Genomic DNA, 57,164 nt, shown 5'->3' with positions numbered 1-57,164 from the left:
ATCGTCCCCGTCCAGCAGCAGCGGCGGCGCGGCGAGCAGGGCGGGGTCCCAGGCGGTCATGGAGCGAGTCTACTCCCGGCCTTCATTCTGGTTCGATACCGATGCCGTGGGTCGCGACCATGTGGGTCGCAGAGCAGGCTCCGGGGGAGCCTGCAGAGCGGGGCCCCACAGTGAGCGAATCATGCCGAACTCGCGCGCCGAGCTAATCGGGTTCCGAGCCGATGCCGTGGGTAATGCTCTGATGCCCGAACACCTCCCAAGCCACCTGCCGGAACCGCTCCGAATGGCCCCAGTCCTTTTCCCCATCCATCCATAGCTTGAAATGGATGAGCTCGTGCTCGAGGATGCGCTGCTGCACAGCCTCGGGATCGTGGCAGTGCATCCCGCACACCTGCTGAGGCCAGGGCCAGTCCCGCCGGCGCAGCAGGGGGATGCTGAGGCGGATCTCCGGGTGCCACTTGCCGCGGGAATCCTTCTCGATCACAAAGAGCCCCGCGCAGCGGGCCATGCGCGGCGACCAGACCACTGGTGGCGGCGCGAGGTCCCACTCAGCTTCGCGGAGAATGGCCTGGGCCCTGTGGCGGAGGGTGAGATTCATGCTTCTAGTTTGAGGTGAATTCGACTGATCCGGTTCACCTCGAAAGCGTCAGCCGAGTTGTGGCGCCCGCTCGGGATGCAGGACCTGGTCAGGCTTCCTGGGATTGCCCGGCCTGCTGGTTCGCCAACTGCTCCAATCTCGCCTTGGCTTCTCGCTTCCCGAGCTTCCTCAGTGCGGCAATCGCGACCAACTGAGCCTGCCTGGGGCGGTTCTTCTCAGCTTCCCAGTGGTAGACAGTCTGGCCGGAGACCCCCAGAAGCGCCCCCATGTCGGCGGCGGAAAGGCCGAGTTTCTGTCGCTGAGCGGCCAGGCGTTTCGCGCTGTACCGAATGCGGGTGGTGCTTTCATCGCCTTCCGGCATTTCCGGCTTTTTCAGAATCTTCTTCGAAACGCGCGTTTGCTGTTTCTCCAGCTGAACCACGCGGCGCTTCAACTGGGCGATCTCCGCACGGTACTGCGCAGAAGCCTTCTTGAGGCCCTCGAGCTCATTCCGAACTTCTTTTCGCGCGAGCCGAAGGATTTCGGATTTCAGCAATGAGGCGATGTTGGGCATCTTGGCTCCCTCCTGGGCTGAGTTTGTTCTGGAGAAGCACTATCAATCCAGAACTTTATATTTTTAATGTTGTGTTTGCCAGGGGTTTGATCGCGTCTTTTCGGCTGCTGTAACCTTCAATGTCAATGCCCGTCGATTGAGGCTGGGAGCGGTTCGTGTCCTCTGTTTGATCCTCCGGATTTGATAAACGTCGATCGAGCGGAAGCGCTCGCTAAATCATTGATAGAGCAAAAATGGCCGAGTAGCTCCTTTCCCGGGCCGAGAATGTTTGACCGTCCGAGGTGAGATACGGCCAATCACAGCCCCATTCGATGGCGCCCGAATGCCCCAGACAAACAGAACAGCTGCCCACTGTCGGCACGTAGGTCGCGCCAAGCTGGACGCCCTCGTTCTCCTCTCGGGTCCACGACGTGATCGCCATTCATGACAGCCTGGGTGCCCCCCTGCTGCATTGCAGGGATCTCCTGATGCGAGCCTCCTGTTCGATGCGGTATTCGACGATCCGGCTCCGGTCGGCTTCGGCGAGCGCATGCCGGAGCGACGCGGCGTCAAGATCGCGGCAGTAGGCGGGCGTTCCGGGCTGCTGCCGCCAGGATTCGTCCAGGGTCCCACCGTCGACGAGGTCGAAGCCAAGGTCGTCGACGAGACGAAGCACGGCTGCCTTGGCGTCCGAAGCATTGCCGCAGACCGAGAGCGCGTTCCGTCCCCTTGTTCCCCTCGGAACGCCCTTCTCGAGAAGGCTCTGGGCAAAGATGTTGTTGAAGGCCTTGATCACGGGATGGCCGATCTGCTGCGCGACCCACTGACTATCGAGCATGCCCCGCTCGATCGCCTCGATGCGGCCATCGCGGAGCTCGGGATGATAGTTGCCGATATCGATGACGACCACGCTGTCTGGCAGGCCTGAGAACAGGACCGGCGGAAGCTGGGGGACGGCCTTCGTCGGAATCGCCAGGATGACGACATATCCAGCCAGAGCGGCTTCGGCAACGGACACGGGTGTCGCGCCGACTTCGTCCGCCAGGGCCTTCAGACTTTCGGGACCCCGCCCGTTCGCCATCAGGACCCGATGGCCGAGCCTGGTGAGGTGGCGGGCGAGGACTGCTCCCATGCTGCCTGTGCCGATGATTCCAATCTTGAGATGGGTCATGCCCATACCTCCCTTGTCGTTCGAATGGGTTGCGAGGGCCCGCGCCGGCGCGGATATCCCAGAACCGGCACGGGCCGCCCGCCTAGACCTTCGCGCTTGCAGGTGGTTTGATCACGCCGGGCAAGCCCAGGAGCTTGCGGGCCGTGCCGAGCTGACCCAGATGGTAGGTCTCGTGCATGAAATACAGGCCTACGATCTGGGCCAGCGGCAGGGTGGCCTGGAACGCGGGATGGAATTGCGGCTCATCCCAATCGGCGGAGCCGAAGGCCGCGTTCAAGGCCGCCTGCGTGTCCGCCATGGCGGCTTTGAATTGCGCCAAGGTCCTGGGCACGGTCGCCGTCGGCCTGTAGGCGGACTTGAGAACGTCCCTGAGAAATTGGTGGCGGTATTCCAGGATGTGGTCGAGGTTCCACGTGATGCTGTTCACGTCTTGGGAAGGGGGCTGGTCCGCCTGGCGTTGGGTGACATCAGCCAGGTTCTTCTCCATCAGGACCTCACGATTGATGCTGAAGAGGGTGGTCCAGGGTTGGGACATGGAATCTCCTTGGGAAGGGCACGGTGGCCCGGGTGATGGCTGAATGGGAGATGGCTTCGCCCGCCTTAAGCTGGGGCTTAAGGCCATCGCAGACGAGCGAGCCCGTTTAGGTTTCGACGAAGGCTTTGAGGCGACCCAGGGCGACGTCCCATTCCCTGGACAGGCGCTCCAGGTAGTGGTGGGCATCCTCGAGGCGTTTGGGCTCGAAGGTCCAGATGCGTTCCCTTCCCTGGCGGCTGCTCGTGACGAGCCCCGCCTCGGCCAATACGTCGAGATGCTTGGTGATGGCCTGCCGGGACACCGCGAACTGGCCGCTCAGGCGCGTGACCGTGAGCGGCCCGCCGGCGCAGAGGCTCACGAGCAGGCCCAGGCGCGTCGCGTCCCCCAGGGCGGCGAAGAGCGGCGCCGCATCCTTCAGCCGCGCGGGGGAGAGGGCATCAGCTCGTGACATGGCGTTCAATCCGGGCCATCTGGCTCGTCCAGCCCGCGTCGTTCATGCGGAAGGCCTCGTCGCGCCGGTCCGGGGGCAACTGGTCGAAGCCGGACTCCATCACCTTGAGCAGGGTGCCACCTTCGACCACCTCAAGGCGGAACTCGACGAGGGTCATGGGCTCGACCGAGTAGTCCCGCTTCATATCCATGGGGTAGGGATGCCAACGGTAGGAGAAGAGGGACTCGGGCTCCATGCGTTCGACCCGCATCTCCAGGTGGATGTGCTCGTAGTTGGGATGGGTGATCCGCCCGAAGACCTGCTGGCCGGGCACGAAGCGCCCTTCCAGCTTCATCCCGAACCAGGTGCCGAATTCCTCGGCGTCCGCCAGCGCCTTCCAGACCCGGGTCCGGGGCGCGCGGAGATGGATCTCCTTACTGATGCAGTCGGTGCTCGATGCCGTCATGTGTAACCTCCTGGTTGCATGTTAGGCGAGTTGGGGATTGATGCAACCATTTTGTTGCATTTCTTGTCTATGGTGCATCGAGCCCTATCCATTGCCCCGGCCAAGCCATCTATCTGGCGGTCAGTCCCTCCCGGAGAACCCGCTCCAACTCGGAGCGATTCGCCCTCCAGGCTTGCACCCCCGCCTGGGCGGTCTTGAAATCGAAGGCGGCATCCTTCTCCTCGTAGGCCAGGGCGAGATGCAGTACCCGCCCTGAACTTGTCGCATTCCAGGAAGTCGAGGCCAGGGGATTGTCGTTCTGAAGGCCTCGTAGAAGGGGTGTGGCTGCCTGGGGCAGTGTCCAGGTGGACTTGTAGTGCCAATCCGCGCGATGTCGGACCTGGACCGGGTACACCCGGGCCTTGCCTGGCCTCTGGATGACCCCTGGAAGGGCGGGCAGACCCCAGGCTGGGAGGCTGACCTCGTTGCCCACGCGCCTGGCAGCATCTGGGCAGTGAATCCTGACCTCGATTCGGAAGGGGGTTTCCAGATCCAGGGGATCCCCTACCTTCAAACACTCCAGTCGGGCATTGACGGGGAGGCCGGACAACTCGACTTGAAGTCGCTGCAGCAGCATGTCCACACCGCCATTCAAGGTGGCGAATCGGAGGCCCAATCGGTTGCCTTCCTCAGTCACAGTGATGTCCGCCGCAACTGAACCATCCTCCAGGATGGTGCCCTCCAGATCGAAGGCCACCTTCGGACGTACCGTGGCGGCAGGGGGCACCCGCGCCCAGACGGCCCCATCCGGGGTGCAGATGAGCACGCGGCGATCGCGATGGTCCGCAGGCAGGACTCCCAACGGGCAGAACCGATCGGTCGTGTCCACCAGCAGGAAGCGACCCTGGGGGGTCGCCACCTCCGAGGCCAGTCCGAGACTCTGCCCGATCTGGATGGCGGCGATGACATGGTTGAAGCAATAGGGTGTCACCGCCTGGTCATCCGGGATCTCCGCGTCCTGGATCGCACAGAGTACCGGGAACCCCTTGAACCCGAGCCCTGCGGCTTCGGCCAGAAAACACTCTGCGTGGTCTTTGCAGTCCCCGTTCCGGCGACGCACCACTTCCGGCCCGGACAAGGGCAGCCAGCCCCGGCCAGCGCTTAGGTAGACCTGTTTATAGGTGAGCTCACGGGACATCCAATGGACCAAAGCCTTCAGGCCATCGGCCGAGTTGCCTCCCTTCCGCGGAACCAGGCCGGAAGGGACCATTCCCTCCTGGTAGGTTCTCCAGATCCAAGTGGCCAGGGAGTCCCAGGTATCCAGCAGGGGGGCGGTCCGCAGTTCAGGATCCACGAATGTCACATCGACCCCGGGCAGGAACCCTCGTCCGGCGGGAAAGGATTTCTCGTCTTTGGGAAGGGCCGGGAGGCGGTCAGCCCAGAGGTCCCCTCCGCTGGTCGTCCGTTCCAGCGGGATCCCCCAGGCACCGAACATTCTGGTCGCCACTCTGCATTGCCCTTTGGCCTTGTAGAAGAATTGGCCGGTGTTCAGGAATGCCGCCAGCTCCCAGCGGCGAATGGGCAGGTCCTCCAGAGGGGATACTGTGACGGCGGGACCCAGGATGACGCGGGTGGACGTCTCCCATTCAAAAGCCACCAGGCTCCCCTTGGCCACTCGCGGAATCCAGGCGAAGTTCACCATTGCCTGAGTCGTTTCCCCGTGCCGGTCCGGGTCCAGCTTGGCCATGTCTGATTTGGAAATTTTCACGACTTCTCCATCCGGGCGAAGGTTCCAGCCGCGCAGAGCCGTGATCCGCTCGGATTCCCCCCCCAGCGTCTGCAGAAGGAACAACCTCTCCTGGATGCCCCGTTCCCGCAAGACGCGCACCAGGCGCAATTCCCGGGTCTTGATCTCGCCTTCGCCGGTATAGGTGATTTCCATCCGTTTGAGCAGTACCCAGGCATCAGGGTCGCCGGGGGGCTGTTCGGCCAAGCCGGCCCGAGCCGGTGCCTGCGCCCAGAGGGGAAGGCCGGAGACATCCTGAGCTCCCAGGGACAGCCAGGTGAGGAGAACAAGCAATAGGGATCTCATCGCTGGGTGCTTCTTTCCAGCACGATCCGCCGGGACAGTGCTTCCCGGACCCATTCGATGAATTGCTTGAGTTCGGCGTAGGCTTCCGGCGGGGCGAACAGCTTGCTCACTTCCACTTTCAGCCGGATCTCCAATTGGGTGCTGCCTCCGCCTTTGGTCATGCCCCATTCCCAGGACACTTTGCCAAACCCGTTGGTCTTGTCCATGGCTGCTAGGGGAACCACGGTGTAGCCCTCGGGAATGGCGAACCGGCACCGGGCGGCACGGACGAGCAGGTGATCCAGGAGGATCGGTTCAATCCGGCGCTCAGGCCAGGCCGGAGGAAGAGGCAGGGGACTGGCCATCCCCGGGAACGGATCGAAGGTCAGCCGGTCCGCGAGGTCGAGTTCCCGTTCCCCGGAAGCCTCCCACTCTACGTTCTGGTCGGGGTCCTGGGCGTGACGGACTTTGGTCTGGTTGATCGTCGCCTGCCCGATGGCCTGTTCCAAGCGCTCCTTCAGGGCCCGCTCCTGCTCTGAGGGCTCCAGGGCGAGGAAGCGTTGGCGCTCCTGGTATTCCTCGTAGCCGGAGAAGCCGGTCTTCACCACGAAGCGAGACATCCCCTCAGCGCAGGTTTGCTGGTAGGAATAACTGGAGACATTCCATTGCCCGGGCTGGATCGGGACGATCTCTTTCCGCGCCCTCCAGGTGGGGACGCCAGGTTCCACCAGAATGGCATCAGTACCCTGGAAGCCTGGGAGGATGAGGCCCGGAGCGGCATAGCGGGTCGCAGGATCGAGCCAGAGGGTCTGGCGCGTCGGCGCCTGGATTCCCACCAGCACTTTCTCGAATTGATATACATCCGCTTGTTGATAGTGGAGCAGGACCCGACTTCTGTCTTTGACCAGGGCGAGGGTGGGCTCCAGTCCGGCCTTCCGAGCCAAGGCGAAATAGAGCTTGGCCATCCCCCACCCATCCGTGTAGCCGCGTGTGGCTGCCGCCGCCAGATCATCCGAATCGATGCGCGCCTTTTCCTCCTGGCGGGTCGACTTGGCGGTTTCTTCGAAGGTGGGCTGGCTGACGTTCCGGACTCTCCGTTCCAGCCTCATCAGCAAGGTCGTGGCCTTCTCGAATGGATCTGCGGGAAGGTCCCCCGTCAGTTCCTTGGCCATGGCCTCGAAGCCTCTTCCGGACACAAGATCGGTTTGAAACAGCTGCCTGATGAAGGAATTCGCCACGTCGTTCCAGTAGTCCGCCATACGGCTGTCGGAACCCTTCTTGAGGCCACCGATCTGGAGCCACACATGACAGGAAGGCAGGCCCGCCAGGGATTGCGCCGAGAAGGGAGGGTTCTCCCAAGCGGGGATGTCCTGGAAGGTGAAGCGTCGTAATCCATATTTCTCGGATACATCCAGCGATTTGCCCTTGATGGGAGTGACCGCCAGGCTCCACGAGAAATAGGAAGGCACCTCTACCGTCGCATGCAGCACCTTGAAGGGACCGCCGATGGTCCATTCCGCGGAGAGCCCGAGGCTTTCCGGGAGGACTCGGGTCCGCATCCCTAGGGCGTCTCCACTCGCGTGGTTTCGAAAGCCCACCTTGTCCACCCAACGCAATTCCACGACGCAATCAGAAGTGACGCCCGGAGGGAGGAGGACCTTTATCCTGCGGTCGTGGTAGCCAGGGACGGATTCTGTTTTTTCGTGGAAATCCATGCGCTTGTTGAACGTGATGATCGTCCCGTCGCGCTGGATGGTCCGACCTTCAAAGTCCGTGGACTCCGGAAGCAGTCCACGGATTTCCGCTGCGGCTCTTCCGGCCTCAGAAAGAACCCGGACACGGTAGGTATGTTCGATGCCCATCGGCTTGAAGGACAGGATCTGGTCCAGAACCACAGCACCTTTCACACCCCGGCCAGGATCTTCTTTCATGGCCCAAACTTCTGGTGGGATGGCTGGCCAGTCGGCCCCCCACAGCAGAGTCGCGAAGGTGAACATCAATAAGGTTCTGTTGGTCATCTATACGCCTTTCAAAATGATTTCAAAGGACTGTAACATCGCCACAGCCTGGGGGAGGAGGCTTGGGCCGGTGAGTCCGGATTCAATCCATCCTCAGGCCCGCGAGTTGACCTCCTGATGCCCACTGTTTCTGTGGCCAGCGGGGTCCACAATGTGGGAGAGCGGAATAGCTCAGATCTGGCCGAGGTATACCCGGTTGCCGTTTGGAGGAAAATCTCCGCATGGGAAAGAGGTGCGCCACGATGAAGACCTTTCCCCTGTCGGATGTGTACACCCTGCTGGAGCCTGGGCCGGTGGTGCTGCTGGCCACGGCGCAGCGGGGACGCGCCAACGTCATGGCCATGTCCTGGCACATGATGATGGAGTTCAACCCGCCCCTGGTGGGCTGCCTGGTGAGTGGCGCCAACCACAGCTTCGAGGCCCTGCGGAAGACGCGGGAATGCGTGATCGCGATCCCCGCGGCCGGGCTCGCGAAGCAGGTGGTGAAGGTGGGCAACGCCTCGGGCCGCGACCTGGACAAGTTCGCGGCCTTCGGCCTCACGCCCCTGCCGGCGAAGAAGGTGGCCGCGCCGCTGGTGGCCGAGTGCTTCGCGAACCTGGAGTGCCGGGTTGCGGACACGCGCTTCGTGAACCGCTACAACCTCTTCGTGCTGGAGGTCGTCCAGGCCTGGATCGATCCCGCGCAGAAGAAGCCGAAGACCCTCCACCACCAGGGGTACGGCGTCTTCGCGGTGGATGGCGAGACGATCCGCCTGAAGTCTGGCAAGCCCTGAGGCCCGACCTCTCAGCGTCCGTAGGTGCCCATCCAGGTGCTCTCGGCCAGAATCTTGCCCTTCATCGCCGCGTCCACCTGGGCCCGGCTGGCACCGGCGGGCAGGCCCAGCGGGGCCGAGAGGGCCATGAGGCGGAAGAAGTAGCGGTGGGGCTTCCCCGGCGGCGGCGAGGGCCCGTTCCAGCCCAGGCGGCCCCAGCTGTTCTTGCCCTGGTGGGCGCCCCCCGGAAGATCGGCTGTGCGAGGCTGGTCCTCCGCCAGGGAGCGGGCCGCGCCCGGCAGATCATAGAGGACCCAGTGGACCCAGGTGCCGACGGGGGCGTCGGGATCGTCCACGATCAGCGCGAAGGCGGCGGTGCCTGCGGGCGGCTCGCCCCAGTGGAGGGCCGGGGAGCGGTCGGCGCCGTCGGCGGTGTGGGCCCGGGGAACAGTGCCTCCGTCGGGAAAGGCCGGAATCCGGAGTTCCATGCGGGCCTCCTTCCCCGGTGCCGGCACCAGCAGGACAGGGAGCAGCAGCAGCGGGAGCATGTCCTCAAGGTACGCCGGCCGCCCCGCAGCGCATCAGAATCCATGGGGGATGGTGATCGGGATGCGCTGGTTGCCGAAGGGATGGGACGCAGGCTCGAAGTGCCCGGGAATCACGGTTCCGCAGTTGGGACAGCGCCCTTCTGAGGTGAGTCGGTTCGTTTCGATCCGGTACCAGTCGCGGACGATGAGCGGGGTTCGGCAGGCGGGGCAGCGGGTCGTTCCGCCCGGAATGTCATGCACGTTGCCGGTATAGACGTAGTGGAGCCCCGCGGCGAGGGCTATCTCCCGAGCGCGGGTGAGGGTGGCGGCGGGCGTCCGGGGGACGTCGGTCATCTTGTAGTCCGGGTGGAAGGCGCTGAAGTGCAGGGGGACCTCGGGGCCCAGTTCCCGGGCGATCCATTCCGACAGCGCCGCGACCTCCTCAGTCGAATCGTTCTGGCCGGGGATGAGGAGGGTCGTGATCTCGAGCCAAGTGTCCGTCTCGCGCCGGAGGTACTGGAGGGTGTCCAACACCGGTTGGAGGTGGGCCGCGGAGAGCCGCGCATAGAACCCCTCCGTGAAGGCCTTGAGGTCCACGTTGGCGGCGTCCATCTTCGCGTAGAAGGCCCGCCGGGGCTCGGCGTGCATGTAGCCGGCCGTCACCGCCACCGTGCGGAGGCCCCGCGCGTGGCAGGCATCGGCCACATCCATGGCGTATTCCGCGAAGATTACCGGATCGTTGTAGGTGAAGGCCACGCTGCGGCAGCCTGAGGCGGCGGCAGCCTGGGCGATGTCCTCCGGAGTGGCCCGTTCCATCAAGCGGTCCATGTCCCTCGATTTGCTGATGTCCCAGTTCTGGCAGAACTTGCACATGAGGTTGCAGCCCGCGGTGCCGAAGGACAGCACTTTCGAGCCCGGCAGGAAATGGTTCAGGGGCTTCTTCTCGATGGGATCGATGCAGAATCCGGACGAGCGGCCGTAGGTGGTCAGCACCATTCCGCCCGCCAGGTTCTGCCGGACGAAACAGGCGCCCCGCTGCCCCTCGCCCAGCTTGCAATCGCGAGGGCAGAGATCGCACTGGAGACGCCCATCGTCGAGGCGATGCCACCAGCGGGCGTGATGAGAGACGGAGTCCATCGTGCTACCCCGGGATGCCCACCTCGGCCTCCTCGTGGAAGCGCGTCACCGCGAACCGGGTGATCCGGATTCCGTCATCCCAGAAAGCCATGGGAAGGCCGGCCTTCCGCTTCAGATGGGCCAGGAAGTCCTCGGGTTTGGGCAGCTGATCCCAGACCTGGGGCAGGAAGGCACCCCGCAGCCCCTGCCATTCCAGCACCAGGCCGTCCTCCTCCGGCCGCAGCAGGGTCAGCAGCTGCGCCTGGCTGTTGAAGTGGAGCGGTTCGAGGGCGGAGAGCAGGGACACCTCCATCCTGAGGTCGGCGAATTCGCTGCGGGCCAGAGGCGGGAACCGGGGGTCGTGGAAGGCGGCCTGTCGGGCATTCTCGGCCACATCCTCGCCGAGGGGGCGTCGCGGCTCCAGGGTGCCCATGCAGCCCCGAAGCTGGCCCAGGCGGTGGAGGGTGACGAAGGTGGCGGCGGGTTCATCGAGCCAGCTGGCGGTCGGAACCGGCGACGCCGCCATGCCGAACCTTTCCGCGATGGCGCTGCGGGCGATCCACAGCAGGGTGGGACCCCAGTCAATGCTCGTGTGCGGATGCGTCATGGGGGCCCTCCTGGACGAACGCGAAGGCGGCATAACCCACCACCCGGTCGTGGTCCCCGGCCGTATCCCCGGAGTTGCGCAGGTCCATCAGGTGGGGCGTCAGCCGGTGGCGCCGGGCGGCCAACAGCAGCCCATTCACCGCGGTGGCCCCGCAGGCCTGCTCGTGGCTGGCCAGCAGCTCCAGGTCCGAAATGCTGGCGCAGGTGCGGCGGTCCAGCTGCTGCGCACGGTCATAGGGAAGGTAGTGGGACAGATCCGAGCTCACGACGATCAGCGTTTCCAGCCCGCCCCACAACGTTTCGATGGCTTCCGCCACAGCCTCTGCGGAAGCCCGGCCCACGGCCAGCGGCACCAGCTGGAAGGTCCCCAGGGTCTGCTGAAGGAAGGGCAGTTGCACCTCGAGCGAATGCTCCCGGGCGTGAGCCTCCGGGTTGGTGGTCACTGCAGCCAGGGGCCGGAGGCGCTCCGCGGCCTCACCATCCACGGGGACCCGGCCGAGCGGTGTGTCAAAGGCCGCCGCTCCAGGCAGGGCCAAGCCGGATACCGGCACGTAGTGGGCGGGGCCCAGCAGCACCACCCGCTGGATGATGCCCCGCAGACGGCTCAAGGGGGCGTAGGCGCTGGCGGCGATGGGCCCGGAATAGATGTAGCCCGCGTGGGGGACGATCAAGGCCTTGGGTGGGCCGAGCCAAGCGTTCGCCCCGGCCGCATCGGCGAACATCGCCTGGATGGTGCGGCCCAACTCGCCACTCTCCCGAGGGTAGAAAATCCCGGCCACCGCAGCCGCCCGGACATCCAGCGTCGTGTCCATGCCGCAAAAATAACCCCCTGGCCGGATGGGGCCAGGGGAAATCAGGGCTTTGGCAGCAGCAGGACCAGCACGCGAGGCGGACTCCCCGCCTTGGGCAGGGGCAGAGACCAGACTTTTCCCTGGAATTCCTGGGAGAGCAGCGTGACGTGGAGCTGCCCGGTGTGGCTGGCCACCTTCAGATCAAAGGGAACCGCCCTGGTCTGGAAGGCTGTGAAGTCGCCAGCCCGGTTGATCTCGAAAGGTTTCTGCTCCCCGGGGCCCGGATCCATGGGCCTGATGCTGATCTTGGACGGCAGTGCCTGGCCTGGGCGATCGTTCAGAACTCGAAGGTCGGGCCGCTCAGGGTCTGGGCATCGAGGATCTGACCCTGAGCGTCCAGGGTGACGAGGCCCTGGGCCTGGCGGGGCGTCATCTGGCCGATCTGCTGGAGGGCCTGGCCGCGGAGTTCGGGGCTGCCACCCTCAGCGCTCTCGAAGAACACGGCGCCCACGCGGTAGGTCTGCTTGGCGTCCTGCATGAGGTGCAGCTCGCGGAGCTGGCGCTCGTCCACGGGGCTGGGGGCGTCGGTCATGAGGCAGCGGGCCTGGGCCGTCTTGGGGAAGGCGATGACCTCGCGGATATTGTCCACGCCCGCCAGCAGCATCACCAGGCGGTCCAGTCCGAGAGCCAGGCCGCCGTGGGGCGGGGCGCCGTAGCTGAGGGCGTCGAGCAGGAAGCCGAACTTGGCGCGGGCCTCTTCCTCGCCGATGCCGATGGCGCGGAACATGCGGCTCTGGGTCTCCGCGTCATGGATGCGGATGCTGCCGCCGCCCACCTCGAAGCCGTTGAGCACCAAGTCGTAGGCCACGGCGCGGCACCGGCCGGGATCGGTGTCGAGAAGGTCCAGGTCGTCCGGGTGGGGACTGGTGAAGGGGTGGTGGCAGGCCACGTACCGGCCGCCCTCCCCGTCGTCCTCGCCGCTCCACTCCAGCAGGGGAAAGTCCACGACCCAGAGGAAGTTGAAACAGGATTCGTCTAGCATCCCGAACTGTCGGGCCAGGCGGAGGCGCAGCTCGCCCAGCACACGACTGGTCTGGGGGTTCGTGCCCACGGCGAAGATGGCGAGGCCCTCGCCGTCGACGCCGAGGCTCTGCTTCAGGGCCGCTTCGTCCGCGGGCTCCAGGAACTTCTTGAAGCTGCTGGCGAGGCCGTCCTTGCCCCACTTGGCGTAGGGGAGGCCGCCCGCGCCCAGCTGCTTGGCGGTTTCACCCAGCTCGTCCAGCTGCTTGCGGCTCAGCAACCCCGCGGCCTCACCGGGGAAGAACAGGGCCCGGACGCGGCGCTGGCCCTGGCTCTCGGCGGCGGCGCGGAAGAGGTTGAAGCCGCTGGCGGCGAAGAGGCCAGTGACGTCCTGGATCTTGAGGCCACAGCGGAGGTCCGGCTTGTCGGAGCCGTACCACTCCATGGCATCCCGGTAGGGCAGGCGGGGGAAGGGCGCGGTGACGTCCTTGCCGACCATCTTGGCCAGCTTCACCATCAACGGCTCGATGACGCCTTGCACGTCCTCCTGACGCACGAAGCTCATCTCGATGTCGATCTGGGTGAACTCGGGCTGACGGTCGGCGCGCAGGTCCTCGTCCCGGAAGCAGCGGCAGATCTGGACGTAGCGCTCGAAGCCGCTCACCTGGAGCAGCTGCTTGAAGAGCTGGGGGCTCTGGGGCAGGGCGAAGAACTCGCCAGGGTGGACGCGGCTGGGCACCAGGTAGTCCCGGGCGCCCTCGGGCGTGGACTTGGTGAGGATGGGTGTCTCGACCTCGATGAACTCCAGCTCCCGGAAGTGGTTCCGGGTGAGGTTCGCCACCTCGCTGCGGAGGATCATGTTGCGCTGGAGCTGCTCGCGGCGCAGATCCAGGAAGCGGTAGGTCAGGCGCAGGTCCTCGCCCACGCCCTCGTCTTCCAGGGGGAAGGGCAGGGGGGCGGCGGTGTTGAGGATCTTCAGGCCCGTGAGACGGATCTCGATGTCACCGGTGGGCATGTTGGGGTTCTTGCTCTCCCGTTCGGCCACCACGCCTTCGACGGCCAGCACGAACTCGCTGCGCACGGCCTTGAGCCGGGCCAGCAGCTCGGGGTCGGCGGTCTCCTCGTTGGCCACCAGCTGCACCAGGCCCCAGCGGTCACGCAGATCCAGGAACACCAGGGAGCCGAGGTTGCGCACGCGGCGGCACCAGCCGAGCAGGCGCACGGGTTGGCCCGCGTGGTCGAGGCGCAGGTCGCCGTTGCGGTGGGTGCGTTGGAAGTCGCCGAGCCGATCGAGTTTCATAGCCCTACAGGATCGCACCCCGAGGGGACCGGCTCAAGCGGGGAGGCCGCCAGAAGGCCCGCGGAAGGCGGTGTGGGCTCCTGCGGCTTTCCGGATGGCTCGTCGCTTCGGGCGGCTGGATTCCCGGGTCGGCGAGAACTCCAGGCGAAGGAGGCCCTCTCCCGGCACTTTCTCGAGGAGGATGTCCTGCCTCACTTCGAGGGTGATCCAGGTCCCGCCGGAGCCCTGCACGGAGGCCCGGAACCCGTTGGGCCCCGCATGGCATTCGTAGCGGTCGGCCTTGGGCCGCGGGTCCGGCAGACTGGCGAACTGGGGCCGGAAGGCGCGCACCTGTTCGAGGAACGCCTCCTCGGTGGGGTATCTCCTCGCCAGCGCCGGGTTGGCCCGATAGAGCCGCCCGGCCTCGGCATCGGTCTGCAACCGCAGGGCAACCCGGCGGATCACCGGCCAGGCCTGGGCCTCGACCGTCTTCGACTGGCCGAAGAGGAACAGCACCAGGACGATGGGGATGGCCAGAATCCCCATCGCCACCTTCAGACCCAGGGAAGTGCCCCGGCGGGATGGCTGGGGTGCTTCCCTGGACCAGCCCCCAGAGGCCAAGGCGCCCTCAGCCTTCGATGACGGGGGCGACGGCGCGCCGGGAAGCCCGGAACCGCTCCCATCGCAGCCGCGCCCGGTCCATGTAGAGGTAGATGACCGGGGTGGTGTAGAGGGTCAGGAGCTGGCTGAAGAGGAGGCCGCCCACGATGGCGATGCCCAGGGGCTGCCGCAGCTCGGAGCCCGTGCCCATGCCGATGGCCAGGGGCAGGCCCCCCAGCATGGCCGCCATGGTGGTCATGGTGATGGGGCGGAAACGCAGCAGGCAGGCCTGGAAGATGGATTCCTCCGGGGTCCTGCCCTCCCGGCGCTCCACCTCGATGGCGAAGTCGATCATGAGGATGGCGTTCTTCTTCACGATGCCGATGAGCAGGATGATGCCGATGAAGGCGATGACGCTCAGCTCTGTGCGGAAGGCCAGCAGGGCCAGCAGGGCCCCCACGCCCGCCGAGGGCAGGGTGGAGAGGATGGTCAGCGGGTGGATGAGGCTTTCGTACAGCACCCCCAGCACGATGTAGACCACCAGCAGGGCCGCCGCCAGCAGCAGCGGCTGGTTCGACAGCGAGGCCTTGAAGGCCTGGGCCGTGCCCATGAAGCTGCCGCGGATCGTGCCGGGCAGGCGGATCTCCTGCTGGGCCTTGTCGATGGCCGCCACCGCATCGCCCAGGGCCACGCCCGGAGGCAGGTTGAAGGACAGGGTCACGGAGGGCTGCTGGCCCTGGTGGTTCACCGAGAGGGCCGTGTTCCGCCGTTCCAGGCGCGTGAAGGCGCTGAGGGGCACCAGGTTCCCGGAGGTGGACCGCACGTAGGTATGGCGCAGGCCGTCGGGGGTCTGCATGAAGGGCGTGTCCACCTCCATCACCACGTGGTACTGGTTCAGGGTGGTGTAGATGGTGGAGACGAAGCGCTGCCCGAAGGCGTCGTAGAGGGTGCTGTCGATGGCCTGGGGGGTGATGCCCAGCCGGGAGGCGGTGGCGCGGTCGATGACCAGCGAGGCTTCGAGGCCCTTGTTCTGCAGATCCGTGTTGGCATCCGCCAGCTGGGGCACCGTGCGGAGCTTCTGGAGCACCCTGGGCGCCCAGTCGAAGAGCTCGCGGGCATCGTCGCCCTGGAGGGTGTACTGGTACTGGGAGCTGGAGGGCCGCCCGCCGATGCGGATGTCCTGGACGGGCTGCATGTAGAGGGTGCCGCCGGGCAGGTGGGCCGTCTTCCCCCGCAGGCGGGCGATGACCTGGTCGGCGGTCTCCTTCCGCTGGTCGTTGGGTTTCAGGGAGGCGAACATGCGGCCCGTGTTGCCCCCGCCAATGAAGGCCGTGACGTTTTCCACGGCGGGATCGGCCTGCACGATGGCGACGTACCCCGTCATCAGCTTCTCCATGCCCGCGAAGGAGATGTCCTGGGCGGCCTGGATGGAGCCGGTGAGGCGCCCCGTGTCCTGCTGGGGGAAGAAGCCCTTGGGGATGACCACGTAGAGGCCCACTGTGGCGAGCATGGTCCCCAGGGCCACGCCCAGCGTGAAGCGTTGGTGCCGCAGCACCCAGGCCAGCGAGGTCTCGTAGTGCCCCATGATCCACTGGAAGGCGCGTTCCGTGGCCATGAAGACCCTGCCGTGGCGCTCCTCGCTGTGGGGGCGGAGCAGGCGGGAGCACATCATGGGCGTGGTGGTGAGGGACACCACCATGGACACCAGGATGGCCACGGAGAGCGTCACGGCGAACTCGCGGAAGAGCCGGCCCACGATGCCGCCCATGAGCAGGATGGGGATGAACACGGCGATGAGCGAGATGCTGATGGAGACCACCGTGAAGCCGATCTCTTTGGCGCCGTGGAGGGCCGCCTCCATGGGCTGCATGCCGCCTTCGAGGTGGCGCGTGATGTTCTCCACCACCACGATGGCGTCATCCACCACGAAGCCCGTGGCCACGGTGAGCGCCATCAGGGACAGGTTGTCGATGGTGTAGCCCAGCATGTACATGGCACCGAAGGTGCCGATGAGCGAGATGGGTACCGCCACGCTGGGGATGAGCGTGGAGCGCACGCTGCGCAGGAAGACGAACACCACCAGGATCACCAGCCCGATGGAGATGCTCATGGCCACCTGAACATCCTTCACCGAGGCGCGGATGGTGCGGGTGGCATCGATGAGCACCTTCAGCTCGATGGTGGGCGGCAGCGAGGCCTGGAGCTGGGGGAGGATGGCGCGCACCCGGTCCACGGTCTCGATGATGTTGGCGTCCGGCTGGCGGAAGATGGGCACGATGATGGCGGGGACACCGTTCGAGAGGCCCCGGTTGCGGACGTTCTCCACGGAATCCGTGACCGTGGCCACGTCCGACAGGCGCACGGCATTGCCGTTCCGGTACCGCACGATCAGCGGCTGGTAATCCGCGGCCTTCATCAGCTGGTCCGTCGTGGACAGGGACCAGGCGGTCGTGCTGTTAGAGAGATCCCCTTTCGGCCGGTTGATGTTGGCCCCGGCGATGGCCAGGCGGACGTCCTCCAGGGCCATGCCCTGGGCGTTGAGGACCGCCGGATTCACGTCCACGCGCACGGCGGGCAGGGCGCCACCCCAGACGAAGACCTGGCCGACGCCCTGGATCTGGGAGAGCTTCTGCTGGAGCACCGAGGAGGCCACATCGTACATGCGCTCCCGGGGGATCAGGTTCGAGGTCAGCGCCAGCATGAGGATGGGCGAATCCGCGGGATTCACCTTCCGGTACGAGGGGTTGTTCGGCAGATTGGAGGGCAGGTCGCCCCGGGCGGCGTTGATGGCTGCCTGCACGTCCCGGCCCGCCGCATCAATATTCCGGCTGAGATCGAACTGGAGGGTGATGTTCGTCCCGCCTAGGGAACTGGCCGAGGTCATCTCCGTGATGCCGGCAATGCGCCCGAACTGGCGCTCCAGGGGTGTGGCCACGGACGAGGCCATGGTCTCAGGGCTCGCACCAGGCAGCCCCGCGGAGACCTGGATGGTGGGGAACTCCACCTGGGGCAGGGGCGAGACAGGGAGGAACGTGTAGGCGATGGCACCCATGAGGGCCAGGGCCACCGTCAGTAGCGTGGTGGCCACCGGGCGGTGGATGAAGGGGGTGGAGATGCTCACGGCTTGGCCTCCAGGCGTTCCGCCTGGAGGTATGCGCCGCTGGCGCGGCGCGGAGAGATGGGGTGGGCGAGGCCGTTCATGACTCAGACATTTCAGGCGAAGCTTCTTCTGCGCCGCGCCAGCGGCGCAGCCTCCGCGCGAGACGGTCGAACGCGAGATAGATCACGGGGGTGGTGTAGAGCGTGAGGATCTGGCTGAAGATGAGGCCGCCCACGATGGCGATGCCCAGGGGGCGCCGCAGCTCGGCGCCCACGCCGGTGCCCAGCGCCAGGGGGACGCCGCCCAGCAGGGCCGCCATGGTGGTCATGATGATGGGCCGGAAGCGCAGCAGGGAGGCCTGGTAGATGGCCTCTTCTGGAGGCAGGCCGTTCTTGCGTTCGGCCTCCAGCGCGAAGTCGATCATCATGATGGCGTTCTTCTCGACGATGCCGATGAGCAGGATGATGCCGATGAGCGCGATGACGCTGAAATCCGTGCGGCAGAGCATGAGCGAGAGCAGGGCGCCCACACCCGCCGAGGGCAGCGTCGACAGGATCGTGATGGGGTGGATGTAGCTTTCATACAGCACGCCCAGCAGGATGTAGACCGTCAGCACCGCGGCGAGAATGAGGAACGGCGTGTTCGTGAGCGAGGCGCCGAAGGCCTGGGCCGTACCCTGGAAGCCCGCCTTGATGCTGGGCGGCAGATCGATGTCACTCCGCACCTTCTGGATGGCCTTCACCGCGTCGCCAAGGGAGGCGCCCGGAGCCAGGTTGAAGGACACGGTGGCCGTGGGGAACTGGCCCTGGTGGTTCACAGCCAGAGGGGCCGTGATGGTCTCGATGCGGGTGAAGGCGCTGAGGGGCACGGATCCGCCGGAGGCCGAGCGCACGTAGATCGCCTGGAGATCCTCCGGCCGCTGGTACTGGCCGGGGTGGGCCTCCAGCACCACGCGGTACTGGTTCAGCTGGGTGAACATGGTGGAGACCTGCCGCTGGCCGAAGGCATCATAGAGCGCGTCATCCAGCATCTGGGGTGTGATGCCCAGGCGGGAAGCCGTCGCGCGGTCGAGGGTGATACGGACCTGGAGGCCGGCGTTCTGCTGGTCGCTGGCCACTTCGCGCAGTTCAGGGAGAGCGGACAGCCGGTCCACGAACTTCGGCACCCATTCCCCCAGCTCCCTGGGATCGGCATCCTCCAGGGTGTACTGGTACTGGGTCCGGCTGACCCGGTCCTCCACGGTGAGATCCTGGACCGGTTGGAGGTAGAGCCGGATGCCTTCCACCCGGGCCAGTTCGGGCTGCAGGCGGTGGATGACCTCGGTGGCGCTGAGGCCGCGCTCCTCCAAGGGCTTCAGGTTGATCTGGATGCGCCCGCTGTTGAGGGTGGTGTTGGTGCCGTCGATGCCGATGAAGGACGACAGGCTTTCCACGGCCGGATCCTTGAGGATCTCGGTGGCGAGGGCCTGTTGCCGCTCGGCCATGGCCACGAAGGACACGGTCTGCGGGGCCTCGGAAATGCCCAGGAGCACGCCCGTGTCCTGCACGGGGAAGAAGCCCTTGGGGATGACCAGGTAGAGCAGCACGGTGGAGGCGAGGGTGGCCACAGCGACCACCAGGGTGCCGGTCTGGTGCTTGAGCACCCAGGTGAGGGTGCGGCCGTAGAAGGCGATGATCCGCTGGAAGACACGTTCCGAGGACTGGTAGAAGCGGCCCTGCTCAGCTTCCGGTGTGTGCTTCAGCAGCTTGGCGCACATCATCGGCGTGAGCGTGAGCGACACCACCGCGGACACCAGGATGGTGACGCTGAGGGTGACGGCGAACTCCCGGAAGAGCCGGCCGACGATGTCGCCCATGAAGAGCAGGGGGATGAGCACCGCGATGAGCGAGACGGTCAGGGACAGGATGGTGAAGCCGATTTGGCCCGAGCCCTTCAGCGCCGCCTGGAGGGGCGGCTCGCCCTCCTCGATGTAGCGCATGATGTTCTCGATCATCACGATGGCGTCGTCCACCACGAAGCCCGTGGAGATCGTCAGGGCCATGAGCGTGAGATTGTTCAGGCTGTAGCCCAGCAGGTACATCACGGCGAAGGTGCCCACCAGGGACAGCGGCACCGCGACGCTGGGGATGATGGTGGCGGCGAAGGTTCTGAGGAACAGGAAGATCACCATGACCACTAGGGCGATGGTGAGCATCAGCGTGAATTCCACATCGGCCACGGAGGCCCGGATGGTGACGGTGCGGTCCGTGAGGATGTGGAGTTCGACCGCCGCCGGCAGGGAGGCCCGGAGCTGGGGCATCAGCTCCTTCACCCGGTCCACGACGGCGATGATGTTGGCGCCGGGCTGGCGCTGGATGTTGAGGATGACCGCGGGCGTGCGGTTCATCCAGGCGGCGAGCCGCGCATTCTCCACGTCGTCAGCGACGGTGGCCACCTCGGACAGGGTCACCGGCGCGCCGTTCTTGTAGGCCACGATGAGGGGCCGGTAGTCCTCGCTGGACAGCAGCTGGTCGTTGGCCCCGATGGCGTAGGCCTGGCGCAGGCCGTCGAAGCTGCCCTTGGCCTGGTTCACGTTGCTCTGGGCCACCGCCGTGCGGACATCGCCCAGGGTGAGACCCTTGGCGGCCAGATCCGCGGGGTTGGCCTGGATGCGGACAGCGGGTTTCTGACCGCCACTGATGCTGACGAGGCCCACGCCGGGCAGCTGCGAGATCTTCTGGGCCAGGCGCGTGTCCGCGAAATCCTCCACCTTCGAGAGGGGCAGGGTCTTCGACGTGAGGGCCAGGGTGAGGATGGGCGCATCGGCCGGGTTGATCTTGCTGTAGATGGGTGGGTTGGGGAGGTCGCGGGGGAGGTAGGTGCCTGCGGCGTTCACGGCCGCCTGCACTTGCTGCTCGGCCACGTCGATGTTTAGGTCCAGCACGAACTGGAGGGTGATGATCGAGCTGCCCCCGGAACTGGAGGAGGACATGCGGTTCAGGCCCGGGAGCTGGCCGAACTGGCGCTCCAGCGGAGCGGTGATGGCGGAGGCCATCACATCGGGGCTGGCGCCGGGATAGAAGGTGACCACCTGGATGGTGGGATAGTCCACCTGGGGTAGGGCCGAGACCGGGAGCTGGCGGAAGGCCAGCAGGCCCACCAGGAGCAGCCCGGCCATCAGCAGCGAGGTCGCGATCGGCCGGAGGATGAAGGGCCGGGATGGGTTCATCGGGTCAGCCCTTCGCGGCCGGGGGTTTCGGCAGGGTGATCTTGCTGCCGGGGCGGAGCTTGTCGAGGCCGTCCGTGATGACGTTCTCGCCATTCGCCACGCCCTGCTTGAGGGCGGTCTCGTCGCCATCGGTGGCGAGCACTTCGACCGTGCGCATGTCCGCCGTACCGTCCGCCTTCACCACGTAGACGAAGGCGCCCTGGGGGCTCTGCTGCACCGCGGCGGTGGGCACGATCACCACGCGGCGCAGGGTGTCGACCAGCAGACGCGCATTCACGAACTGGTTGGGGAAGAGGGTGCGGTCGGCGTTGGCGAACAGGGCCTTGATCCGGACGGTGCCGGTGGCGGGGTCCACCTGGTTGTCGATGGCCGCAAGAGAACCCGCGGCGAGCCGGGTCTTCAGGTCGCGGTCCCACGCCTCGACCGGAAGCTTGCCATTCTTGGCGGTCTGCCCCAGCACCTTCTGGATGCTGTCCGCCGGCACCGAGAACACCACGTTGATGGGCTGGATCGGGGCGATGACGGCCAGGCCGCTGGCGTCGCTGGCGCGTACCATGTTGCCGGCATCCACCTGCCGGAGGCCCACCCGGCCCGCAATGGGGGCGGTGATGCGGCTGTAGGTGAGGTTCAGCTTGGCGCTCTCCACCTGGGCCTGGTCGGCCTTGAGGGTGGCTTCGTACTGGGCCACGGACGAACTCTGGGTGTCCAGCTGCTGCCGGGAGATGATGCCCTGCTGGACCAGCCCCTGGAGGCGGTTCAGGTCGGCGAGGGCGTTCTGGTAGGCCGCCCGGTCCTTGGCCAGCTGGCCTTCCGCCTGCATGAGCTGGACCTGGAAGGGACGGGGATCGATCTCCGCCAGCAGGTCGCCCTGGCGCACCATCTGGCCCTCGGTAAAGGCCACCCGCACCAGTTGGCCATCCACGCGGCTCTTCACGGTCACGGTGTTCAGGGCGGTGACCGTGCCGAGGCCCGTGAGGCTCACGGGCATATCCCCCTGGCGGGCCTGGACGGCCACCACAGGCACAGGACGTCCACCGGCCGGATTCTTGTCGGCACCCTTCTTCCCGCCACGGCCGAAGAGGATCAGGGCAAGGGCCGCCGCTGCCACGAGGATGGCCCCCAGGCGCCAACCGCGAAGCAGGGCGGGGCGCCCGGCGCCGGATTCAAGAGACTGGATGGGATCGTTGGCGTCCATGCGGGAGTCGAAGCCTTTTCGAGCGGGGTGGGTCGGAGGGGCCCAGCGGGTCGCACTGGGCTGCGGATCGGCCTTAGGTCCGGACCATTCGACGGGGTTCCCGGTGACCGGCAGGGAACGCGAGGACGAACCAGGTGCGTGAGCCCTCACGGCAGGACAGGACGAGGGTACAGCGCCGCGGCCTGCTCGAGATCATGGAACCAGGGCCCGGTCCTTCCCCACGCCCTGAGCGAGCGTGGCCGCGTACATGGTTTCGAGGTTGCCGATCATGGTCCGGAGGCCGCTCTGCAGAACCTCCTGCTGGGCCGGGGACAGGCCGTTGGCCATGGATTCGCGGAGGTTCACGGCCAGGTCCTCGAGCTCCTGCGCCATAGCCACGGCCCCCGGGGCAAGATCGATGAGGATCCTGCGGCCATGCCGAGGATCCGGTTTGGTGGTCAGCAACCCGCGCTGGACCATCGCCTTCACCACACGGCTGGCGGTGGGATCGTCCATCCACACCTGCTGGGCCAGGGGGTGAAGGGAGGACGGGCCCTTCTGGAGCAGCACCAGCATCACCCAGAACTGCTGGGGGCTCAGCTCATAGGGAGCCAAACGGGCCCAGACCACCTGCTTGAGGAGGCGCCGGATGGCGGCGGCCAGGATTCCGAGGCCGGCATCAGAAAGGGGGTCGGGAGCCTGTTCTTGCATAAGCAACAAGGCTGCGCCCCATTTACCCTCGTGTCAAGGGGTATAGCCCCACCTTAATCCCTCAGGGGGTCCTGAGAAGGTGGGGCCATCGCCGCTTCACTTCCCGCGCGAGCTGGGCCGGGCGGGGTGCCGTCCCCGTTCGCCGCGGGGCGCCTGGCCCGAGGAGGGTCGGGCGCTGCGGGCCGGACCGCGACCACGGCCACCACCACCGCCCTGGCGCCCGGTCTGGATGGGTTCGGCGGGGATGCTGGGATCCGGAGCGTAGCCCTGGATCACATCCTTGGGCAGTTCCTTGCGCAGGAGCTTCTCGATGTCCTTGAGCAGACGATGTTCATCGACACAGACCAGCGACAGGGCTTCACCCTCGCTGCCGGCGCGGCCGGTGCGGCCGATGCGGTGGATGTAGTCTTCAGGCACCTGGGGCAGCTCGTAGTTCACGACATGAGGCAGCATGTCGATGTCCAGGCCGCGGGCGGCGATATCCGTGGCCACCAGGACGCGGACCGCGCCCTTCTTGAAGTCCTCCAGCGCCTTGATGCGCTGGGGCTGGCTCTTGTTGCCGTGGATGGCCATGGAGCTGATGCCGTCCTTGTCGAGCTGCTCGGACAGTCGGTTGGCGCCGTGCTTGGTGCGGGTGAACACCAGCACCTGCTCGAGCTTCCGGCTGGTGATCAGGTGGGCCAGCAGGGCGCGCTTGCGCTCGCGGTCCACCGGGTGCACGACTTGGCGGACCAGCTCGGCGGCGGTGTTCTGGGGCGTGATCTGCACGGAGGCGGGGGTCTTCAGGAACTTGGAGGCCAGCTGCTTGATCTCGTCCGTGAACGTGGCCGAGAAGAGCAGGGTCTGCCGCTTGGCAGGCAGCAGCGCGAGAATCTTCTGGATGTCGCGGATGAAGCCCATGTCGAGCATGCGGTCGGCTTCGTCCAGCACCAGGATCTCCAGCTGGCTGAAGTTCAGGTTGCCCTGCCCCTGGTGGTCCAGCAGGCGGCCCGGGGTGGCGACAAGGATCTCGACGCCGGCGCGGAGGGCCTTGGTCTGGGGGTTGATGTTCACGCCGCCGAAGATGGTGGTGGAACGCAGGGGGATGTACTTGCCGTAGGTGCGGACGCTCTCCTCCACCTGCATGGCCAGCTCGCGGGTGGGGGTGAGGATGAGGGCGCGGATGGGGTGGCGCGCGGGCGAGGCCGAGGTGTTGGCCTGAGGAGCCAGCAGTTGGAGCATGGGCAGGGTGAAGCCGGCGGTCTTGCCTGTGCCGGTCTGGGCCCGACCCATGAGGTCGCGGCCTTCCAGCACCAGGGGAATCGCCTGGGTCTGGATGGGGGTGGGGTGTTCGTAGCCCTGCTCGCGTACGGCGCGCAGCAGCTCGGGCAACAGCCCGAGGGTATCGAAGGACATGGTCGCTCCTGGAAGGGCCCGCCCTCGGAAAGATTCCGGAGGCCCGGTCAGGGCGAAATGGGGGTATTCGGATTGAAAAGAGGCGGAGACCGGGGGTCGCCTGCGATCACGAAGAAGATAGTCTACCGCCATGGTCAGGATTTGGCGAGGCCTCCCGCACAGGCGGGTCCCAGACAGGGCATCACCTGGTAAAAGTCGTGAGCCAGAGGTCCATTCGGCTCACAGCAGTCAGCGCAGGAAAGCCTCCATGCCCGCGGCCTTCTGGATCACGTTGCCGCGGCTGGTGCCAGCCGAGGGCTGGCGGGGTGAGGGATGGGATCAGATGGAGGAGGCGGTCCGAAGCAGGTCGTCCGTGGGGGAGGGGCGGCGGGTCCGGTGGCGGGCCAGGTGCCGGCGACGGACCTCGAAGGCGAAGGCATCCAGGGCCTCGGGATCCAGCGGCTCGCCGTTCAGGGGCAGGGAGAGGGTGAGCAGTCCCTCCCGCTCGGCGGCGTGGATGAACTGGGCGTCCGCCAGCTTGGAGGGCATGCACTCCAGAGGCGCCACGAGCACGGCGGCGTCGATCTCGCCCCGGCGCCAGCCCAGCAGGGGGGCGCCGATGGTGAGCACGGCTTCGCCTTCCAGAGCCTCGCGCAGGTACGGCGCTGAGGCCTCCAGGATCTTGGGCAGGGAGCCGCGACGGGGCCAGCCGAGCTCGGTCGCGAGCGTCCCTTCCGCCACCGCGAGGATCCGCTCCCGGACCCACCGTTCCACCCGGGCGGCCGGGCCGTTCTTGGCGCCCTGGGCTCGTGCGGTGTATTCGGAATACTCGATGAAGTCGGTGGTGGCCTCCACGTCCACCCGGAGGCCCCGGGCGGCCAGGGCGCGGGCCATCTGACCGTTGGCGAAGGGATCGAGCCGCACGTAGATCTCTCCGGTGAGCAGGACCCGGGGCAGGTCCGCCCCGTTGTCCGCCCGCCGGAGCTCCGCCAGAGCCTGGCGAAGGAGGGCGGGGATGCCGTAGATGCGGCCCGTGGCCACCTCGGAGACCACCCGTGCCGCGCCGAGGTCGCCCGCGGCCGTGGCTTCCAGATGGGCTGCGATGTGCGCCGCCCATTTGTTCCGGATGGCGTCCGCCGCGCCGGGCGTGCGCTCCGCGGCCCGGATGTGGCAGAGGGCCCGTTCTAGGGTGCCGAAGGCCGCCATGCCCGCGAGGATGAGGGCCTTGAAGCCCGTGGGCAGGCCGCGGAAGTAGTCGCCGTAGGGCGGAGACCAGATCCGCACCCGCGCATCCTCGCCCAGCCGCTTCAGGATCAGCTGGTGGAGGGTGCGGTAGGCCCCCATGCGGCAAGGGCCGAAGGCGGCCGGGAGGAGCAGGACCACGCGCTCGTCCGGATGGCGCTCCAGGTAGGCCAGCAGCCCGCCCAGCACCAGGGTCATGGGCAGGCATTCCTTTCCGGAAGTCTGCCGTCGCCCCAGCCGGAGCGCGCCCAGATCCGATGGCGGCAGGGCCTCGGCCGGCAGGCCCAGCCCGCGCATGGTGGCGGCCACGGCCTCGGCCTCGGGTCCCATGGGCGGGATCAGGAGGCGTTCCCCCTTGCGGTGGATCTCCTGGAAGGTGTGGGTGCCCACGCACAGGTCCGAGGCCTCCCGAGGCTCGCTCCGGTCCTCGCCCTGACTTCTGCGCGACCGGTCTTCGCGGACGCAGTGGAGGAAGGCCTCCACCCGCGTCTTGGTGCCGGCGTCCCCCGAGTGCCCGTCCGTTTCGATAACCGCGTAGGGGCGGCCCTCCATGAGCCAGGCGAAGAAGGGGACGGTGAAGCTGTCGGGCCCGCAGGCATAGTTCGAGCAGAAGACGCTGTAGAGCCCGGGTGTCCGACGGATCTGCCAGGCGGCGCGCAGGATGCGCTGGCTGTGCCCCCAGAAGACCTCGTCGAAGATCGGCACGCCCTCGTCCAGGGGCAGGCAATCCAGCGGAATGGCGATGGCGCCCTGCTCCCGGAGGATGGCGGGCACGTTGGAATTCAGCACATCGTTGTGCAGGGTGTAGCCGCGACCCAGCAGCACCACGGGTATGAGGTTCCGGTCCCGGCAGAAGGCCAGGGCCCGGCGGCCGAGTTCGTGCAGTTCCACCTCGAAGACCAGCTGGGCGGCCCGGGCGGTCCGCCAGGCAGAGCGCCACTCCGAAGGTAGGTCCCGACCCAGGTCCGACGCCAGGTGCCGGCAAACGGTGAGGAAGGCCCGGGAGTCATAAGTCCCGGTGCCGAAATCCACCACGGGGGACAGCACCTTGGGCGCCTCCGCACCCAGCCCCAGGCGGAGCACATCCGGGGCCCCCTGGGAGATGGGGCAGACCACGGCGTGGGGTTCTCCGCCCACCCTCGGGAGCTCTCGCATCATGGGCAGGAAGAGGTAGTCGGGCTGCGCATCCGCCATGCCGGCGACCAGGCCGTGGTACTGCTGCATGGGGGCGCAGAAGGGCACGCCCGCCTCCTCGATGCCCCGCTTCAGCGTGTCGCGCCCCGGGGTGGGGGCCACCTGGAGATCAAAGCCGAGTTCGTGGAGGAAGGTGGCGAAGAAGGGGAAGGAACCCTGGAGCTGGAACTCGCTGCTGATCCCGATGAGCGGCCGGCCGCGCCGATCCGAGAGGCGCCCGGAGAGACGGGCCACCAGCTCCCGGCGTTCCCGGAACGGATCGGGGGCCCGGTCCGGCAGTTTGGCCCGCCGGGTGCCCTTGTCCCACAGGGAGCAGCCGCCCCCCCAGGTGAACTTGGTGGTGGTTTCATCCACGCGCGTGGTGAGGCGGTCGATCCGGCACTTGTTCCCGGCCCCACCGCAACCCTGCGTGGCGGTGCAGACGAACTGATCCTTGGCGGCCACTTCAGCCTGTAGGAAGCGGGCGCCGTCCAGGTCCTCCGCCTCCTCCCAGGCCAGCTCGCGGGCGGCCAGGAGCGCGATGCCCACCGCGCCCATGAGCCCCGGCCGGGGCGGCACGATGACCTCGGCCCCGGTCTGGCGGGCCACGGCTGCGGCCAGGGCGTCCGAAGCGAAGGGCATGCCCTGGCAGAAGATCACCTGCCCCACGGAACGGCTGCCCTTCACGCGGTTCAGGTAGTTCGCCACCACGGAGTCGTAGATGCCCGCGATGATGGTGGCCTGGGGAAGGCCGGCGGCCACGGCCTCGTCGATGACCTCGGCCATGAAGATCGAGCAGTGCTGGCCCAGGGAGATGCAGTGCTCCGCGGACAGCGCCACCTCGCCCAATTGCGCCACCGAGTCGATCCCGCTGAAGCGGCGCCCCTGCTCCTCGATGAAGGAGCCGGTGCCGGCGGAGCAGGCCTCGTTCATGGCCGCGTCCACCACCTTGCCGTCGGCGAGCCGGATGTATTTGGCGTCCTGGCCACCGATCTCGAAGATGGTGTCCACCCGCGGGTCGCACTGCAGGGCGCCGGTGGCGTGGGCCGCGATCTCGTTGAGCACGGACACCGCTTCCCGGCCGTAGCAGACGGAGAGCAGGGAACCCACGATCTCGCGGCCCGACCCGGTCACGCCGAAGCCCCGGATGTGGTGTGCGGCGGCGGGGCCCGCCAGGAGGTTGCGCATGAGGGCCTGGGCGGCCGCCACCGGCGCGCCATCCGTAGGCAGGTAACCCTCCCAGAGCACGGATCCGCTCTCGGGCTCCAGGGCCACCGCTTTGGAACCTGTGGACCCGATGTCGAAGCCCACGATCACCTCGACGGGAACGGTCTCCACGGGGCCCGCGGCCAGAGGCTCGGGCGGCCCCGGCAGGCGGCGGACCCGGTCCAGGTGGAAGGACAGCGGTTCGGAGGCTTCCATCGGTGCCCGGTCCGGCGGGCGCACCAGCGCCTCCAGCTCCGGCAGGATGGCGGGAGCCTCGGCCGCCAGGACAGCGCAGCCCAGGGCCTCCAGGTAGAGCCGATCCTCCTCGGAAGCCTCCAGGTAGGTCATCCCGTGAGCGGCCGCGTGGCGGCGGAAGTGCGCCTGGATGCGGGCGGAGCGGGCGACGCCTCCTGCGAGCAGCAGGCGCTCGGGACAGACCTTGGGTTTCATGAGGGCCTGCACGTTTTCCGCGATGGCGTCGAGCAATCCGGCCAGGATGCGCTCGCGGGATTCCCCCTTGTTGGCCAGATGGGTCATGTCCGTCTTGAGGATCACAGGGCAACGGCCCGACAGGGGAGCCGGATCGGTCACGCCCTCCGCCAGGGCCGAGGCCTCCTCCACCGTGAGCCCGAACCGCCCCACCAGCTGCTGGAGGAAGTTCCCCGTCCCCTGCGCGCAGCGGCCATTTTCGCGGTAGATCTCGAGTCCCGCGGCCCGCAGCTCCAGCACCGAGAAGCCGCGGCTGCCGATGGAGACCACCGTGGCAGGTTCCTGCCCATGCCTGAGTCGGAAGCCCGCGGCCAGGGCCTGTCGCCCCGGCACCCGCGGCAGCGCCACCGGGCGCCCCAGGCGGCCTGTCACCGCCGCTGCGGTCACGCCCTCCCACTCCCATTCGCCGAGCAGGTCCAAGAGGGCCCCGCCGGGATCCTTTCCGTGGGCCACGCAGGCCCGCCGCGTCCAGGTCCAACGGTTCCCTTCCCGCACCAGTTCCGCGGCCTTGAGGGTCTCCGCGCCGAGATCGAGACCGATGAACCTTGCCATGCTGCCTCCCTTCCGGGATTTCGGGCCTGCTCAGAAGCGGTAGATGAATCCTGCGCTGCTCCGGGTCATGCGGGCGTCCAGGATGCGGTCCGCCACGCTGACTTCAAGCCGGAGACCCCAGTGCTGGACGAGGGTGATATCCAGCCCGGCGGCGACCATGAGCGTTCCGCCGCTCCGGCCGTGATCCCTTCCGTCGGTGTAGGTCGCCCACCCGCTGCCATGGCTCCGGGGCTCAGAGGACCAGAACATCAGGCCCGCCTGACCATAGAGGGCCCCCCGCCGCCCCAAGGGCAGCTGCGCGGTTCCGGTGAAGGACAGTCCGTGGACATCCCGCTCCCAGTCGATGGTCCCAAACGCGTCTGTGGTGGTACCGGCAGGATAACTCCCCAGGAAGTGGAAACCCATCTCCCCGCCCCAGGTTGGACCGAACCTCACGCCGCACAGGATGGCGACGGTGCCGCGTTCCAGCGAGGTCGGCGACGCCTGCCCAGGAAGCGTGGCCTCGGTGCGCTGCGAGCCCGCGGTGAGCCCGACGTAGAGCCGAGTCGGAGGCCAGGGCGCCTCCTGGGCGCCAAGACTGAGACCGCAGAGCAGAATGCCTAGACTCGTCCGAATGGATCGTGACATGGAGACCTCCCGAGTCGGGGTCAGGTGCGCCGGACAAGGTGGGCCTGCCAGGTACTCGGTGGCCAGCGGCAAGGTGCGCATGTCGCCCTTTGTCGTGTCCAGGTGTGAAGCTGATTCCTGTGAATTCTTTCCAGGATCAGATGGGTCCAGGTAGAATTCCGTGGCATCCATTCATCCATTCGTTCACGCGGTTCCGATGCGGGAGGGTTCCTCTAGCGGGGTGGCGATGACACAAGAGGTTCTGGAGGCCCGCCTCGAATCCTGGAAGGAGATCGCGGCCTACCTGGACCGGGATGTCCGGACGGTTCAGCGCTGGGAGAAAACGGAAGGCCTCCCCGTCCACCGGCACCTCCACGACAAGCTGGGGAGCGTCTTCGCCCTCCGCGCCGAAGTGGATGCCTGGCTATCCGGGCGCAGCCTTCCGCCGGCCAACGGGCTCAGGCTCGACCCGGAAGAGGAGAGGAACGGCCAACCTGGAAGAGGGGCCGGCGAGGAGGAGGCCGTCGCTCCGGCGGAACTCCAACCGGAAGGGATGGAACCAGGCCTGGCCATCAGCCCGGTTCAGAGGGTGTCGCGGCGGTCCTGGCCCGGGCTCCTCGTCCTGTGGTCCCTGCTGGGAATCCTTATCTTGGCGGGGGCCTGGACCCTGGTCCGTCGCCTGGGCCGATCCCGCCCCGGACCGGCGGTGGCGGTGCTGCCTTTCGTCAATCTCGGGGAGGAGAAGAACCAGGAATTCTTCAGTGATGGGTTCGCCGAGGAACTGATCACCCAGCTGGGGCAACAGCCTGGCGAGGGGGCACGGGTGGTGGCTCTCCGGTCCGCCCTCGGCTATCGGAACACCACGAAGCGCCCCCGTCAGATCGCCCGGGAACTGGGGGTGGACTACCTGCTCGAGGGCACCGTCCGGCGCGTGGGGGATCGGGTGCGGGTCACCGCGCATCTGGTGCGGGGCTACGACGAGACGCACATCTGGGATCACAGCTACGACCGGGACGTCAGGGATGTGCTGGTGCTCCAGCGCGACGTGGCGGATGCCATCGCGGGTGGCATCAACCTCAGGCTGGACCCAGGGCGGGCCCATCCGAGATCTGTGAAGCCGGAAGCCTACGCGACCTACCTGAAGGGACGCTTCTTCTGGAACAAGCGCACCCCGCAGGACCTCTACAAGGCCCTGGAACAGTTCCAGCTGGCCGCGCGCCTGGACCCGAGTTTCGCCCCCACCCACGTGGGGATCGCGGACTGCTACGCCCTGCTGGGTTCCGCCGAAATGGGCGCCATGGCCCCCAAGGAGGCCATGCCCCTGGCCAAGCAGGCGGTGACGGCGGCCCTGAAGCTGGATCCCGCCCTGGCCGAGGCCCACGCCTCGCTCGGTCACATCCGCCTCATTTACGAGTGGGATTGGGATGGGGCCGAAGAGGCCTTCCGCCGGGCCATCGAGCTGAACCCCGGCTACGCCACGGCCCACCAGTGGTACGCCCTCTACCTGAATGCCCGGGGGCGGAGCGAGGATGCCCTGGAGGAGCTGCGGAAGGCGGAAGCGTTGGATCCCCTCTCCCCGGCGGTGAAGTCCGCGGTCGCCGAGGCGCACTACTTCGCCCGCCGCTACGGGGAGGCGGCCGCGGCCTCGCAGAAGGCCCTTGAGCTGGATCCAAACTTCATCCTGGGCTACCTGAACCTGGGCCGGGCCCTGGAGATGCAGGGGCGCTTCGATGAGGCCATCACGGCCTTGCGCCAGGGGTGGGAATTGTCCGGCCGGGCCCCGGGCATGACCCTCTTCCTCGGGCATGCCTACGCTGCGAAGGGTGAGCACCGGAAAGCCGAAGAGATGCTCGAACTGCTTCGCCACCCTCCCAAGTCCGGCGGCCAGCCCCCCTATGTCCCCGCCCTCTTCCTGGCGGGGATCCAGGGCGGCCTGGGGGACCGTGAGGGGGAGCTCCAGAGTTTGCAGAAGGCGCTGGACGAACGCTGCGAGTACCTCATCTACCTGGAGCGGGAACCCATGGCCGACCCCATCCGGAAGGATCCCCGGTTCAAGGCTCTGCTGAAGGCCGTCCGGCCCTAGGTGAGTCCGGCTATTTCAGCCGCGCGACCACCTCACCCAGCGGCCAGGACTCCTGCTCGCCCGTGGCCATGTGCTTGACGGTGACGGTGCCGCCGTCCAGTTCGCCATCGCCCAGGATGAGGACCGTCTGCACGCCTGTGCGGTTGGCGGTGGCCATGGCCTTCTTGAGGGCGCCGCCCCGGGTCTCGAGTTGCACGCTGAGGCCGGCGTCCCAAAGGCTGCGCGCCAGTTTGAAGGCTTCCATGGCGGCCCGGTCGCCCAGGGGGATGAGTAGGGCCGGAGCGGGGTGGGGCGCATCGCCACGCACCTGCTGGAGCACCATGGCCAGCCGGTCCAGGCCGATGGCCCAGCCGAAGGCCGGCACGTCGGGGCCGCCCAGGTGCTTCACCAGCAGATCGTAGCGGCCGCCGCCCAGCAGGGCGCTCTGGGCGCCCAGGTCGGAGCTGAGCAGCTCGAAGGCCGTGCGGGTGTAGTAGTCCAGGCCGCGCACCAACCGAGGGTTCTCCTCGAAGGGGATCGCCAGTTCCGTGAGCAGGGCCTTGAGCCGCGCATGGTGCTTCGCCGAGGCCTCGTCCAGGTAGTCCGTGATCACCGGATGGCCTTCCAAGGCCGCCTGGCAGGTTTCATTTTTACAGTCCAGTACGCGCAGCGGATTGGACTCGATGCGCCGATGGCAATCCTCGCAGAAGCGGGCCTCGCGCTCGGCGAAGAAGGCCCGGAAGGCTGCGTAAAAGGCGGGGCGCGACTCGGGCGTGCCCACGCTGTTGATGGAGAAGACCATCTGCTTCAGGCCCAGTTCCTTCAGGAAACTGTGGAGCATGAGCAGGCTCTCGGCCTCGCTTTCGGGGGAGGCCACGCCGAAGCTCTCGGCGCCGATCTGCCAGAACTGCCGGTAGCGGCCCGTCTGCATGCGCTCGTAGCGGAACTGCTGGCCGATGTAATAGAACAGCACGGGATCACTGGAGGCCAGCAGCTTGTGCTGAATGGCCGCCCGCACCACGCCTGCGGTGTTCTCGGGGCGCATCACCACGTCGCGCCCACCCTTGTCCGTGAACTGGTACATCTCCTTGTTCACGATGTCGGAGCTTTCCCCCACGCTGCGCTTGAAGACGTCCAGCTCCTCCAGGATGGGAGTGCGGATTTCGCCATAGCCGTGCCGGCCGAACACCCGGCGGGCGGTATCTTCGATATGCTGGAACCAACGCAGCTCCGCCCCGAACAGATCCCGCATGCCTTTTACCGATTGGGCCATGATCCGACTCCAGAGCCTTCTGCTCACCACCTTCAGCCTACTGTCTTGGGCCCAGACTCCCAAACCCGCCGGCCCCACGGCCCCCCCGCCACGCCTGAAGGTCATGGTGGATCCCGGGCACGGTGGGGACGACAGCGGTGCCAAGGGTCCCAAGGGCCTGAAGGAGAAGGTGGCGGCCCTGGAGATCGGCCGGGCCGTGGCGGCCAAGCTGGAGGCCGCGGGGTTCGAGGCCGTCTTCACACGGGAGGACGATACCTTCATCCCCCTCTGGGATCGGGCCCGCGTCGCCAACGCCCAAGGCGCCGACCTCTTCATCAGCCTTCACCTGAATGCCGCCCGGACCCGCGCCGCCCGGGGCTCGGAGGTCTACTTCCTGAGCCTGGGGAAGGGCGATGATGACGAAGTGGTGGCCGCCGAGAATGCCGGCGCCGGGGCCGCCCCGGCCAGCGCCGACAGCGTGGTGGCGAGCATCCTGGACGACCTCGCCCAGAAGGCCTTCCTCCAGGATTCCGAGCACTTGGCCGTGGCCATCCAGGGCCAGCTGAACCGCCTGGCTGGCATCAAGGAACGTGGCGTCAAGCAGGCCCCCTTCATCGTCCTGCGGGGGGCCGCCATGCCCGCCGTCCTCGTGGAGGTGGCCTTCATCTCCAACCCGAAGGAGGAGGGGAAGCTCCAGGACGCAGCCTTCCGCGCCAAAGTGGCCGACGCCATCACCCGCGGCGTCCGTCGCTACTTCGCCCAGGCCAATGGCAGCGTGCGGCGGCGGACCGTGGCCGGACCAGGCTGAGCGGGCGTCGGCCGCCGATGCCAAAGGCGGGGTAATCCTGGTTCCGGCGCGTCAGCCTTGAACGAAAAGCCGATCGAAGCCATGATGGAAAGTCGTAGTACCCGTAGCTCAGCTGGATAGAGCGTTGGCCTCCGAAGCCAAAGGTCGCTGGTTCGACCCCAGTCGGGTACACCAACAAGACCAGGGGGGCCATCCGGCCCCCTGGTCTTGTTGAGGGCCTGGGGTCGAACCAGCGAGTGGATCGCCCAAGGCGGCACTAGATGTGCCGCCGACGCGAGCCGGTGCAGCGAAGCGGCACAGTTCGACCCCCGCCGGGGCCATCCGGCCTCCCTGGTCTTGTTGATGGCTTGGGGTCGGACCAGCGAGTGCCTGGCCCGACACTCTGCAGTTGCAGCCCGGTAATCTGGTGCGCCCCGTGAAGGCCCGGATGAGGGGATATCCGATGCGCTGGTATCCTTGATCCAGAAGGATTTCTGACCGGGTGGACCTTGACGGGCATCATTTTGCGATGCACAATAAAAGGGCCTAAACTGGAGGACCCTGTGGACCGTGAACTGCTGAAGGGCAGCACTCCCCTGCTGCTGTTGTCGCTGCTCTGCGAGGGGCCCATGTACGGCTACCAGATCATCGAGACGGTCCGCCAGCGCACGGGAGGTACTTACACGCTGAAGGAGGGGGCCCTCTACCCGGCCCTGCACAAGCTGGAGGCGACCGAGTTCATCACCTCCTACTGGGAGACTCAGGAAAACGGCCGAGAGCGGCGCTACTACTCGATCCAGCCCGCCGGGGAAGCGTTCCTGTCCGCCAAGAAGAAGGAATGGAACCAGTTCGTGGATATGGTTCAGGCCTTTGTCGGGCCCAAGGCCTGAAGGCTTCGCACTCATGTCCCGGGCCCTGGACGGCTACCTCTCCCAAGTGGCTGCCGGCCTGAGGGGGGTGTCCCGGCGGCGGCGGCTCATGCTGCTGCGGGAGCTGGAGGCGCATCTGCTGGACGAGGCCGAGGCCCGTGGCATCCAGGGCGAAGCGGCCATGTCGACCATGCTCCATGAAAAGGAGCGCCCCGGCCTGTTGGCCGAAGAACTGGCAGCGGGCGAGGGACAAGACGCCAATCACCGGGGCAGCACGGCCCTGGCGGCGGGGATGATCATCGGGCTGGCCACGGGCAGCCACCTGTGGTTCGAGGGCTGGCATTGGTACATCTGCCTGGCCTTCGCCGCGGCCCAGGGGCTGGCGGTGGGCACCGGCTACTTCTGGGCGCGGCGGCACTGGCTCCGGCTCGATCCCTGGGCGCGGACGGCCGTCGCCGTCATGATCACCTCCCTGCTCTCCATCCCCCTGGGGTTCACCACCGCCCATGGATTCAAGCCCACACGGCTGTTCTACGGCGCCTACACCGGGTTTCTGCTGGAGCGCCACAGCCAGGAGCGTCCCCTCTGGCAGACCCTGCTGGAGCCCGTCCTCTTCACCGCCTTCATGTTCTTCGTCGAAACGGGCTTCCTGGGCCGCATCCGGTTCCACTGGTGGCAGGTGCCTCTGGAGCTCAGCTTCAACGCCACCCTGCTGATTAGCGTGATGCTGGCCTCGAGGCTCCGGCGCGTCCTGGCCGAGCGCTGGGTGCTGATGACCCAGGAACAAGGGTAAGTACTGTCCGAGGGTATGCGCACCTCGGCGGAATCCCCCTTGAGGGACTGGGGATTTGGCGATAAGCTATTCGTCTTGCGTGGACAAGCCGCGTGCATACACCCCGCCCATGGGGGCATCCGGTCGGTCCCAGGAGGAAGACATGAAAGAAAAGATCCACCCCGAGTTGCACGACGTGAAGGTGCACTGCGCGTGCGGCAATGAGTTCATGACGCGCTCCACCAAGAAAGAGCTGCGCGTGGAAATCTGCTCGGCTTGCCACCCCTACTTCACCGGCAAGCAGCGCCTGATGGACACCGAAGGCCGCGTGGAGAAGTTCAACAAGAAGTACGCCAAGAAGGAGGCCCCTGTGGCCCCCGCCGAAGCTGCTGTCGAGACTGCGCCCGAGACCACCGAAGCCTAGCTGTGATGTTCCGAGGGACGGGCCGAGCGATCGGCCCGTCCTTTTATTTATGCTGTCCGGGGTCCCACGCTGCGCGCACACCCCGGGCCCCCACGCCCAGTTCCGGCAGAGCCGGACCAGGGCTTTCGCCCCCAGACAGGGCGCCGGATGCCGAGGTGAGCCATGCTCGATCAGCTTGAAGCCGTCGAAGCCCGCTTCCAGGAAGTGGAGGCGCAACTGCAGGATCCGGCGGTGGTGTCGGATCCCAAGCGCCTGAGGGAATTGTCCAAGCTTCGCGCGGAGCTGGAGCCCGTGGTCCTGGCCTTCCAGGCCCAGCGTACGCGCCTCCGGCAGTTGGAGGAGGCCGAGTCTATCCTGGGCGACAAGACCATGGACGCCGAGTTTCGCGAGATGGCCGAGCTGGAAATCCCGGATCTGAAGAAGGCCATCGCCGAGGGTGATGCCGAGATCAAGCGCCTGCTCATCCCCAAGGATCCCGCCGATGCCAAGAACGTGATTCTCGAAGTCCGTGCGGGCACCGGCGGCGAGGAGGCAGCGCTCTTCGCCGGAGAGATCTTCCGCATGTACATCCGCTTCGCGGAGCGCCGGGGCTTCAAGGTGTCGGTGCTGGACGAGAGCGACGCCGATGCAGGCGGCCTCAAGGAGGCCACGGCCGAAATCCAGGGCGAGGGCGCCTACAGCCTTTTCCGCTTCGAAAGCGGCGTCCACCGCGTGCAGCGGGTGCCCAAGACGGAAACCCAAGGCCGCATCCACACCTCCGCCTGCACGGTGGCTGTCATGCCTGAGGCCGAAGAGGTGGACATTGAGATCCACCAGAAGGATTTGCGCGTGGATACCTTCTGCTCGGGAGGGAAGGGCGGCCAGAGCGTGAACACCACCTACTCGGCCGTGCGCCTCACCCACTTGCCCACCAACACCGTCGTGCAGTGCCAGGACGAGCGCAGCCAGATCAAGAACATGGCCAAGGCCATGACCGTTCTGCGCAGCCGCCTGCTCCAGAAGGCCCAGGACGAAGCCGACGCCATCCATTCGGCCATGCGCAAATCCCAAGTCGGCAGCGGCGACCGCAGCGAAAAGATCCGCACCTACAACTTCCCCCAGGGACGGGTGACCGACCACCGCGTGGGCGTCACCATCCACCAGATCGACAGCTTCATGTCCGGCCAGCTCGAACCGATCATCGAGCCCTTGCGCGCCGCGTTCGAAGCGGAGCGGCTGCAGGCGCTGGAGGCATGAAGCTCCGCCGCTGAGCGCTCGCCGCTGCGCGTCTCTGCGCACGCGGCTTCTGGCAGCCCGCGATCGGGCGGTCCCCTGGACCGCCCTCCCGTTCGCTGGGCCCTTCGGGCACTGCGCTCTCGGAGCGGGACCCCCCATGTCCGGCCAGCTCGAACCGATCATCGAGCCCCTGCGGGCCGCGTTCGAAGCGGAGCGGCTGCAGGCCCTGGAGGCATGATCCCTACAAGCAAAATCGGGAGGCGAAGCCTCCCGATTTTGTATCGATCGACTGAAAGCCGATCGCGGAGAACAGCTACTTCTTGAGCGTGACCCTCTCCGGTGAGGTCAGGCTGAAGGCCACGGGCTTGTTGGCGGGGATGCGGATCACGGTGTCTGCGGTGCCGGCGGCCACAGCAGTACCGGCAGCGGCGCCGACGGCCGCGCCACCGAGGGCGTGATCACCCTGGTTCTTCTTGTCGGACAGGAGGCCGACCAGGGCGCCAAGGGCCGCACCACCGCCGATGTACTTCGCATTGCGTTCCCCGCGGGCGGTCGCGACCACCACGTGGGTGTCCGTATCGATGCCGACACCGGCGATCTCGGTGAGGCGGATGCCGAGGGCACCCTTGCCGTTGCTCAGGCGGCCCGCGGCGGCGCTCTGGGTCACCACGCCCCGGGCGGAACTGCCGGCGCTCCACACCAGCTTGCCGTCCACCACCACGTCGCTGGCCAGGGCGCCTTCCCAGGCATCACCAGGCTGGTCCTTGTCCGTGGCCAGGTCGCGGGCCAGGGAGATCTCCAGCTTGGTGCCGGTGGGCACTTCCACCACCACGGGCTTGGGAGCCTCCTTGACGGCAGGAGCGGAGGCCAGGACGGCGGCTTCCTGCTTCTTGGCCTCGGCCCGCCGCTTCGCATCGGCCACCTGGCGCTCCAGGGCCTTCACCTGGGACTTGGTCACCTGCTTGGCCGTTTCGGCGTCCTCCCCGGTGATCTTGCCGGACTTGGCTTCGGCCAGTTGCTGCTCAAGCTGGGCAACTTTGGCCTCGGCGGTCTTCGCGGCTTCCTCGGCCTGGATGGCGGCTTCGCTCTTGCGGCTGCAGGCAACCGTCAGGATGAGCGCGGCGGCGAGGGAAAGGCGGGTCAGGGTGGTGCGCATGGGACCTCCGTTGGGGGGTATATAGTATGACAGCCCGACAAAATAACCCTCATGGCCACCCCCAACCTCAATCCCCGCGGCGAATCTGTGCTCCGCACCCTCATCGAGGCCTACCTCGAGGCGGGGGAGCCAGTGGGATCGCGCCTGCTGGCCCGGCGGTTCCCCGAGCCCCTGTCCAGCGCCACCATCCGGAACGTGCTTTCGGATCTGGAGGACGAGTCCATGGTGGCCCAGCCGCATACCTCGGCCGGGCGGGTGCCTACGGAACGGGCCTATCGCTATTACGTGGACCGCTGGCTGAAAGCCCAGCCCCCGGACCCTGAACTCGAGGGACGCCTGGCCGCGACCCTGGAGGGGCTGGATCTGGATCCCGAATCCTGGGCCCGCCACGCCAGCCGGACGCTGGCGGAGGTGATGGGCGGGGTCTGCGTGGCCCTGCCTCTGCCGCTGACCCAGAGCCGGCTGGTGCGCCTGGAGTTCGTGCCCGTGGGGCCTGGGCGCGTGGTGGCGATCTGGGTGGGGAGCCTGGGAGAGGTGGACCACCGCCTCATGGACAACCCCTGGAACTATGCCGACACCGTCCTGACGGAACTGGGGAACTATGCCACCGCCCAGTTCGCGGGCCTCACCCTGGCGGAAATGCGGTCTCGGCTTCTGGAGGCCCTCCAGGCCGGGGCCCAGGAGGGCGAAACCCTCCGGACCCGGCTCCAGGAATTGGCCTCCCGGTGGCCCGAGGATGGACCCGCCGGAGATCCGCCAGTGTTGGTGTCCGGCCTGGGCCGCCTGGGTGGGCTTCCCGAATTCGAGGATGTGGCCCGATTCCGGGGCCTGGTGGCCGCCTTCGAGGAGCATGGGCGTTTGGCTCGCCTTCTGAATGCCTTCGCGGATCGTGCCTCACAGGAGATCCAGCTGCTGTTGGGCTCTGAGAATCCCTACCTGGACGGCTGGCCCCTGGCCACGGCGGTGCGCACCGTGGGGCTGGGCCCTGCCGGGTACGTGACCTTCGCCCTGGTGGGGCCCCTCCGCATGGACTATGGCCGGGTCATGGGCGGCCTGCGCTGGTGGTCGCGGCAGATCCAGCAGCGGCAGGGCGGGTTCTGATCGCACTGGGCTGTTTCGAAAACAGACCCTGGTCCGGACTGCGTATACTGCTGCGATGACCACTGGTACCCCCCGCGAGCCCCACGACAAGCCCGCCTCACCCGCCGGAGAACCCGAGGATGTGGTGGACCTCAGTCTGGACGACGCCCTGGATGGAGATCTCCAGTCCGTCGCCGACGAGGTCGCATCGGAATATCCGGCTCCGGCTGAGGAAGGGACCGACTTCCAGGACCGGGAGGAGCCGCGGATCGATCTGGAATCCGCCCTCACCGAGGCCGAACGGCAGATGGAGGAGATGCTGCGTCGCGAAGGCGAGCTGATGGACCAGCACCGCCGCCTCGCGGCGGACTTCAACAACTTCCGCAACCGAGCCCAGCGCGACATCGCCATGGCCGTGGAGCAGGCCGAGCGGAAGATCCTCCTCGAGATGCTTCCCGTCCTCGACAACTTCGAGCGCGGTCTGGGCGCCTCCTATCAGGATGTCGACTCGTTCCGCGCTGGCGTGGAACTGATCCAGAAGCAATTTCTGGAGGCGCTCCGCCGCATGAGCGTCGAGCCGCTTCCCCTCAAGATCGGCGATGCCTTCGACGCCTTGCACGCCGAGGCGCTCACTACCTTTAGCGATCCGAACCTTCCCGATGGGGCCGTGGCTGCCGTCTATGAGCGCGGCTATAACCTCAAAGGCCAGCTCCTGCGCCCCGCTCGCGTGGTGGTGAACCGGCACCAGGATCCGGGAAAATCCTAGCTGCGTCCAGGCGCCACACTGGATGACCCCCAGCATTCCTTTTATGATGAAGCCGCGACCCCCCCGGAGTTCCACCCATGGCAGGCAAACTGATCGGCATTGATCTGGGTACGACGAACAGTTGCGTCTGCGTGATGGAGAGCGGGGACTCGCGGGTGATTCCCAACCGTGAGGGCAGTCGCACCACGCCTTCGGTGGTGGCCTTCACGGACAAGGGTGACGTGCTGGTTGGCCACATCGCCAAGCGTCAGGCCGTCACGAACCCGCACCGTACGCTCTTCGCCGTGAAGCGGCTCATCGGACAACGCTTCCAGACCCCCAAGGTCCAGGAGGCTCTCACCCGACTGCCCTTCCCGGTGGTGTCCGCTCCCAATGGCGACGCCTGGTTGCGGGTGGGTGAGCGGGACTACGCCCCGCCCGAAGTCACGGCCATCGTCCTCCGCTCCTTGAAACAGGCGGCTGAGGCCTTCCTCCACGAGGATGTGACGGATGCGGTGATCACGGTCCCCGCGTATTTCGATGACGCCCAGCGCCAGGCCACCAAGGACGCGGGCAAGATCGCCGGCCTCAATGTGCAGCGCATCATCAACGAGCCCACGGCGGCAGCGCTGGCTTATGGTTTCAACAAGAAGGGTCTCAAGCAGATCCTGGCCATCTACGACTTCGGCGGTGGCACCTTCGACTTCACGCTGATGGAAATGAACGATGGCGTATTCGAGGTGCTCGCCACCAGCGGCGACACCTTCCTCGGCGGTGAGGACATTGACTTGGCCATCCAGAACTGGCTCGTACAGCAGTTCCGCGATAAGACCGGCATCGACCTGTCCTCGGATCGCATGGCGCTCCAGCGGCTCAAGGAGGCCAGCGAGAAGGCCAAGTGTGAGCTGTCCACCCTGGACCGGGTGGAAATCCGCCTGCCCTTCATCGCCCAGGCCGCCGGCGGCCCCCAGCACCTTGAAGCCACCCTCACCCGGGAGCAGCTCGAGGACATGGCCCGGAACCTGGTGGAGCAGACTCTGGTCCCCATCAAGGACGCGCTCGAACAGGGCGGCAAGACGCCCAGGCAGGTGGACGAGGTGATCCTTGTGGGCGGGCAGACCCGCATGCCGCTGGTGCAGCGGTTGGTGAAGGACTTTTTCGGCAAGGAACCCAACCGAAGCATCAACCCCGACGAGGTGGTGGCCACGGGCGCCTCCATCCAGGGGGCCGTCCTCAAGGGTGACATCAAGGACCTGGTGCTGCTGGACGTCACACCGCTCTCCCTCGGCATCGAGACCCAGGGCGGCGGCTTCGTGAAGATCATCCAGCGCAACGCCACCATCCCCACCCGGGATTCCCGCACCTTCACCACGGTGACGGACAACCAGAACCGGGTGGAGATCCACGTGCTGCAAGGCGAGCGCGAACTGGCTGAGCACAACAAGAGCCTGGGCCGCTTCGACCTCATCAACCTGCCGCCGCTGCCTAAGGGGGTGCCGCAGATCGAGGTGGCCTTCGATATCGATTCCAACGGCATCGTGAAGGTGTCGGCCCGCGACCTCATGACCGGCCTGGAGCAGGGCCTGAGCATCCGCCCCAGCTCCGGCCTCTCCGAACTGGAGATCCAGCGCATGATCCGCGAGGCCCTGGCCAATGCCGAGACCGACGTGAAGAAGCGGGACGCGCTGAAATACATCGCTTCGGCCGAGGGGCTGATCTTCTCCTGCGACAAGAGCTTTGCCGAATGCGGCAAGTACCTGCCGGAGGACCAGCAGATCATGATCCGGGACGTGCTCACCCGCGCCCGCCAGGCCGTGGCTGGTCAGGATCCCGCAGCCCTGCGTGCCTGCGAAGGGCAGCTGCTCGAGGCCCAGAATCTGCTGACCGATGCCGTCCTCGCCGCCAGCGAAGCCATGATGGCGTCCCTGGATGGCGACGAGGAAGGCGCAGGGCCGAACTAGTCTCAGGCCAATCGGCAGGGCCCCAAGCGGCGTGCATCCACCGCCCGCTTGACCCCCGTGATCACCGACAAAGGGTTTTTCATGCGGAATTCCAGTTGGACCTCGTCCGGCTGCGGGGTGTTTTGGGAGAGAATGGAGATCTGATCGGGTTGTCCCAGGAAGTGGCCCGCTTAGGGGCGGGTCTTGCCCGATGCTTCCGCCAAGATGCCTGGATCAGCCAGCCGGCCGATGTGATGACGGCCACTGAGGACTCAAGCCTGAAGATCTGAAGACAGAGGACTGACCAGACATGAAGCGTGACTACTACGAAGTGCTCGGCGTCTCCAAGGAGGCCGGGGCGGATGAACTGAAGAAGGCCTATCGCAAGCTGGCCATGGAACTTCATCCCGACCGCAATCCTGGCAACAAGGAGGCGGAGGAGAAGTTCAAGGAGGCTGCCGAGGCCTACAGCGTGCTGTCGGACTCCGAGAAGCGGAAGGCCTATGACCAGTACGGCCACGCCGGCCTGGGCGGTGCGGGCGGCGGCCAGCAGTTCCAGTTCGACCCCAACCAGTTCGCGGATTTCGAGGACATTCTCGGCAGCTTCTTCGGCGGGGGCCTCTTCGGGGACCTCTTCGGCGGCGGCGGCCGGCGCCGGTCCAGCGGCGAAGAACGGGGTTCGGACCTGCAGTACAACTTGAAGCTCAGCTTCAAGGATGCGGTTTTCGGCAAGGAGAGCGTGGAGCTCAACATCCCGCGCCTGGAGGCCTGCGGCACCTGCCACGGTTCTGGTTGTGAACCGGGCACGCGCCCGGAGACCTGTCCCCAGTGCCGAGGCGCGGGCCAGGTGGCCATGCGCCAGGGCTTCTTCCAGATGCTCACACCCTGCCCTCGCTGCGAAGGCAAGGGCCGCATCATTCCGAAGCCCTGCCGCGAATGTCGCGGGGAGGGGCGGGTCCATCGGAAGGCCAAGGTGAGCTTCAAGGTCCCTGCGGGCGTGGACCGGGGCACGCGTCTCCGCCTCCAGAACCAGGGCGAGGCCGGGCGATTCGGCGGCCGCACCGGTGATCTCTACGTGGTGTTCGACGTGGAGCAGGATCCGAAGTACGAGCGCGACGGGGTTGATCTCCACCAACGGCTGGAGGTGTCCTGGCCCCTGCTGGTGACCGGCGGCGCGCTCGAAGTCGAAACGCCCTATGGGGCGGACAAGGTGAAGCTGGCAGCGGGAACCCCCGCGGATCACGTGGTGAAGCTCGTAAACGCCGGTGTCCCCCGGCTCCAGGGCAGCGGCCGCGGTGATCTCTACCTGCACCTGCGGGTGGCTGTGCCCAAGTCCCTCAACCCCGAACAGCGCCAGCTGCTGGAACAGCTCCGCCGCAGCCTCGATGGCGAGCCCGCCGAGGCTGGCGAGGAGGGTTTCCTCTCCAAGGTGTTCGGCTCCGAGAAGGGTGGGAAGAAGAAGCGGAAGTAGGGAGTCCAGCCTGGAATCCAGACTCCGGACGTCCCTTACCCCCCCGCCACCACCACCTGCCGCTTACCTTCCCGCTTGGCGCACAGGAGGGCGCGGTCGGCCTGTTCGATGAGATGCCCTGCGCCGTCGGCGTGCTCGGGGAAGGCAGCCACACCGGCACTGAGGGAGATGGCCAGGTGGTCACTCCCGAGGGTGACCGGCTGGCCCAGGAGGACCTGGACGAGGCGCTCCGCGAGCTTCTGGGCGCCCCGGGCCAGGGTGCCCGGCATGAGAATGCAGAACTCGTCCCCTCCGTAGCGGTAGAGGCGGTCGTGGGCACGGCAGAGGCGCTGCGCGGTGCGGGCTACGGCTTCCAGCACGATGCTCCCCGCCGGGTGGCCGTACTGACTGTTCACCTGCTTGAGGTCGTCCACATCAAGAAACACCAGGGCCACGGACTCGCCCTTGGCGGCGGCGGCACGCACGGCCTGAGGCAGTTCCGCCTCCAGGCAGCGGCGGTTCTGGGCCACAGTGAGGTCGTCCTTGAAGGACAAGGCCCGGCTTTCCTCCAGGCGCCAGGCATTGAGCAACAGGGGCTCCACGTCCTCGAAGCCGAGGAGAAACCGCTCCGGCGACTCATGCGGATCCAGCAGCCGCAAGAGACCCAGCTCCTCCGAGGCCCCCAGCAGGAACGCCTCCCCTCGGCGCACCAGCGCGGCGGCTTCCTGACGGGGCAGGGGGGCCTCGGGGAACGACCCATCGCCCGCGCGCTGGTAGAATAGGTTGTCCTTCCTGAGCCAGATGGCGCCGCCCCGCGCCCGGGATTGGCTGATGGCCCGGCTCAGCATGAGCTTCAGGAGATCATCCAGCGAGGCGAGGTGGAGCATCTGGCGCAGCCAGCCTTCGCTGCCGAGGTCCCGCTGTCGCAGATGCCGGAGCGCCTCACGGGCCGCTTCGAGGGGACGGTCCTGAAGCAGCACCCAACCGGGCCTCAGCTCCAGCACCGCGCTGATCTCCTCTGCCTCCGCCTGCTGCACCCACCACAGGATCTCCGATCCCTCCGCGGGGATCAGCCTTGGGTCCGGCCGTTCCGCGACCAGCACCAGCGAACCGGGCCCCGGCCCGGGCATCACGTCGTGGCCCCAGGCCTCCAGGGCCGCGCGCAAGGCGTCGCCAGCCCGGGAGGGATGTGGTTCCAGCCAGTGGATGCGACGCATGGAACTCCCAGAAGGATGGTTCTTGGCGGGTGCCGGGGTCAACCCAGCGCGGCTTCCAGCCTCAGCGCCAGCTGGCCGAGGTGGGCGGCGAGTTGCTCCAGGATGGGAAGAGAGCCTTCCCGCTGGCCGCGTTCAGCCCGGACCCAGCGCTTGAGGAGGGTCACGGCCTGGGCATCGCGGACACCGAGGCGCTTGGCGTTCTGGATCAGCTTGTGGGAGAGCCGCGTGCGCTCCGGTCCCGTCGACCCCTCCTTCAGGCCGGCGATGAGCCTCAGGGCCTCCTGGGCCACTTCCAGATCCTGGCGGATGAGGGGAACCCGCGCATTGATCCGGAGGAGGAACAGCTCCAGGAACCGCAGCAGCTCGCCCAGCACGTCCATGCTGTCGCGCAGGGCCTGGTGGACCTCCTCGGGGGACTCCAGGAGCCGGCCCAGATCCTGGATGAGCCGCTCGGCCTCTTCCCGGTCCGGCCGTCGCATCAGCGGGAATTCCGGGCTGCGGCGGAAGGTCAGCAGATGGCGGTAGGACTGGGCGAGCCCCAGAGCCAGCCGCGGCCAGTCCTGAAGCTCCAGGCTGAGCAGGAGCTGGGCGTGGATGGGCGGGACCTGCTCCCAGAGCCGCTGGATGCGGAGCCGGAGTCGCTCGCCCTCCTCCATCATGCTGGGGGATTCCGGGAAGAGCCGCTGCTGCACGTCGGGTGAGAACAGGCCGACCAGTTCACCCATGAGCTGCTTCTGGTGATTGACAAGCAGGCCGCGCAGGTTGTCCAGGGTGTGGGCCAGCTGGTCCGCGTCCGCCCCCGCCAGGGCCTGCTGCAGGAGGCTGCGCAGGGTCGCCTGGTCCTGGCGAAGGCTCAGGACGGCCTGGCGGAGGTAGGCTCGGAGCCGCGGCACTTCAGGTCGGTTCGGATCCAGCAGCTCGGCCCGCCCCGGGTCGTAGGCACGCTCCGCGACACGGCCCAGCTCTGATTCGATGACGAGGAAGGTGGGCACGGCACCATAGAGGTCCTGGGCGCTGGCACCGGCGGCGGGTTCCAGGGATTCCATGAGCCCCATGAGCGAGATGTGGCTGGCCAGGGCCCGTGCGACCACCGAGAAGAGGGCCCGGTCCTCCCGGCGGAGGTCCTGGAGCAGCTGCCGCAGGTCGGCGGGCATGCGCTCCCGGAACAATTCCGCATCCATGCGGGGCAGGACCCAGCCCAGGTGGTCCCAGAGCCAGCGGAGGCTACCACGCACCTGCTCCACCGCGGGCCAGTGGATGCCCCGATCCAGGGGGCGCAACAGGCTCAGCCGCAGGTTGGATACCACGTTCTGCAGCAGCAGCAGGGGCTCCACCCGGGCGTGGAATTCCGGGGGAATGCAGGACTCGAGCTGCTCCGCCAGCCGGGCAAGGGATTCCTCCAGCCGGCCCTGGCCCTGGATGGCCCGGTTCACCACCTTCATCTGGGCGTTCAGGCTGGTGACGGCTTCAGGCCCGTCCTGGCAGAACTGGAGGGCCGCCAGGATCTGCCGGAAGGAGTCGCGATGGTCCTCCAGAAAGGCGGCCCACAGCGCCCTGAGGGCCCCGGCTTCCTCCCCTGGGGGGGGGGCCATGGCCCGGAGGGAGGCCAGCAGGTCGAGGAGGAGTCCCACCCAGGCCGGTTGTTCCAGCTCCACCATCAGCTCGCGGTGAGCCGTTCCGGTCAGGTGGGCCAGCCGCCCCAGGCTGTGCTGGAGAACCTGGCCCATGGAGGCCCGGGCCTCGCCGAGTCGGCGAGGGGAGAACTGATGCAGGAAGGCCAGGAAGAGGCCGAGGTTGCGTCGTAGGTTGGCCTGGGCTGGGGATTCCCCGGCATGCATGACGTCCCGCGCGGGGGCTTCCAGCAGTGGATCCAGGTCACCGGCCCCTTCCCGGAGGATGTCCTCCAGCAGGGTGAGGTCAGTCCTGGATAGACCCTTCTCCCGGATCAACTGCCGGGCCAGCAGTAGGCGCTGGGGCTGGGTTCCTGGGACAGGCATGGCGAAAGCATACAACGGGCCGGTCGAAGGAATGGAGGCTGGACGCCGGGACGAGGGCGGAGGCGGGAATGACCCTGGGAGGTGATACCATCGCCTCACCCCATCCGGAGGCAGCCAGTGGTCAGCAAGCTAGGGGAAATGCTCGTCAAGGCTCAGCTCATCACGGATGCCCAGTTGGAAGAAGTTATCAGGGTCCAGCGGCGCGAGGGTGGCAAGCTCGGCAGCATCGTGGTGCGCCAGGGCTACTGCTCCGATCAGGACATCGTGAGCTTCCTCGGCATGCAGTACGGCGTGCCCGCGGCGGACCTGGAACAGTGGCCACCCATCGACGCGAGCGTGATCGCCCTGATCCCCAAAGACCTGGCCCAGCGCCACAAGGTGCTGCCCCTCCAGCGCACGGGCAACGTGCTGACCCTGGCCATGTCCGATCCCACCGATATCTTCGCCATGGACGATGTGCGGTTCCACACCGGCTACAACGTGGATCCGGTCGTGTCCAGCGAGATGGGCCTCGTGCGGGCGGTCGAGAAGTACTACGGTGGTGCCAGCGGCGTGCGGCTGGCGGACAGCCAGGGTGGCCGCAGCACCATGGCCACCATGGGCGGGGTGGCGGCCGGCCCCACCGACACTGGCGTTCCCAATCCCTTCAACGAACAGGATGAGCACATCGACCTCCAGGAACTGGAGCAGGAACTCGACGCCGATGCCGAGTACGAGGCCACGGATGACGACGAGGAGAGCATCAACGTCGGCGCCCTGAAACGGGGCAGCGAAGACGCCCCGGTGGTGAAGCTCGTGAACATGGTGCTCATCGACGCCATCAAGCGCGGCGCCTCCGACATCCACATCGAGCCCTACGAGAAGAACTACCGGATCAGGTTCCGCATCGACGGCATCCTCATGGAGGTCATGCGCCCGAACCTCAAGCTGAAGGACCCGCTCACCTCCCGCGTGAAGATCCTGGCCAAGCTCAACATCGCCGAGAAGCGCCTCCCCCAGGACGGCCGCATCAAGCTCCGCGTGAACATGGGCGGCCGCCAGAAGGTCATCGACTACCGCGTGAGCATCCTGCCCACCCTCTTCGGCGAGAAGATCGTGCTGCGGTTGCTGGACAGCGACAAGCTCATGCTCGACCTCACCAAGCTGGGCTTCGAGCAGGAGAGCCTGGAGCGTTGGGACCGGCAGATCTCCAAGCCCTACGGCATGGTGCTGGTGACGGGACCCACGGGCTCGGGCAAGACCAACACGCTGTATTCCTCCATCGCCAAGCTCAATACGGTGGACACCAACATCCTCACCGCCGAGGATCCGGTGGAATTCAACTTCCCCGGCATCAACCAGGTGCAGATGAAGGAGCAGATCGGCCTGAACTTCGCGGCCGCCCTGCGCTCCTTCCTGCGGCAGGACCCGAACATCATCCTCGTGGGCGAGATCCGCGACTTCGAGACTGCTGAAATCGCCATCAAGGCGAGCCTCACGGGCCACCTGGTGCTGTCCACCCTGCATACCAACGATGCCCCCAGCACCATCAACCGCCTCATGAACATGGGCGTGGAACCCTTCCTGGTGGCCACTTCGGTGAACATCATCTGTGCCCAGCGCCTCGTGCGCCGGTTGTGCAGCAGCTGCAAGGCGGTGGACACCCACCACCAGCCGGAGGAGGCGCTGCGCGAAGTGGGCTTCACCCCGGAGGAGATCCAGCGGGGCATCACGTTCTACAAACCGGTCGGGTGCGATATTTGCAACAAGCGGGGCTACAAGGGCCGCGTGGGCCTCTATGAGGTACTGGAGATGTCCGAGACCCTCAAGGACATGATCCTCACGGGGGCCTCGGCCATTGAATTGCGTGAGCAGGGCCAGAAGGAGGGCATGATCACCCTTCGCCGTTCTGGGTGCCGCAAAGTCCTCGATGGCGTCACCACCATCGAAGAGATCATCCGCGAGACTGTCCTCTAGGAAAGGTACATGCATGAGTGAGATTGGTTCGAACTACGTGGCTCCGCTGCAGCAGCTGCTCAAGACGATGGTGGAGTACGGGGGCACGGACCTCCACATCACCACGGATACGGCGCCGCAGATCCGCATCGACGGGCGCATGGTGCCCCTCAAGCTGCCGCCCATGGATGCCTCCCAGACCCGCTGGCTCTGCTATGGCGTCATGACGGACCAGCAGAAGCACCGCCTGGAGGAGGACCTCGAGGTGGACTTCTCCTTCGGCCTCCAGGGCGTGGCCCGGTTCCGGGCCAACGTCTTCAACCAGCGCGGCGCCACGGCAGGGGTCTTCCGCACCATCCCCGAGAACATCCGCAGCTTCGACCAGCTGGGCCTTCCGCCCTCGGTCCAGGCCCTCTGCGACAAGCCCCGCGGCCTGGTGCTGGTGACCGGGGTGACCGGTTCCGGCAAGTCCACGACCCTGGCCGCCATGGTGGACAAGATCAACGCGGAAGAGCCGGTCCACATCCTCACCATCGAGGATCCGGTGGAATACGTCCACCGGCACAAACGAGCCCTGGTGAACCAGCGCGAGATCCACGCCGATACCCACAGCTTCAAGAAGGCTCTGCGCTCGGCCCTGCGCCAGGACCCCGATGTGGTGCTGGTGGGCGAAATGCGCGACCTGGAGACCATCGAATCGGCCCTCACCATCGCCGAGACGGGCCATCTCACCTTCGCCACCCTGCACACCAACAGCACGGTGCAGACCATCAACCGCATCATCGACGTGTTCCCCAGCCACCAGCAGGCCCAGGTGAGGGCGCAGCTTTCCCTCGTGCTGGAGGGCGTCATCTGCCAGAGCCTCATCCCCAAGGCGGGGGGCAAAGGCCGGGCCCTGGCACTGGAGATCATGATCCCCAACTCCGCCATCCGGAACCTCATCCGCGAAGACAAGATCCATCAGATCTACGGCACCATGCAGTCCGGCCAGGCGAAATACGGCATGCAGACCTTCAACCAGAGCCTCTCCGATCTGGTGCTCCGCAAGGAGATCACCCAGGAGCAGGCCTTCGAGTATTCGTCGAACACCGATGAACTGCGGGAACTCATCAACCGGGGCGTGGGCGTCGGCTCGGCTGGCGGCCGTGGAGCCGTCGCGGCCCAACCCGCCACCACCAGCAATCCCGCGCTTGGCGGGCGGAACCCCAACATCAAGTACACCTAGGCTCTCTTCTCACGACCCATTAGTGCTTCACCACTGATCCATTCCTGCCTATCCTGAAGGCACCACCGTTCCTAGCCCGCCGAGGTCCGCATGCCCGCATACGCATGGAAAGGCAAGAATCGAATGGGGGAGGCCCAGGAGGGCGTCCTGGTGTCCGAATCCCGGGATGCCGCCGCCGCCACCTTGAAGCGGAATGGCATCGAAGTCACCTCCATCGGCGCCATGGCTGCCAAGGGCACCAAGTCCTTCGGCAAGGTGAAGCCCAAGGAACTGGCCATCTTCACCCGGCAGTTCAGCGTCATGATCGACGCCGGCCTGCCTCTGGTGCAGTGCCTGGAGATCCTCGGCGCCCAGCAGCAGGACAAGGGCTTCCAGAAGATCATCGAGGCGGTGCGGGGGGACGTGGAGCAGGGCCTCACCCTGCAGGCCGCCCTCTCCAAGCATCCCAAGGCCTTCAACGACCTCTACGTGAACATGGTGGGCGCCGGCGAGAGTGGCGGCATTCTGGATGTCATCCTCCAGCGGCTGTCGGGCTACATCGAGAAGGCCGTGAAGCTCACCGCCAAGGTGAAGGGCGCGATGACCTACCCCGTGGCCGTCATCTCCATCGCCATCGCCGTGGTGGTCATCATCATGGTGAAGGTGATCCCCGTCTTCTCCGCCATGTATGACGGTCTGGGCAGCAAGCTGCCCTTTCCAACCCTGGTTTGCATGGCCCTTTCCACCGCCCTCATCAACTACAGCTGGCTGATCGTCATCGCTGTCGTCGTCATCGTGGTGGGCCTGCGCCAGTATTACAAGACACCGGGGGGTCGGCTCATGATTGATTCCCTCATGCTGAAGGTCCCCATCATCGGCGATGTGCTCCGCAAGGTGGCCGTGGCCCGGTTCTGCCGCACCCTGGGCACCCTCATCAGTTCCGGCGTACCCATCCTCGAAGGCATGGACATCACGGCCCGGACGGCTGGCAATATGGTCATCCAGAACGCCATCCTCAAGTCCAAGGATGCCGTGGAGCAGGGCCGCAACATCGCTACTCCCCTGGCTGAAACCAAGGTCTTCCCACCCATGGTGGTGCAGATGGTGGGTGTGGGCGAGGCTACGGGTGCCTTGGATGCCATGCTGTCCAAGGTGGCTGATTTTTATGAGGACGAGGTGGACAATGCCGTGGCCAACCTCACCAGCCTCATGGAGCCTGTCATGATCGCCATGCTTGGTGGCATCATCGGTTTCATTGTGGTGGCCATGTATCTGCCCATCTTCAACCTGGCCAACGTGTTCGGGAAGGACTGATCGTGGCGGTTTCGCACGCCCCTTGCATGCTTTCCTGAACCCCTTGGAGGTCCCCCATGTCCGGCCTATTGTCCCGATTGTCCTCCCGCCCCCGTCCCGGCACCATCCGCGGATTCTCACTAGTCGAACTGCTGCTGGTGCTGGCCATCATCGGCATCATCAGCGCCATCGCCATCCCCAGCTTCATGGGTCAGCGGCGTCGAGCGAGGGTCATCGGTGATGCCATGTCCAACGCCAAGACCCTCCAGATGATCCTGGAGAACCGCAAAGCTGAAACGGGCCTCTACGCTGCAGAAGGCACCTATGACTGGACGGTGGATGGCAAAGCCGCCACCGGTCCCGCTCTCCTCCCCACGTTCACGCCTCAAGGCAATAGCAAGATGGACTACACCCTGGTGGTGGATGCCAGCGGTCTCACATACACGTTGACCGTCAGGGATCCAAACATTGATGGCGGGGTCACTGCCTATCAAACTGACCAATCCGGTAAGGAGCTTGCTCGGTTGAAATAATTAGGTCCCCAGTTATTGCAGGGCTCCCTGACTCCGAGCACCTCTGCTTTGCTTGGGCCTATCCATTTCGGTTTCGCCCTGCGTCCGCATAGCCGAGACTCAGAAGGATCGCCCCCGCCACAAGGCTGAAGGTGGCCAGGACCCAGCGCGGGGTCGGCGGCGGAGGAGGGAAGAGCACTTCATCCGGGATATTCTGCCAAGTCCGCACTTTCTTGCCGCTGGGGAGTCGCAACACGTCCTTCTCCGGCTGAAACATGCTGCCTGCCAGGTGTGCCTGCTGTTGGGCGGGGCCGCTTCGAATCATCTGTTCGGCCGCCGCATAAGGCAGCACCCAAGGGATCAGATCCCGCCGCCAAGGTTGGGGCAGCTCCTGGCCTGTGAGCGACATGGTGAGCAGCAGGCCAACGAGGCCAAAGACCACGGGCACTGCCAGGCTGTTGATGCGATCCGAAACCCACAGGTAGAGGGCCATTACCGGCAGGCTACCTAACCACAGCCAACCCAGTGCTTTCGCCATCTGGAGGCCGTGGAAGGGGAAGGCCAGCAGGGGATTTATCCACCCGAAGACCTTCCGCTCCACCGCGAGCAGCAAACTGATGAGAGCCAGCATGGCCGCGCTCAGCAGTAGCGCGGAGATCGCCTTCGCCAGGAAGATGCCGCGGCGGGACATGGGCATGGCGTAGAGGTGACGCCAGGTCTTGAACCGGTGCTCAGGCCGGAAGAGCAAGGCCGGGAGGAGGGCCAGCATTAGGGGGTGGAAGAAGCCGCCCCAAAGGGCCACCACCATCTTCACCTGGAGGAGGTCAAAGGTGGCCTGGAGCTTGGGGGTCAACACCCGCAGGCTGAGGAAGGTCCGCTCAATCACCAGGCTTTCGAAGAGCAGGAACAGGAGAGGTAGCAGCCAGACCAAGCGCAGGGCGACGGATCGTCGCAGCTTCAGGCCCTCGGCAGCCAGCAGGCGGGAGAAGGGTCGCACAGTAGCCTCCTCAGGCCCGGGGCTCGTGGTGCCGCGTGAAATCGAGGGCCCCCAGGGCGACCATGGCCCCGGCAGACAACAGGCTGCCCACCGCGTAAGCCCAGGGCAGCGCCCGCCAGCGCTCGAACATGATCGCCATGTGGGCCGCCAACCCCCAAGGCAGCAGCTGGACCAGGGCCGACCCGCCCACCAGACGCTGGGTGAACCAGCTGCCGGCCAAGGCCGCCGCCAAGCCAATCCACAACCCGGGAATCCGCATGGATAGCCAGGTCTGGAAGGCCACTATCGCCACTAGAGCCAGGGCTGAATAACCGGCGAACCGCGCGAAGGTGGCCAGCGGTAGGGGACCCATCAGCAGACCGGGCTGGTCCCGCAGGAGGAGGCCACCGAGGAGGAGCAGCAGTGCGAACAGTGCCAGGGACAGCAGGAGCAAGGCTAGGTGGCTGAGCGTCTTCACCAGGTAGTGGGTGCGTCGAGGCACAGGCTGGATCAGGAGCAGGTTCCAGGTCCTGGCCTCGCGCTCCTGCTCCCAGGATAGTTCGCTCACCAGGGCGACAATGACGGGCATAACCACTAGGTTCCAAGCTACGAAGTTCAACTCCAGCCAGAACTGGAAGCCGGGCTTGAACATGCGGATTCGGCTTTCTGAGAACCAGAAGATCACCGCCAGAAATCCCGTCTGGCACAGGGGTCCCAGAATTGCCGTGAGCAGTAGCCAGCTTTTGCGCCACTTGACCCGCTCAGCCTTGAAGAAGGCCCCCAGGGAGGTCATGCCTCCTCCAGCAACGCCAGGAACCGGGCCTCGAGGTTTACCTTGTGGGGGACTAACTCGTAGAGGGCACAGCCCTGTTTTACTAGAGCAGCCGCGATGCAGGGGGCTTCGTCTGCCGGAGCCTGGATCCACAGGCGCCCTTCGGCCTCCCGGATAGGGAAGCCCAGTTCCCGCAGTGACTCCAACGCCCTATTCGTATCCCCCACTCGCACGGTCAGCTCCGCCTCGTCCAAGGAACCCAAACTCGTCGTAGGGCCCTGGTAGCGGAGCCGACCTTTGTGGATGATGACCAGATCCTCGGCCACCTGCTCCACCTCGGCTAGCAGGTGGCTGGACAGAAAGACAGTTGTCCCCGCCTCCTTCGGCAGGTTTCGGATCAGCTCACGCATGTCCTGAATACCCGAAGGATCCAGGCCGTTGGTGGGCTCATCCAGGATGAGGAGGCGGGGTTCACCCAGTAGGGCCAAGGCCATGCCCAACCGCTGGCGCATGCCCAGAGAGTATTCGCGTACCGGGCGTCGTGCATCCCTGGCCAAGTCCACCAGCTTCAGCACCCGATCTCCATCGGATGGGAGCGCTCCCCGCATCAACCGGGTAATCTCTAGGTTCTCCTGCCCAGTCAGGTGGTCGTAGAGGGATGGGGATTCCACGAGAGCCCCGATCTGCGCCAGAGCCTCCGCGTGGCCCGGTGGTAGCCCCAGCACTTCACAGGTGCCAGCCTGGGCCTTTAGCAAGCCCAGGAGCAGGGAGATGGTGGTGGTCTTGCCGGCGCCATTGGGCCCGAGAAAGGCTGTGATACAGCCCTCCCGAACTCGGAGGTCCAGGTCGGCCACTACCTTAGTCTTGCCAAAGCGGCGAGTCAAACCTTGGGACCAGATGGCATGTTCCATGTCGATCTTCTCCGAGATGGGCTTGTCTGAGAGTATCGGATCTTACCCGTGTGGGTTAGGAATGCCGGAGACCTAAAAAAAGGGGCCCGAAGGCCCCTTTTTAGAAAAAACTAGCAACTACTCGACGTTGCTGACCTTGACGAAAACATTCGCATCCGTATTGGTAGCGTCCTTGAAGGTATTGTTCAAATATGCTGCGGTTGCGGCAACACCGGGGGCCGTAGCCGTAGCAGGTAGGTAGCCGATCTGGACTTGACCCTTGTTATCTGCGGTAGCAGCACCCTTGGTCGCTGAACCGATAGTGTCCGTTTCAGTCACCACCACCGCATTGTAGGCAGCCAGGGCGCCAATGGTGTTCCAGGGGTTCTTGGCGGTCCAGACCACTGGGATCTGGCTTGTCGCAGCAGAGTCACCCACAATGTTCGCGGTGAACGTATCAACCGTGGATACATCCACGCCGTTCTCGCGGGCCTTGTCGTAGGCCGAGACAATGTCACCGACGACACTGACGCAGTTTTCCTGGCTGCTCTTGTCGCGAGCGCGGGACCGCTGGCCCAGCAGGGCGGGGATGGCGATGGCGCTGATGATGCCGATGATGGCCAGCACGAGCAGCAGCTCGATAAGGGTGAAGCCCTTCTGGTTCTTCATGGAGTTCTCCTATGGGCGGTTGCCGGGCTTAAGGTATCAATCCCTGTGCCAAGCGGCCAGAAAGATTTCGAATCCTTGTCCTGAAAGGGTATCGGGCGCATCTTCCGCCGATGCTGGGCGCGGGAAGTCAACCTCGTGTCACGGGACTGACGCGTTGGGTCAGCCCTCTGGCTCCATTGCGTCCACCCATGCCGGCACCCCGGCAGTGGAGGTCGCGCTCTAAGAGTTCCCTGGCCAGGCCGCAGGGATCCTTGAAGTGGAAAAGCGGGGACGGAGTGGACAGGGTTCCCAGGGCGTAACAGGGCCAGAGAGTAAAGCCGATGGCTTTAATCCTGTCCAAGCTTTTCCAGGAGTTCCCGTGCGCCCCGGTGCCTGGGGTCGAGCTTGAGGGCTTCCTGGGCGGCCCGTCGGGCTTCCGCCGGGCGGCCGAGTGCCTGGAGGATCTGGCCTTTGCGCCACCAGGCGCCGGGATAGCCGGAACTGCCGCCTTCGAGGGGTTCGCGCAGCACCTGGTCGAGAGCGGCGAGGCCTTCGGGGCGGTGGAGGCCGCTGGCGGCGGCTACCTTGCCCAGTTGCAGGCGCAGGAGGCTGGGGGCGTCCACCTGGGTGAGGTGGTCCTGCACGACCTGCCAGGCGAGGTCAGGCCGCCCGCCGTGCAGGTAGGCGTCGCTCACGGCGGCCACGCCGCGGGCGCGGGTGCGCACGCCGGGCAGCAGACGGGGGGCCTCCGCCAGCAGGCGGGCGTTCTTCCCGGCCTCGCCCAGGGCCCGCTTGGCCGGGCGGTGATCCAGAGCGTCCAGCCATTGGCCCACCACTTCGGGATCCTGGGGGGCCTGGGCGAGGGCGCGGCCAAAGTAGGGCTCGGCCTCGCGCCACTTGTCCTCCTCCACCAGGATGAGGGCCTGGAGCAGGTCGCCCCGGGACGGGGCCACGCGTCGCAGCTGATCGGCGCAACGCAGCGCCTTCTTCGTGGAGCCGCCCAGGATTCCCGGCAGCATCTCGTAGGCCAGCCCCAGGCTCATCCAGGCGGCGGCGAGGGTGGGGTCGGCCTGGGTGGCGGCCCGCAGGTCGTCCATGGCATCCAGGGCGCCACGGAGGCCGCCGAGATCGCGTTGGCGGATGGCCTCGCCGGCCCGGGCTAGGCCATGGGCCAGCAGGGCGTCCGCCAACCCGGGTTTCAGGGCGAGGGCACGATCCGCCGCGGCGCGGGCTTCGGTGAAGCGCTGGAGGCTGGACAGGGCCTGGGATTTCGCGGCCCAGGCGGTGGCGTCCTTGCCGTCCTGCCGCAGTCGGGCCTCGGCCTCGGCCAGCACTTTGAGGTAGCGCCCGGCGTCCAGATCGGCACGGAAGGCGGGGGCTCCGGGCTGGGTCAAGAAGATGAGGGCGATGGGGACGGGGAGGGGCACGGGCATCCTTCACAAGCAAACGCGAAGACAGGATTAACAGGATTGAAAGCTGGATGAACAGGATTGGGGGAAGAACTTTTTTGCCACCAATTTCAGTGATTTCAGTGATCAAGCCAGTGATTCCCGATCCAGCGCTGCATGGGCCCAGAGAGGGTGTCAGGGTCGCGCCTTTTTGGGATGTGCTGCCTGACACCCTCTCTGACTTCCGGCAAAGCCTGGAAGCGGCCTCTGGCTGGCCCGTGCGGGAAGCATCCGGGGCCCAATCACCGCAATCACTGAAACCGGTGGCTGAACATCTTTGGGCTTCAGAATCCGGTCATCCCCGGTAGCTGCAGGCTTCGTCCTGACTCCGGGTATAGCCCGGGAATGCGGTTCTGCGCTATGCTAAGTGATTGTTTGCACACGACTCTGGAGGAGATCGCATGAGCGTCAAGGGCGGGTTGTTGGAGGGGAAGCGCGGCCTGATCATCGGCGTGGCGAACAAGCGGTCCATCGCCTGGGGCATCACCCAGAAGGTGGCCGAAGCCGGCGCCCAGCTCTGCCTGACCTACCAGAACGAGCGCCTGGGCGAGAACGTCCGCGAGCTGGCGGTGGACCTGAAGAACCCCCTCCTCCTGCCCATGGACGTGGGCAGCGACAGCCAGATCGTCATGGCCTTCGACGAGATTCGCAAGAAGTGGGGCAAGCTCGACTTTCTGGTGCATGCGGTGGCCTACGCACCCCGGCAGGCTCTGGAAGGCCGGTTCGTGGAAACCAGCCGAGAGGATTTCCGTGTCGCCCACGACATCAGCGCCTACTCGCTGGCGGCCGTCTGCAATGCGGCCCAACCCCTGATGGCTGAGGGCGGCTCCGTCGTGACCCTCAGCTACCTGGGGGGCGAGCGGGTGGTGCCCGGCTACAACGTGATGGGTGTGGCCAAGGCCGCCCTGGAATCCACCGTGCGCTACCTGGCCGCCGACCTGGGCCCCCAGGGCATCCGCGTGAACGCCATTTCGGCGGGCCCCATCAAGACCCTGGCTTCCTCGGCCATTCCGGGCATCGGCTCCAAGCTCAAGGCACACCGCTCCCACACGCCGTTGCAGCGGGATACTGACCAGCTGGAAGTGGGCGACGCCGGCGTGTTCCTCGTCAGCGACATGGGCCGCGGCATCACCGGCCAGGTGCTCTACGTGGATGGTGGCTTCAGCATCATGGCGGGCTGATATTCTCCGGGGG

48 protein-coding genes and 1 tRNA gene (1 of these 49 only partly in view) are annotated in these 57,164 nt (G+C 66.4%); 17 read left to right on the top strand and 32 right to left on the bottom strand.

The features are described from left to right. The 9 genes from NOV65_RS05925 to NOV65_RS05885 all read right to left on the bottom strand — a co-directional run. Positions 1-60, bottom strand: partial view of an HAD-IG family 5'-nucleotidase gene (locus NOV65_RS05925; RefSeq protein ID WP_257305090.1) — the 5' end (the start) only. Its footprint begins 1,428 nt before the window's first position; the window shows 60 of its 1,488 coding nt (coding positions 1-60); the start codon lies at positions 58-60; its stop codon lies off the left edge, out of view. Positions 61-202: 142 nt separating this feature from the next. Continuing rightward, a complete protein-coding gene (locus NOV65_RS05920; RefSeq protein ID WP_257305089.1) occupies positions 203-598 on the bottom strand; it encodes a SprT-like domain-containing protein in 396 nt (131 codons plus the stop codon). 88 nt (positions 599-686) lie between these two features. Beyond that, a complete protein-coding gene (locus NOV65_RS05915) occupies positions 687-1,151 on the bottom strand; it encodes a helix-turn-helix domain-containing protein (protein WP_257305087.1) in 465 nt (154 codons plus the stop codon). Positions 1,152-1,572: 421 nt separating this feature from the next. Further along, on the bottom strand, positions 1,573-2,358 hold the full coding sequence (locus NOV65_RS05910; RefSeq protein ID WP_425250839.1) for an NADPH-dependent F420 reductase: 786 nt from the start codon (positions 2,356-2,358) through the stop codon (positions 1,573-1,575). A 25-nt stretch (positions 2,359-2,383) separates the two neighbouring features. Continuing rightward, on the bottom strand, positions 2,384-2,836 hold the full coding sequence (locus NOV65_RS05905) for a DinB family protein (protein WP_257305084.1): 453 nt from the start codon (positions 2,834-2,836) through the stop codon (positions 2,384-2,386). A 106-nt stretch (positions 2,837-2,942) separates the two neighbouring features. Further along, positions 2,943-3,287: an ArsR/SmtB family transcription factor gene (locus tag NOV65_RS05900; protein ID WP_257305083.1), complete on the bottom strand. Its 345-nt coding sequence runs from the start codon at positions 3,285-3,287 to the stop codon at positions 2,943-2,945. Beyond that, on the bottom strand, positions 3,274-3,732 hold the full coding sequence (locus NOV65_RS05895) for an SRPBCC family protein (RefSeq protein ID WP_257305081.1): 459 nt from the start codon (positions 3,730-3,732) through the stop codon (positions 3,274-3,276). Before NOV65_RS05895 ends, NOV65_RS05900 begins: the two co-directional genes overlap by 14 nt. A gap of 109 nt (positions 3,733-3,841) precedes the next feature. Beyond that, the gene (locus NOV65_RS05890; RefSeq protein WP_257305080.1) at positions 3,842-5,791 is read right to left on the bottom strand and encodes a hypothetical protein; all 1,950 of its coding nucleotides are present in this window, start codon (positions 5,789-5,791) and stop codon (positions 3,842-3,844) included. Between the two features lie 8 nt (positions 5,792-5,799). Continuing rightward, positions 5,800-7,713: a DUF3857 domain-containing protein gene (locus tag NOV65_RS05885; RefSeq protein ID WP_257305079.1), complete on the bottom strand. Its 1,914-nt coding sequence runs from the start codon at positions 7,711-7,713 to the stop codon at positions 5,800-5,802. Positions 7,714-8,042: 329 nt separating this feature from the next. Between NOV65_RS05885 and NOV65_RS05880 the strand changes: the two genes are divergently transcribed. Then, the gene (locus tag NOV65_RS05880; protein ID WP_257305078.1) at positions 8,043-8,573 is read left to right on the top strand and encodes a flavin reductase family protein; all 531 of its coding nucleotides are present in this window, start codon (positions 8,043-8,045) and stop codon (positions 8,571-8,573) included. Between the two features lie 11 nt (positions 8,574-8,584). Here the strand turns inward: NOV65_RS05880 and NOV65_RS05875 are convergent, their stop codons facing one another. The 14 genes from NOV65_RS05875 to NOV65_RS05810 form a co-directional block, all read right to left on the bottom strand. Then, the gene (locus tag NOV65_RS05875; RefSeq protein ID WP_257305076.1) at positions 8,585-9,100 is read right to left on the bottom strand and encodes a YbhB/YbcL family Raf kinase inhibitor-like protein; all 516 of its coding nucleotides are present in this window, start codon (positions 9,098-9,100) and stop codon (positions 8,585-8,587) included. A gap of 33 nt (positions 9,101-9,133) precedes the next feature. Continuing rightward, positions 9,134-10,216, bottom strand: coding sequence for an AmmeMemoRadiSam system radical SAM enzyme (gene amrS / locus NOV65_RS05870; protein WP_257305074.1), 1,083 nt, complete (start codon positions 10,214-10,216; stop codon positions 9,134-9,136). Between the two features lie 4 nt (positions 10,217-10,220). Next, on the bottom strand, positions 10,221-10,802 hold the full coding sequence (amrA, locus tag NOV65_RS05865; protein ID WP_257305073.1) for an AmmeMemoRadiSam system protein A: 582 nt from the start codon (positions 10,800-10,802) through the stop codon (positions 10,221-10,223). Continuing rightward, positions 10,777-11,613, bottom strand: a complete 837-nt coding sequence (amrB, locus tag NOV65_RS05860; protein WP_257305072.1) for an AmmeMemoRadiSam system protein B — start codon at positions 11,611-11,613, stop codon at positions 10,777-10,779. Before amrB ends, amrA begins: the two co-directional genes overlap by 26 nt. A 41-nt stretch (positions 11,614-11,654) precedes the next feature. After that, positions 11,655-11,882 (bottom strand): hypothetical protein, encoded by a 228-nt coding sequence (locus tag NOV65_RS05855; protein ID WP_257305071.1) that lies wholly within the window; start codon positions 11,880-11,882, stop codon positions 11,655-11,657. Positions 11,883-11,929: 47 nt separating this feature from the next. Further along, entirely contained in the window at positions 11,930-13,912 is a 1,983-nt protein-coding gene (gene aspS, locus NOV65_RS05850; RefSeq protein ID WP_257305069.1) for an aspartate--tRNA ligase, read from the bottom strand. Between the two features lie 33 nt (positions 13,913-13,945). Next, complete coding sequence (locus NOV65_RS05845) at positions 13,946-14,437, bottom strand: hypothetical protein (protein WP_257305068.1); 492 nt, start codon at positions 14,435-14,437, stop codon at positions 13,946-13,948. An 82-nt stretch (positions 14,438-14,519) separates the two neighbouring features. Next, positions 14,520-17,612, bottom strand: a complete 3,093-nt coding sequence (locus NOV65_RS05840) for a multidrug efflux RND transporter permease subunit (protein WP_257305067.1) — start codon at positions 17,610-17,612, stop codon at positions 14,520-14,522. A gap of 76 nt (positions 17,613-17,688) precedes the next feature. After that, entirely contained in the window at positions 17,689-20,799 is a 3,111-nt protein-coding gene (locus NOV65_RS05835; protein WP_257305066.1) for an MdtB/MuxB family multidrug efflux RND transporter permease subunit, read from the bottom strand. A gap of 4 nt (positions 20,800-20,803) precedes the next feature. Beyond that, entirely contained in the window at positions 20,804-21,994 is a 1,191-nt protein-coding gene (locus NOV65_RS05830; RefSeq protein ID WP_257305065.1) for an MdtA/MuxA family multidrug efflux RND transporter periplasmic adaptor subunit, read from the bottom strand. A 192-nt stretch (positions 21,995-22,186) separates the two neighbouring features. Next, the gene (locus NOV65_RS05825) at positions 22,187-22,684 is read right to left on the bottom strand and encodes a MarR family winged helix-turn-helix transcriptional regulator (protein ID WP_257306018.1); all 498 of its coding nucleotides are present in this window, start codon (positions 22,682-22,684) and stop codon (positions 22,187-22,189) included. Positions 22,685-22,780: 96 nt separating this feature from the next. Continuing rightward, positions 22,781-24,079, bottom strand: a complete 1,299-nt coding sequence (locus tag NOV65_RS05820) for a DEAD/DEAH box helicase (protein ID WP_257305064.1) — start codon at positions 24,077-24,079, stop codon at positions 22,781-22,783. Between the two features lie 318 nt (positions 24,080-24,397). Beyond that, on the bottom strand, positions 24,398-28,720 hold the full coding sequence (locus tag NOV65_RS05815) for an acyl-CoA dehydratase activase-related protein (RefSeq protein ID WP_257305063.1): 4,323 nt from the start codon (positions 28,718-28,720) through the stop codon (positions 24,398-24,400). A 30-nt stretch (positions 28,721-28,750) separates the two neighbouring features. After that, complete coding sequence (locus tag NOV65_RS05810; RefSeq protein ID WP_257305061.1) at positions 28,751-29,347, bottom strand: porin family protein; 597 nt, start codon at positions 29,345-29,347, stop codon at positions 28,751-28,753. A 226-nt stretch (positions 29,348-29,573) separates the two neighbouring features. On the opposite strand from NOV65_RS05810, the gene NOV65_RS05805 reads away from it, so the two are divergent. Next, positions 29,574-31,409 (top strand): tetratricopeptide repeat protein, encoded by a 1,836-nt coding sequence (locus tag NOV65_RS05805; protein WP_257305060.1) that lies wholly within the window; start codon positions 29,574-29,576, stop codon positions 31,407-31,409. A 10-nt stretch (positions 31,410-31,419) separates the two neighbouring features. Here NOV65_RS05805 and hisS read toward each other — a convergent pair whose 3' ends face one another. Beyond that, positions 31,420-32,661: a histidine--tRNA ligase gene (gene hisS, locus NOV65_RS05800; RefSeq protein WP_257305058.1), complete on the bottom strand. Its 1,242-nt coding sequence runs from the start codon at positions 32,659-32,661 to the stop codon at positions 31,420-31,422. On the opposite strand from hisS, the gene NOV65_RS05795 reads away from it, so the two are divergent. The 6 genes from NOV65_RS05795 to prfA all read left to right on the top strand — a co-directional run bounded on the left by NOV65_RS05795 (position 32,660) and on the right by prfA (position 36,728). After that, positions 32,660-33,448: an N-acetylmuramoyl-L-alanine amidase family protein gene (locus NOV65_RS05795; RefSeq protein WP_257305057.1), complete on the top strand. Its 789-nt coding sequence runs from the start codon at positions 32,660-32,662 to the stop codon at positions 33,446-33,448. The two genes, hisS and NOV65_RS05795, sit on opposite strands and share 2 nt — an antisense overlap. Before the next feature lie 97 nt (positions 33,449-33,545). After that, positions 33,546-33,622 (top strand) — tRNA-Arg (locus tag NOV65_RS05790). Positions 33,623-33,990: 368 nt separating this feature from the next. Beyond that, the gene (locus tag NOV65_RS05785) at positions 33,991-34,317 is read left to right on the top strand and encodes a PadR family transcriptional regulator (RefSeq protein WP_257305056.1); all 327 of its coding nucleotides are present in this window, start codon (positions 33,991-33,993) and stop codon (positions 34,315-34,317) included. Between the two features lie 13 nt (positions 34,318-34,330). Further along, complete coding sequence (locus NOV65_RS05780; protein ID WP_257305055.1) at positions 34,331-35,089, top strand: hypothetical protein; 759 nt, start codon at positions 34,331-34,333, stop codon at positions 35,087-35,089. Between the two features lie 142 nt (positions 35,090-35,231). Then, complete coding sequence (rpmE, locus tag NOV65_RS05775; protein ID WP_257305053.1) at positions 35,232-35,492, top strand: 50S ribosomal protein L31; 261 nt, start codon at positions 35,232-35,234, stop codon at positions 35,490-35,492. 162 nt (positions 35,493-35,654) lie between these two features. Continuing rightward, complete coding sequence (gene prfA, locus NOV65_RS05770; protein ID WP_257305052.1) at positions 35,655-36,728, top strand: peptide chain release factor 1; 1,074 nt, start codon at positions 35,655-35,657, stop codon at positions 36,726-36,728. Between the two features lie 292 nt (positions 36,729-37,020). On the opposite strand, the gene NOV65_RS05765 is transcribed toward prfA, so the two are convergent. Continuing rightward, a complete protein-coding gene (locus NOV65_RS05765; protein ID WP_257305051.1) occupies positions 37,021-37,863 on the bottom strand; it encodes a hypothetical protein in 843 nt (280 codons plus the stop codon). A 51-nt stretch (positions 37,864-37,914) separates the two neighbouring features. On the opposite strand from NOV65_RS05765, the gene NOV65_RS05760 reads away from it, so the two are divergent. The 4 genes from NOV65_RS05760 to dnaJ all read left to right on the top strand — a co-directional run bounded on the left by NOV65_RS05760 (position 37,915) and on the right by dnaJ (position 43,099). After that, complete coding sequence (locus tag NOV65_RS05760) at positions 37,915-38,964, top strand: HrcA family transcriptional regulator (RefSeq protein ID WP_257305049.1); 1,050 nt, start codon at positions 37,915-37,917, stop codon at positions 38,962-38,964. A 55-nt stretch (positions 38,965-39,019) separates the two neighbouring features. Next, complete coding sequence (locus NOV65_RS05755) at positions 39,020-39,709, top strand: nucleotide exchange factor GrpE (RefSeq protein WP_257305047.1); 690 nt, start codon at positions 39,020-39,022, stop codon at positions 39,707-39,709. 77 nt (positions 39,710-39,786) lie between these two features. Next, the gene (gene dnaK, locus NOV65_RS05750) at positions 39,787-41,649 is read left to right on the top strand and encodes a molecular chaperone DnaK (protein WP_257305046.1); all 1,863 of its coding nucleotides are present in this window, start codon (positions 39,787-39,789) and stop codon (positions 41,647-41,649) included. Between the two features lie 289 nt (positions 41,650-41,938). Further along, the gene (gene dnaJ / locus NOV65_RS05745; protein ID WP_257305045.1) at positions 41,939-43,099 is read left to right on the top strand and encodes a molecular chaperone DnaJ; all 1,161 of its coding nucleotides are present in this window, start codon (positions 41,939-41,941) and stop codon (positions 43,097-43,099) included. Positions 43,100-43,134: 35 nt separating this feature from the next. Here the strand turns inward: dnaJ and NOV65_RS05740 are convergent, their stop codons facing one another. Both NOV65_RS05740 and NOV65_RS05735 read right to left on the bottom strand, forming a co-directional pair. After that, positions 43,135-44,295 (bottom strand): GGDEF domain-containing protein, encoded by a 1,161-nt coding sequence (locus NOV65_RS05740; RefSeq protein WP_257305043.1) that lies wholly within the window; start codon positions 44,293-44,295, stop codon positions 43,135-43,137. Positions 44,296-44,333: 38 nt separating this feature from the next. Beyond that, the gene (locus tag NOV65_RS05735; RefSeq protein WP_257305042.1) at positions 44,334-46,292 is read right to left on the bottom strand and encodes a hypothetical protein; all 1,959 of its coding nucleotides are present in this window, start codon (positions 46,290-46,292) and stop codon (positions 44,334-44,336) included. 138 nt (positions 46,293-46,430) lie between these two features. Between NOV65_RS05735 and pilB the strand changes: the two genes are divergently transcribed. The 4 genes from pilB (at position 46,431) to NOV65_RS05715 (ending at position 51,257) form a co-directional block, all read left to right on the top strand. Beyond that, positions 46,431-48,248, top strand: a complete 1,818-nt coding sequence (pilB, locus tag NOV65_RS05730; protein WP_257305040.1) for a type IV-A pilus assembly ATPase PilB — start codon at positions 46,431-46,433, stop codon at positions 48,246-48,248. A gap of 37 nt (positions 48,249-48,285) precedes the next feature. Further along, positions 48,286-49,452: a type IV pilus twitching motility protein PilT gene (locus NOV65_RS05725; RefSeq protein ID WP_425250838.1), complete on the top strand. Its 1,167-nt coding sequence runs from the start codon at positions 48,286-48,288 to the stop codon at positions 49,450-49,452. Between the two features lie 90 nt (positions 49,453-49,542). Then, entirely contained in the window at positions 49,543-50,745 is a 1,203-nt protein-coding gene (locus NOV65_RS05720) for a type II secretion system F family protein (protein WP_257305036.1), read from the top strand. Positions 50,746-50,801: 56 nt separating this feature from the next. Further along, positions 50,802-51,257, top strand: a complete 456-nt coding sequence (locus NOV65_RS05715; RefSeq protein ID WP_257305035.1) for a type IV pilin protein — start codon at positions 50,802-50,804, stop codon at positions 51,255-51,257. 58 nt (positions 51,258-51,315) lie between these two features. On the opposite strand, the gene NOV65_RS05710 is transcribed toward NOV65_RS05715, so the two are convergent. The 5 genes from NOV65_RS05710 to NOV65_RS15545 form a co-directional block, all read right to left on the bottom strand. Next, positions 51,316-52,233 carry an ABC transporter permease gene (locus NOV65_RS05710; protein ID WP_257305033.1) on the bottom strand — a complete coding sequence of 306 codons (918 nt, stop codon included), beginning with the start codon at positions 52,231-52,233 and terminating at the stop codon, positions 51,316-51,318. A 10-nt stretch (positions 52,234-52,243) separates the two neighbouring features. Continuing rightward, on the bottom strand, positions 52,244-53,005 hold the full coding sequence (locus NOV65_RS05705; RefSeq protein ID WP_257305031.1) for an ABC transporter permease: 762 nt from the start codon (positions 53,003-53,005) through the stop codon (positions 52,244-52,246). Beyond that, a complete protein-coding gene (locus tag NOV65_RS05700; protein ID WP_257305029.1) occupies positions 53,002-53,895 on the bottom strand; it encodes an ABC transporter ATP-binding protein in 894 nt (297 codons plus the stop codon). Before NOV65_RS05700 ends, NOV65_RS05705 begins: the two co-directional genes overlap by 4 nt. A gap of 117 nt (positions 53,896-54,012) precedes the next feature. Then, positions 54,013-54,543, bottom strand: a complete 531-nt coding sequence (locus NOV65_RS15425) for a prepilin-type N-terminal cleavage/methylation domain-containing protein (RefSeq protein ID WP_306671940.1) — start codon at positions 54,541-54,543, stop codon at positions 54,013-54,015. A gap of 326 nt (positions 54,544-54,869) precedes the next feature. After that, positions 54,870-55,949, bottom strand: a complete 1,080-nt coding sequence (locus NOV65_RS15545; RefSeq protein ID WP_257305028.1) for a tetratricopeptide repeat protein — start codon at positions 55,947-55,949, stop codon at positions 54,870-54,872. A gap of 422 nt (positions 55,950-56,371) precedes the next feature. Here NOV65_RS15545 and NOV65_RS05685 point away from each other — a divergent pair, with 422 nt between their 5' ends. Beyond that, positions 56,372-57,151: an enoyl-ACP reductase FabI gene (locus NOV65_RS05685; protein ID WP_257305026.1), complete on the top strand. Its 780-nt coding sequence runs from the start codon at positions 56,372-56,374 to the stop codon at positions 57,149-57,151. Positions 57,152-57,164 lie beyond the last annotated feature (13 nt).

The sequence above is a fragment of the Geothrix campi genome (genome assembly GCF_024609265.1).
GTDB lineage: Bacteria > Acidobacteriota > Holophagae > Holophagales > Holophagaceae > Geothrix > Geothrix campi.
This window is presented reverse-complemented; position numbering and strand designations above follow the sequence as displayed.

Bases quoted from the DNA above. Each gene is read 5' to 3' on its own strand.
- amrB (WP_257305072.1), bottom strand. From the start codon at position 11,613: ATGGACACGACGCTGGATGTCCGGGCGGCTGCGGTGGCCGGGATTTTC.
- NOV65_RS05755 (WP_257305047.1), top strand. From the start codon at position 39,020: ATGACCACTGGTACCCCCCGCGAGCCCCACGACAAGCCCGCCTCACCC.
- NOV65_RS05735 (WP_257305042.1), bottom strand. From the start codon at position 46,292: ATGCCTGTCCCAGGAACCCAGCCCCAGCGCCTACTGCTGGCCCGGCAG.
- NOV65_RS05740 (WP_257305043.1), bottom strand. From the start codon at position 44,295: ATGCGTCGCATCCACTGGCTGGAACCACATCCCTCCCGGGCTGGCGAC.
- NOV65_RS05845 (WP_257305068.1), bottom strand. From the start codon at position 14,437: ATGGGGATTCTGGCCATCCCCATCGTCCTGGTGCTGTTCCTCTTCGGC.
- hisS (WP_257305058.1), bottom strand. From the start codon at position 32,661: ATGGCCCAATCGGTAAAAGGCATGCGGGATCTGTTCGGGGCGGAGCTG.
- NOV65_RS05905 (WP_257305084.1), bottom strand. From the start codon at position 2,836: ATGTCCCAACCCTGGACCACCCTCTTCAGCATCAATCGTGAGGTCCTG.
- NOV65_RS05810 (WP_257305061.1), bottom strand. From the start codon at position 29,347: ATGTCACGATCCATTCGGACGAGTCTAGGCATTCTGCTCTGCGGTCTC.
- NOV65_RS05760 (WP_257305049.1), top strand. From the start codon at position 37,915: ATGGCCACCCCCAACCTCAATCCCCGCGGCGAATCTGTGCTCCGCACC.
- pilB (WP_257305040.1), top strand. From the start codon at position 46,431: ATGCTCGTCAAGGCTCAGCTCATCACGGATGCCCAGTTGGAAGAAGTT.
- prfA (WP_257305052.1), top strand. From the start codon at position 35,655: ATGCTCGATCAGCTTGAAGCCGTCGAAGCCCGCTTCCAGGAAGTGGAG.
- aspS (WP_257305069.1), bottom strand. From the start codon at position 13,912: ATGAAACTCGATCGGCTCGGCGACTTCCAACGCACCCACCGCAACGGC.
- NOV65_RS05920 (WP_257305089.1), bottom strand. From the start codon at position 598: ATGAATCTCACCCTCCGCCACAGGGCCCAGGCCATTCTCCGCGAAGCT.
- NOV65_RS05765 (WP_257305051.1), bottom strand. From the start codon at position 37,863: ATGCGCACCACCCTGACCCGCCTTTCCCTCGCCGCCGCGCTCATCCTG.
- NOV65_RS15425 (WP_306671940.1), bottom strand. From the start codon at position 54,543: ATGAAGAACCAGAAGGGCTTCACCCTTATCGAGCTGCTGCTCGTGCTG.
- amrA (WP_257305073.1), bottom strand. From the start codon at position 10,802: ATGACGCATCCGCACACGAGCATTGACTGGGGTCCCACCCTGCTGTGG.
- NOV65_RS05795 (WP_257305057.1), top strand. From the start codon at position 32,660: ATGATCCGACTCCAGAGCCTTCTGCTCACCACCTTCAGCCTACTGTCT.
- NOV65_RS05900 (WP_257305083.1), bottom strand. From the start codon at position 3,287: ATGTCACGAGCTGATGCCCTCTCCCCCGCGCGGCTGAAGGATGCGGCG.
- NOV65_RS05805 (WP_257305060.1), top strand. From the start codon at position 29,574: ATGACACAAGAGGTTCTGGAGGCCCGCCTCGAATCCTGGAAGGAGATC.
- amrS (WP_257305074.1), bottom strand. From the start codon at position 10,216: ATGGACTCCGTCTCTCATCACGCCCGCTGGTGGCATCGCCTCGACGAT.
- NOV65_RS05705 (WP_257305031.1), bottom strand. From the start codon at position 53,005: ATGACCTCCCTGGGGGCCTTCTTCAAGGCTGAGCGGGTCAAGTGGCGC.
- dnaJ (WP_257305045.1), top strand. From the start codon at position 41,939: ATGAAGCGTGACTACTACGAAGTGCTCGGCGTCTCCAAGGAGGCCGGG.
- dnaK (WP_257305046.1), top strand. From the start codon at position 39,787: ATGGCAGGCAAACTGATCGGCATTGATCTGGGTACGACGAACAGTTGC.
- NOV65_RS05885 (WP_257305079.1), bottom strand. From the start codon at position 7,713: ATGAAAGAAGATCCTGGCCGGGGTGTGAAAGGTGCTGTGGTTCTGGAC.
- NOV65_RS05700 (WP_257305029.1), bottom strand. From the start codon at position 53,895: ATGGAACATGCCATCTGGTCCCAAGGTTTGACTCGCCGCTTTGGCAAG.
- NOV65_RS05825 (WP_257306018.1), bottom strand. From the start codon at position 22,684: ATGCAAGAACAGGCTCCCGACCCCCTTTCTGATGCCGGCCTCGGAATC.
- NOV65_RS05895 (WP_257305081.1), bottom strand. From the start codon at position 3,732: ATGACGGCATCGAGCACCGACTGCATCAGTAAGGAGATCCATCTCCGC.
- NOV65_RS05715 (WP_257305035.1), top strand. From the start codon at position 50,802: ATGTCCGGCCTATTGTCCCGATTGTCCTCCCGCCCCCGTCCCGGCACC.
- NOV65_RS05915 (WP_257305087.1), bottom strand. From the start codon at position 1,151: ATGCCCAACATCGCCTCATTGCTGAAATCCGAAATCCTTCGGCTCGCG.
- NOV65_RS05880 (WP_257305078.1), top strand. From the start codon at position 8,043: ATGAAGACCTTTCCCCTGTCGGATGTGTACACCCTGCTGGAGCCTGGG.
- NOV65_RS05780 (WP_257305055.1), top strand. From the start codon at position 34,331: ATGTCCCGGGCCCTGGACGGCTACCTCTCCCAAGTGGCTGCCGGCCTG.
- rpmE (WP_257305053.1), top strand. From the start codon at position 35,232: ATGAAAGAAAAGATCCACCCCGAGTTGCACGACGTGAAGGTGCACTGC.
- NOV65_RS05820 (WP_257305064.1), bottom strand. From the start codon at position 24,079: ATGTCCTTCGATACCCTCGGGCTGTTGCCCGAGCTGCTGCGCGCCGTA.
- NOV65_RS05830 (WP_257305065.1), bottom strand. From the start codon at position 21,994: ATGGACGCCAACGATCCCATCCAGTCTCTTGAATCCGGCGCCGGGCGC.
- NOV65_RS05835 (WP_257305066.1), bottom strand. From the start codon at position 20,799: ATGAACCCATCCCGGCCCTTCATCCTCCGGCCGATCGCGACCTCGCTG.
- NOV65_RS05685 (WP_257305026.1), top strand. From the start codon at position 56,372: ATGAGCGTCAAGGGCGGGTTGTTGGAGGGGAAGCGCGGCCTGATCATC.
- NOV65_RS05875 (WP_257305076.1), bottom strand. From the start codon at position 9,100: ATGCTCCCGCTGCTGCTGCTCCCTGTCCTGCTGGTGCCGGCACCGGGG.
- NOV65_RS05855 (WP_257305071.1), bottom strand. From the start codon at position 11,882: ATGGATCCGGGCCCCGGGGAGCAGAAACCTTTCGAGATCAACCGGGCT.
- NOV65_RS05720 (WP_257305036.1), top strand. From the start codon at position 49,543: ATGCCCGCATACGCATGGAAAGGCAAGAATCGAATGGGGGAGGCCCAG.
- NOV65_RS05815 (WP_257305063.1), bottom strand. From the start codon at position 28,720: ATGGCAAGGTTCATCGGTCTCGATCTCGGCGCGGAGACCCTCAAGGCC.